Annotated in this window: 49 protein-coding genes (1 of these 49 only partly in view); 35 read left to right on the top strand and 14 right to left on the bottom strand. The window is 66.5% G+C overall.

Annotated elements, in window-relative coordinates; all coding sequences use genetic code 11:
- Both F7O44_RS04845 and F7O44_RS04840 read right to left on the bottom strand, forming a co-directional pair.
- Nucleotides 1-307, bottom strand: the 5' portion of a protein-coding gene (locus F7O44_RS04845) for a toxin-antitoxin system HicB family antitoxin (protein ID WP_162448985.1). Its footprint begins 8 nt before the window's first position; the window shows 307 of its 315 coding nt (coding positions 1-307); the start codon lies at nt 305-307; its stop codon lies beyond the left edge, outside the window.
- A gap of 128 nt (nt 308-435) precedes the next feature.
- Nucleotides 436-888, bottom strand: a complete 453-nt coding sequence (locus F7O44_RS04840; protein WP_162448984.1) for a hypothetical protein — start codon at nt 886-888, stop codon at nt 436-438.
- A gap of 110 nt (nt 889-998) precedes the next feature.
- Here F7O44_RS04840 and F7O44_RS04835 point away from each other — a divergent pair, with 110 nt between their 5' ends.
- The 3 genes from F7O44_RS04835 to nusB are packed head-to-tail and all read left to right on the top strand — an operon-like array spanning nt 999 to nt 3,129.
- Nucleotides 999-2,102, top strand: coding sequence for a M24 family metallopeptidase (locus F7O44_RS04835; protein WP_162448983.1), 1,104 nt, complete (start codon nt 999-1,001; stop codon nt 2,100-2,102).
- Nucleotides 2,103-2,142: 40 nt separating this feature from the next.
- Nucleotides 2,143-2,703: an elongation factor P gene (gene efp / locus F7O44_RS04830; RefSeq protein WP_162448982.1), complete on the top strand. Its 561-nt coding sequence runs from the start codon at nt 2,143-2,145 to the stop codon at nt 2,701-2,703.
- 15 nt (nt 2,704-2,718) lie between these two features.
- Nucleotides 2,719-3,129: a transcription antitermination factor NusB gene (gene nusB, locus F7O44_RS04825; RefSeq protein WP_162448981.1), complete on the top strand. Its 411-nt coding sequence runs from the start codon at nt 2,719-2,721 to the stop codon at nt 3,127-3,129.
- A gap of 38 nt (nt 3,130-3,167) precedes the next feature.
- Here nusB and F7O44_RS04820 read toward each other — a convergent pair whose 3' ends face one another.
- On the bottom strand, nt 3,168-4,205 hold the full coding sequence (locus tag F7O44_RS04820) for a M48 family metallopeptidase (RefSeq protein ID WP_162448980.1): 1,038 nt from the start codon (nt 4,203-4,205) through the stop codon (nt 3,168-3,170).
- 198 nt (nt 4,206-4,403) lie between these two features.
- Here F7O44_RS04820 and F7O44_RS04815 point away from each other — a divergent pair, with 198 nt between their 5' ends.
- From F7O44_RS04815 to F7O44_RS04790, 6 genes are all read left to right on the top strand, one after another.
- Nucleotides 4,404-5,417 (top strand): aldo/keto reductase, encoded by a 1,014-nt coding sequence (locus F7O44_RS04815; RefSeq protein WP_162448979.1) that lies wholly within the window; start codon nt 4,404-4,406, stop codon nt 5,415-5,417.
- A gap of 161 nt (nt 5,418-5,578) precedes the next feature.
- Nucleotides 5,579-6,553, top strand: a complete 975-nt coding sequence (locus tag F7O44_RS04810; protein WP_162448978.1) for an ABC transporter ATP-binding protein — start codon at nt 5,579-5,581, stop codon at nt 6,551-6,553.
- Nucleotides 6,550-7,395: an ABC transporter permease gene (locus F7O44_RS04805; RefSeq protein ID WP_162448977.1), complete on the top strand. Its 846-nt coding sequence runs from the start codon at nt 6,550-6,552 to the stop codon at nt 7,393-7,395. The genes F7O44_RS04810 and F7O44_RS04805 overlap by 4 nt, the downstream gene beginning before the upstream one ends.
- A gap of 26 nt (nt 7,396-7,421) precedes the next feature.
- Nucleotides 7,422-8,708 carry a sensor histidine kinase gene (locus F7O44_RS04800; RefSeq protein ID WP_222851063.1) on the top strand — a complete coding sequence of 429 codons (1,287 nt, stop codon included), beginning with the start codon at nt 7,422-7,424 and terminating at the stop codon, nt 8,706-8,708.
- A gap of 86 nt (nt 8,709-8,794) precedes the next feature.
- On the top strand, nt 8,795-9,388 hold the full coding sequence (locus F7O44_RS04795; protein WP_343073831.1) for a response regulator transcription factor: 594 nt from the start codon (nt 8,795-8,797) through the stop codon (nt 9,386-9,388).
- A 243-nt stretch (nt 9,389-9,631) separates the two neighbouring features.
- The gene (locus F7O44_RS04790) at nt 9,632-10,948 is read left to right on the top strand and encodes a KamA family radical SAM protein (protein WP_162448975.1); all 1,317 of its coding nucleotides are present in this window, start codon (nt 9,632-9,634) and stop codon (nt 10,946-10,948) included.
- 96 nt (nt 10,949-11,044) lie between these two features.
- Here the strand turns inward: F7O44_RS04790 and F7O44_RS04785 are convergent, their stop codons facing one another.
- From F7O44_RS04785 to F7O44_RS04775, 3 genes are all read right to left on the bottom strand, one after another.
- The gene (locus F7O44_RS04785; RefSeq protein WP_162448974.1) at nt 11,045-12,070 is read right to left on the bottom strand and encodes an ABC transporter ATP-binding protein; all 1,026 of its coding nucleotides are present in this window, start codon (nt 12,068-12,070) and stop codon (nt 11,045-11,047) included.
- Nucleotides 12,057-13,094: an oligopeptide/dipeptide ABC transporter ATP-binding protein gene (locus tag F7O44_RS04780; protein WP_174255878.1), complete on the bottom strand. Its 1,038-nt coding sequence runs from the start codon at nt 13,092-13,094 to the stop codon at nt 12,057-12,059. Before F7O44_RS04780 ends, F7O44_RS04785 begins: the two co-directional genes overlap by 14 nt.
- 106 nt (nt 13,095-13,200) lie before the next feature.
- Complete coding sequence (locus F7O44_RS04775; protein ID WP_162448973.1) at nt 13,201-13,731, bottom strand: GbsR/MarR family transcriptional regulator; 531 nt, start codon at nt 13,729-13,731, stop codon at nt 13,201-13,203.
- A 290-nt stretch (nt 13,732-14,021) separates the two neighbouring features.
- Here F7O44_RS04775 and F7O44_RS04770 point away from each other — a divergent pair, with 290 nt between their 5' ends.
- The 19 genes from F7O44_RS04770 (at nt 14,022) to F7O44_RS04680 (ending at nt 36,797) form a co-directional block, all read left to right on the top strand.
- The gene (locus tag F7O44_RS04770; RefSeq protein ID WP_162448972.1) at nt 14,022-15,620 is read left to right on the top strand and encodes a peptide ABC transporter substrate-binding protein; all 1,599 of its coding nucleotides are present in this window, start codon (nt 14,022-14,024) and stop codon (nt 15,618-15,620) included.
- A 91-nt stretch (nt 15,621-15,711) separates the two neighbouring features.
- Nucleotides 15,712-17,073 (top strand): M14 family zinc carboxypeptidase, encoded by a 1,362-nt coding sequence (locus F7O44_RS04765; RefSeq protein WP_162449350.1) that lies wholly within the window; start codon nt 15,712-15,714, stop codon nt 17,071-17,073.
- 10 nt (nt 17,074-17,083) lie between these two features.
- Nucleotides 17,084-18,010, top strand: a complete 927-nt coding sequence (locus tag F7O44_RS04760) for an ABC transporter permease (protein WP_162448971.1) — start codon at nt 17,084-17,086, stop codon at nt 18,008-18,010.
- On the top strand, nt 18,003-18,959 hold the full coding sequence (locus F7O44_RS04755; RefSeq protein ID WP_162448970.1) for an ABC transporter permease: 957 nt from the start codon (nt 18,003-18,005) through the stop codon (nt 18,957-18,959). Before F7O44_RS04760 ends, F7O44_RS04755 begins: the two co-directional genes overlap by 8 nt.
- Before the next feature lie 262 nt (nt 18,960-19,221).
- The gene (pyrR, locus tag F7O44_RS04750; RefSeq protein WP_162448969.1) at nt 19,222-19,812 is read left to right on the top strand and encodes a bifunctional pyr operon transcriptional regulator/uracil phosphoribosyltransferase PyrR; all 591 of its coding nucleotides are present in this window, start codon (nt 19,222-19,224) and stop codon (nt 19,810-19,812) included.
- Nucleotides 19,809-20,765, top strand: coding sequence for an aspartate carbamoyltransferase catalytic subunit (locus tag F7O44_RS04745; protein WP_162448968.1), 957 nt, complete (start codon nt 19,809-19,811; stop codon nt 20,763-20,765). Before pyrR ends, F7O44_RS04745 begins: the two co-directional genes overlap by 4 nt.
- A complete protein-coding gene (locus tag F7O44_RS04740; protein WP_162448967.1) occupies nt 20,762-22,069 on the top strand; it encodes a dihydroorotase in 1,308 nt (435 codons plus the stop codon). The genes F7O44_RS04745 and F7O44_RS04740 overlap by 4 nt, the downstream gene beginning before the upstream one ends.
- Before the next feature lie 25 nt (nt 22,070-22,094).
- Complete coding sequence (locus tag F7O44_RS04735; RefSeq protein WP_162448966.1) at nt 22,095-22,595, top strand: PH-like domain-containing protein; 501 nt, start codon at nt 22,095-22,097, stop codon at nt 22,593-22,595.
- 35 nt (nt 22,596-22,630) lie between these two features.
- A complete protein-coding gene (carA, locus tag F7O44_RS04730) occupies nt 22,631-23,758 on the top strand; it encodes a glutamine-hydrolyzing carbamoyl-phosphate synthase small subunit (protein WP_162448965.1) in 1,128 nt (375 codons plus the stop codon).
- On the top strand, nt 23,758-27,075 hold the full coding sequence (gene carB / locus F7O44_RS04725; RefSeq protein WP_162448964.1) for a carbamoyl-phosphate synthase large subunit: 3,318 nt from the start codon (nt 23,758-23,760) through the stop codon (nt 27,073-27,075). Before carA ends, carB begins: the two co-directional genes overlap by 1 nt.
- Nucleotides 27,076-27,077: 2 nt before the next feature.
- Nucleotides 27,078-28,163, top strand: coding sequence for a quinone-dependent dihydroorotate dehydrogenase (locus F7O44_RS04720; RefSeq protein ID WP_162449349.1), 1,086 nt, complete (start codon nt 27,078-27,080; stop codon nt 28,161-28,163).
- 328 nt (nt 28,164-28,491) lie between these two features.
- Nucleotides 28,492-29,322 (top strand): orotidine-5'-phosphate decarboxylase, encoded by an 831-nt coding sequence (gene pyrF, locus F7O44_RS04715; protein WP_162448963.1) that lies wholly within the window; start codon nt 28,492-28,494, stop codon nt 29,320-29,322.
- A 175-nt stretch (nt 29,323-29,497) separates the two neighbouring features.
- Nucleotides 29,498-29,812 carry an integration host factor, actinobacterial type gene (gene mihF, locus F7O44_RS04710; RefSeq protein WP_162448962.1) on the top strand — a complete coding sequence of 105 codons (315 nt, stop codon included), beginning with the start codon at nt 29,498-29,500 and terminating at the stop codon, nt 29,810-29,812.
- Between the two features lie 213 nt (nt 29,813-30,025).
- A complete protein-coding gene (gmk, locus tag F7O44_RS04705; RefSeq protein WP_343073809.1) occupies nt 30,026-30,589 on the top strand; it encodes a guanylate kinase in 564 nt (187 codons plus the stop codon).
- Between the two features lies 1 nt (nt 30,590).
- A complete protein-coding gene (gene rpoZ, locus F7O44_RS04700) occupies nt 30,591-30,959 on the top strand; it encodes a DNA-directed RNA polymerase subunit omega (protein ID WP_343073808.1) in 369 nt (122 codons plus the stop codon).
- Complete coding sequence (gene coaBC / locus F7O44_RS04695; RefSeq protein ID WP_162448960.1) at nt 30,956-32,224, top strand: bifunctional phosphopantothenoylcysteine decarboxylase/phosphopantothenate--cysteine ligase CoaBC; 1,269 nt, start codon at nt 30,956-30,958, stop codon at nt 32,222-32,224. The genes rpoZ and coaBC overlap by 4 nt, the downstream gene beginning before the upstream one ends.
- Nucleotides 32,225-32,253: 29 nt before the next feature.
- Nucleotides 32,254-33,444, top strand: coding sequence for a methionine adenosyltransferase (gene metK, locus F7O44_RS04690; RefSeq protein WP_162448959.1), 1,191 nt, complete (start codon nt 32,254-32,256; stop codon nt 33,442-33,444).
- Between the two features lie 64 nt (nt 33,445-33,508).
- A complete protein-coding gene (locus F7O44_RS04685) occupies nt 33,509-34,615 on the top strand; it encodes a sulfite oxidase (protein WP_162448958.1) in 1,107 nt (368 codons plus the stop codon).
- Nucleotides 34,616-34,685: 70 nt separating this feature from the next.
- On the top strand, nt 34,686-36,797 hold the full coding sequence (locus tag F7O44_RS04680; RefSeq protein ID WP_162448957.1) for a primosomal protein N' family DNA-binding protein: 2,112 nt from the start codon (nt 34,686-34,688) through the stop codon (nt 36,795-36,797).
- 58 nt (nt 36,798-36,855) lie between these two features.
- On the opposite strand, the gene F7O44_RS04675 is transcribed toward F7O44_RS04680, so the two are convergent.
- Nucleotides 36,856-37,701, bottom strand: a complete 846-nt coding sequence (locus F7O44_RS04675; RefSeq protein ID WP_162448956.1) for a DUF3626 domain-containing protein — start codon at nt 37,699-37,701, stop codon at nt 36,856-36,858.
- Nucleotides 37,702-37,991: 290 nt separating this feature from the next.
- Between F7O44_RS04675 and F7O44_RS04670 the strand changes: the two genes are divergently transcribed.
- Together F7O44_RS04670 and F7O44_RS04665 are read left to right on the top strand one after the other, a co-directional pair.
- Nucleotides 37,992-39,065: a glycosyltransferase family 2 protein gene (locus F7O44_RS04670; RefSeq protein ID WP_162448955.1), complete on the top strand. Its 1,074-nt coding sequence runs from the start codon at nt 37,992-37,994 to the stop codon at nt 39,063-39,065.
- A gap of 24 nt (nt 39,066-39,089) precedes the next feature.
- On the top strand, nt 39,090-39,254 hold the full coding sequence (locus F7O44_RS04665; protein WP_162448954.1) for an LPXTG cell wall anchor domain-containing protein: 165 nt from the start codon (nt 39,090-39,092) through the stop codon (nt 39,252-39,254).
- Between the two features lie 48 nt (nt 39,255-39,302).
- Here F7O44_RS04665 and F7O44_RS04660 read toward each other — a convergent pair whose 3' ends face one another.
- The 3 genes from F7O44_RS04660 to F7O44_RS04650 all read right to left on the bottom strand — a co-directional run bounded on the left by F7O44_RS04660 (nt 39,303) and on the right by F7O44_RS04650 (nt 42,380).
- Nucleotides 39,303-39,953 (bottom strand): response regulator, encoded by a 651-nt coding sequence (locus tag F7O44_RS04660; RefSeq protein ID WP_162448953.1) that lies wholly within the window; start codon nt 39,951-39,953, stop codon nt 39,303-39,305.
- Nucleotides 39,950-41,506, bottom strand: coding sequence for a sensor histidine kinase (locus tag F7O44_RS04655; protein ID WP_246220792.1), 1,557 nt, complete (start codon nt 41,504-41,506; stop codon nt 39,950-39,952). The genes F7O44_RS04660 and F7O44_RS04655 overlap by 4 nt, the downstream gene beginning before the upstream one ends.
- Nucleotides 41,507-41,705: 199 nt before the next feature.
- The gene (locus tag F7O44_RS04650; protein ID WP_162448951.1) at nt 41,706-42,380 is read right to left on the bottom strand and encodes an ATP-binding cassette domain-containing protein; all 675 of its coding nucleotides are present in this window, start codon (nt 42,378-42,380) and stop codon (nt 41,706-41,708) included.
- Between the two features lie 243 nt (nt 42,381-42,623).
- Here F7O44_RS04650 and F7O44_RS04645 point away from each other — a divergent pair, with 243 nt between their 5' ends.
- From F7O44_RS04645 to F7O44_RS04630, 4 genes are all read left to right on the top strand, one after another.
- On the top strand, nt 42,624-44,222 hold the full coding sequence (locus F7O44_RS04645; protein ID WP_162448950.1) for an ABC-F family ATP-binding cassette domain-containing protein: 1,599 nt from the start codon (nt 42,624-42,626) through the stop codon (nt 44,220-44,222).
- A gap of 123 nt (nt 44,223-44,345) precedes the next feature.
- Nucleotides 44,346-44,567 carry a helix-turn-helix domain-containing protein gene (locus F7O44_RS04640; protein ID WP_162448949.1) on the top strand — a complete coding sequence of 74 codons (222 nt, stop codon included), beginning with the start codon at nt 44,346-44,348 and terminating at the stop codon, nt 44,565-44,567.
- 296 nt (nt 44,568-44,863) lie between these two features.
- A complete protein-coding gene (locus tag F7O44_RS04635; RefSeq protein WP_162448948.1) occupies nt 44,864-46,801 on the top strand; it encodes an ABC transporter transmembrane domain-containing protein in 1,938 nt (645 codons plus the stop codon).
- A 32-nt stretch (nt 46,802-46,833) separates the two neighbouring features.
- On the top strand, nt 46,834-47,529 hold the full coding sequence (locus tag F7O44_RS04630) for a hypothetical protein (protein WP_162448947.1): 696 nt from the start codon (nt 46,834-46,836) through the stop codon (nt 47,527-47,529).
- A 179-nt stretch (nt 47,530-47,708) separates the two neighbouring features.
- Here F7O44_RS04630 and F7O44_RS04625 read toward each other — a convergent pair whose 3' ends face one another.
- From F7O44_RS04625 to F7O44_RS04610, 4 genes are all read right to left on the bottom strand, one after another.
- On the bottom strand, nt 47,709-52,850 hold the full coding sequence (locus tag F7O44_RS04625) for a DNA repair ATPase (RefSeq protein WP_162448946.1): 5,142 nt from the start codon (nt 52,848-52,850) through the stop codon (nt 47,709-47,711).
- Nucleotides 52,851-52,857: 7 nt separating this feature from the next.
- Nucleotides 52,858-54,867, bottom strand: coding sequence for a flotillin family protein (locus tag F7O44_RS04620; RefSeq protein ID WP_162448945.1), 2,010 nt, complete (start codon nt 54,865-54,867; stop codon nt 52,858-52,860).
- Nucleotides 54,868-54,910: 43 nt separating this feature from the next.
- Complete coding sequence (locus tag F7O44_RS04615) at nt 54,911-55,543, bottom strand: YqiJ family protein (protein ID WP_162448944.1); 633 nt, start codon at nt 55,541-55,543, stop codon at nt 54,911-54,913.
- A gap of 125 nt (nt 55,544-55,668) precedes the next feature.
- The gene (locus tag F7O44_RS04610; protein WP_162448943.1) at nt 55,669-56,469 is read right to left on the bottom strand and encodes an SURF1 family cytochrome oxidase biogenesis protein; all 801 of its coding nucleotides are present in this window, start codon (nt 56,467-56,469) and stop codon (nt 55,669-55,671) included.
- A gap of 30 nt (nt 56,470-56,499) precedes the next feature.
- On the opposite strand from F7O44_RS04610, the gene moaA reads away from it, so the two are divergent.
- The gene (gene moaA / locus F7O44_RS04605; RefSeq protein WP_162448942.1) at nt 56,500-57,489 is read left to right on the top strand and encodes a GTP 3',8-cyclase MoaA; all 990 of its coding nucleotides are present in this window, start codon (nt 56,500-56,502) and stop codon (nt 57,487-57,489) included.
- Nucleotides 57,490-57,671 lie beyond the last annotated feature (182 nt).

Here is a 57,671-nt window from a genome sequence, read left to right as displayed (position 1 = left end):
TTTCTGGCTGTTCAGTTGCCCATAGTTCGTCCATCACCGGCCCGACGTGTTCGGTTCCCTTGAGTGCCGCCTCGAACCGTTCCCGCGGGACCGGGGGAGCGGGTGTTTCGACGAGCACGCCCATCTGCCGGGCCTTCTCGCGGAGGCGATAACGGCGGGTGACGAGGCCGTTTGATGCGTTCAACGGAGGCGCGGCGGCGTCGAGTACCTGGTTGGCCAGAGCGTTGACGGAGACGCCTTCGCGTTTGGCTTTCTCGGTCAGCCGGGCATGGAGGTCGTCGGGGATCCGCACGAGTAACTGACGCATGTGATCAGCGTATAACGGCGGAACCGAAGATGCTAGCGCGGGGGTGATATCAGATCATCTTCTCCGCCACCAGGCGTTAGGTGACGGAGAGCCGATCGTGTTGCGAGACCTGTCGACGCCGCGTGGTTCTAGAGCGCGTTGACGAAGTTGCGCGCCTCGCGCGCGTTCATGCCGGTGCGATCCCGCAGCAACTGGATCGCCGCCGTGCGTTTGTGTGGGTCTTGAGCGACCAGCGCATGCAGTCTGGTCAGGAGATCGTCGTCGATGACGGCGCTGGGCCCGGCCTCGGTGGCTGGCGTCTCGGGGTCGGGGAACACCCGGCCGACCATGAGCGCCTGAACCACGAGTGTGGCCTCATGGGCCGAGATCTTGGCCTGCTTGCGTACGTGCTTGATGGCTTCCTCGGTGTGGCCTTGGTGGGCCAGAGTGCGTGCCTCGTCTTGAAGTCTCGTAGCGAGCTCGAACTGAGGCGCGTTGATGATCTCGGCCGGCTCGCTTTTGCGATCGGCGCTGCGCCGGATGATAAATAGGCTCGCCGCGATGGCTAGCACGAGCACGATGATCAGGCCGGCCTCGATCATGATCAAAATGGTAACCCACGACGGCAGATCTATGAGATGAGAATCTCGTATTGCGGATGAGGAATGAGCCCGCTGACGCTCCCCGGTGGCAGACCTCTTAAAGTCGGTGTATGCCTGAACTTCACGCCGACCGCCGTGCTCGGCTGGTGACCCACCTCGAGGCCCAGGACGTCGACGCCGCATTGATCACACGGCTGGTGAATGTGCGCTATCTGACGGGTTTGAGCAGCAGCAACGCTGCCCTGCTCGTGACGGCCGACGGTGAGGTGACGCTGGCTACCGACGGCAGGTATGCCACCGCGGCGGCTGAGAAGGCGCCGGATGTCGAGCTGGTGGTGATTCGCGGCGTAGCCACTGAACTGGCCAAACGGGCAACAACCGGGGGAGCCGGCAGATTGGCCGTAGAAGCACACGAGATGACGCTCGAGCTCGCCGCTGCCGTCCAGTCCGAGTTGGACGAGGCCGGCGGAGCGGCTGAGCTGAGGCATCTGGGCCGGGTGGTCGAAGACCTGCGGGCCGTCAAGGACGAATCCGAGCTCGAAGCGTTGCGGCGCGCATGCGAGATTTCCAGTGAGGCGCTGGAAGCCCTGTTGAGCGCCGGTGGCCTGCTGGGGCGTACCGAAAAGGAGATCGCCCGCGATCTCGAGTGGCGGATGTACCAGCTGGGTGCCGATGCCGTCGCGTTCGAGACCATCGTGGCTGCTGGCGCCAACAGCGCGGTTCCACATCATCGGCCTACCGACTCAGTCGTCCAGCGTGGAGACTTCGTCAAGATCGACTTCGGCGCGGCCTACCAGGGCTATCACGCCGACTGCACTCGCACGTGTGTTGTCGGAGCGCAGCCCGCTGACTGGCAGCGCGAAATCTACGACATCGTCGCCACGGCGCAACGAGACGGCCGCGAGGCTCTGGTGCCGGGCGCCGAATGCATCGGCGTGGACCAGGCGGCGCGGACGGTCATCGCCGACGCCGGCTACAAGGAACAGTTCGGCCACGGCACCGGGCACGGCGTTGGCCTGGAGGTTCATGAGGCGCCGACACTGGGGTACTCAGCAGTGGGTACACTGGCTGAGCGCATGACGGTGACCGTCGAGCCTGGTGTTTACCTGCCGGGCCGCGGGGGTGTTCGAATCGAGGACACACTTGCGGTCTGGGATGACGGCCCGGAGCTGCTCACACCGTTGACCAAGGAGTTGCTGGTGCTCGACGCCTGATCGAGCCCGGCCCAGACGACGACGAAGAGGCACTACTGACGTGGCGACCACCAACGACCTCAAGAACGGCACGGTTCTGAACCTGGACGGGCAACTCTGGACGGTCCTGGACTTCCAGCATGTCAAGCCCGGCAAGGGCGGCGCGTTCGTGCGCACCAAACTCAAGCATGTGCTGTCCGGCAAGGTAGTGGACAAGACGTTCAACGCCGGAGTCAAGGTCGAGACCGCCAATGTCGACAAGCGGGAGATGACCTACCTGTACCGCGATGCCGACGCGTTCGTGGTGATGGACACCCAGTCCTACGAGCAGATCCACGTCCCGGCCGAGACGGTCGGAGACGCCGAGAACTACCTGCTGGAGAACCAGGACATCACCGTCGGGTTGCACGAAGGCAACCCGCTGTTCGTCGAGCTTCCGCCATCTGTGGTGCTCACCATCGAGTACACCGAGCCCGGTGTCCAGGGCGACCGCTCAACCGGCGGCAACAAGCCGGCGCGCCTCGAGACCGGCCACGAGATCGCGGTCCCGCTGTTCATCACCAACGGCGAGAAGGTCAAAGTGGACACCCGGGACGGCTCGTACCTCGGCCGGGCTTCCTGAAAGCCGTAGCCGACGATGCCCGCCCGCAGCCGCGCCCGTAAGCGGGCCCTGGACATTCTCTTCGAGTCGGAGCAGCAAGGTCTCGCACCCGGCGCCACGCTGTCCCGGTGGGTCTCCGCCGGGGAACCCCCGGTGAACGAGTACACGGTGACCCTCGTCGAGGGCGTCATCGAGTATCGGGATCGCATCGACGAATTGCTGACCGCCTACGCCGAGGGCTGGACGCTCGACCGGATGCCCGCGGTGGATCGCAACGTGCTGCGCATGGGCGCCTACGAGATCCTGTACCGCGACGACGTCCCGGATCCGGTTGCGATCAGCGAAGCGGTCGCGCTGGTGCGTGAACTGTCGACGGACGAATCGCCCGGCTTCGTCAACGGGCTGCTTGCGCGCGTTATCGAGGTCAAGCCGAGCCTCAGCAGCTGAGCCGCCGAGGCTCGTGCCCGGAACGACGCCGAAGCCCCTTACTCCTCGCCGCGATCGCGCTCCTCGCGGTTGCGGTTGAAGATGTTGTCGAAGATCTTGCCGCTGGCGTCCTGAGCGCCGCCTGCGACGTCACGCAGGATCTTCATCAACGGATCAGCCGAGCGTGCCCATGCTTCTTGGTACGACTTCGCGGCGTTTCTCGCCTCCTGGCTGATCGAGGCGTCGGCGTCGTCGCTGCGACGGGCGTAGTCGCCGGCGAGGATACGGCTGTACTCGCCCGAACCGGCCCAGTGGTCGAGCTCGGCGAGCCGGACCACGGCGTGCGGATGGGTACGGCCCATCAGACTGAGCAGTTTCAGCAGGCCGTCGCGGGCGTCCTCAGCGGCGTCGTACTCGCGAGCCTGCTGGTGGAAGGCCTCGATGTCCATTTCGGCCAGCCGCGAGCCGCCGGCCAGCTTCATCAGTGCCCGCTTCGCGGCGTCCGGGTCCTGCAACGTGAGCAGGCCGGCGCGGTCCGCGGACAACTCGGACTTGCGGTGCCACTCTTCGAGAGCCAGCACGATGGCGCGCAGGCCGACGTATCCGAGCGGCAGCCAGGCGACTCGCAGCGCGAGATTGGTCAGAGCCAGCAGAAGCGTGCGATAGACGGCGTGCCCGGAGAGGATATGGCCGACCTCGTGACCCACGACGAAGCGGCGTTCTTCGGCATCGAGGAGATCGAACAGGCCGGTGCTGACCACGATGAACGGCTTGTCCTTGCCGATGGCCATGGCTCTCGGCACCGGGTCGAGAACCACGTAGAGGTCGGGCACGTCGGGCAGATCCAAGATGTGCACGGCGTCGACGACGTCCTGGTGGACGGCGGCGAACTGGGTCTCTCCTACGCGGACGGCGCCGGAGAGGAAGTGCAGGCGCAGCGCACGTTCGCTGAACAGTCCGGCCATCTTGCGCAGCACGGTGTCGAAGCCGCGCAGGGACCGCAGCGCGACGAGCGCTCCGCGATCGGCCGGGTGCTCGTAGGCGCGCGAGCTGATGTCGGGGAAACGGGTGCGAGTGCGGTCGGGCGTCGTAGCCATAACGGCCATCGTATGCTCCGGTGTGCGCGAAGCCACGGTGGGACGGTGAGCTCTTTCCCCGAGCGCGGGGACGAGCGATCGCGCGCGACTCGTGCCGCCCGGAACCCCTCCGATGTGTGATCCTTGACAAGCCGTTGCGGTGCCTGGCGAGACGACCGATGACGGCCGCTGTACTGACCTGAATCACACGGAGGACTGATGCACACCACACTTCCGACCGCATCGCTGGGAAAGAGCGGTATGCACCTCACTCGCGTAGGGTTCGGCGCCTGGGCGATCGGCGGCGGTGGATGGCGCTACGGCTGGGGCGAGCAGGACGACGCTGAATCCGTCGCGGCGATCCGGCACGCGGTCGAACGCGGCGTGAACTGGATCGACACCGCCGCCGTCTACGGTCTGGGCCACTCCGAGAAGGTGGTGGCGAACGCGCTGCGTGGGCTGCCGGAGAAGGATCGCCCGTACGTCTTCACCAAGGCGGGAGTGGTCTGGGACGACGCGGACCATTCGGTCCCGCCGTGGCGAGCGGGAGCCCCGGACAGCATCAAGCGGGAGGTCGAAGACTCCCTGCGCAGGCTCGAAGTCGAGCGGATCGACCTCTACCAGATGCACTGGCCGCCGCAGGACGGCACGCCCCTGGAGGAGTATTGGCAGGTCTTCCTCGATCTCAAGCAGGAGGGCAAGGTCCGGGCTGTGGGGCTGTCCAACCACGACGTTCCCCAGCTCGAGCAGGCTGAGGCGATGGGACACGTCGATTCCCTGCAGCCGCAGTTCAGCGCGATCTATCGCGACGCCGCGGCCAGTGTGCTGCCGTGGTGCGAGGGAAACGGTACCGGAGTGATCGTTTACAGCCCGATGGGATCGGGACTGCTCACGGGGGCGTTCACAGCCGAGCGCGCCGCGCAACTGGAGGCGGGCGACTGGCGCAGCGGGCATCCGGACTTCAGCGGCGACGGGCTCGCGCGCAATCTGGCGCTGGCCGCCGCGCTGCGCGAGATCGCGGAGCGGCGTGAGACCACCGTGGCGGCCGTCGCGGTGGCGTGGACGCTCGCCTTCCCGGGCGTGACGGGCGCGATCGTCGGTGCCCGCCGTCCCACCCAGGTCGACGGCTGGCTGCCAGCCGCGGAACTTGAACTCGGCGAGGACGACATGGCCGACATCGCGAGCGCTATCGAGCGAACCGGTGCCGGCTCCGGGCCGTCGCGGGTGGCATAGCCGCGGTTGCCAGGTGCGGCACATGACATCTGTCATGGTGTGACGCGGAGGAAATCATCGGATCTCGTGCCGGGCCTCACCACCTGCGCGCTTTGCCGGCTGTGATGATTGAGCCGTGAGAACGTTTCGTCATACACGAGGTTCGGCAAGGGGAAAGTCAGATGAGTGAGGCAATCGAGGTCGACCGGCTCAGTCGCCGCTACGCGGGTGGGTTCGAAGCAGTCCGCGAGATCTCGTTCTCGGTCCGCCGAGGTGAGCTGTTCGCCCTGCTCGGCACCAACGGTGCCGGCAAGACGTCCACCATGGAGGTCATCGAGGGGCTGGCCGGCCCGAGCGACGGCCAGGTCCGGGTGCTCGGCCACGACCCATACCGGGAACGCGACGTCGTTCGCCCACGGATGGGCATCATGCTGCAAGAAGGTGGCTTCCCGGGCGACCTGACGGTGCGCGAGACCGCCCGGATGTGGGCGGGAACCCTGACGTCCGCACGCCCGGTCGATGAGGCCCTGACCATGGTTGACCTCGAACGCCGGGCGGACGTCGCGGTCAAGCAGCTCTCCGGCGGCGAACGCCGGCGCTTGGACCTGGCGCTGGCGGTGCTCAGCCGGCCGGACGTGTTGTTCCTCGACGAACCCACCACGGGTCTGGACCCGGAGAGCCGGCACAACACCTGGCAGATGGTCCGCGGGCTGCTGGACTCCGGCACCACCGTGCTGCTGACCACGCACTACCTCGACGAAGCCGAAGAGCTCGCCGACCGGCTGGCGATCATGCATGAGGGCCGGATCGCCCGCACCGGCACGGTGGCCGAGGTGGTGGCCGCCCAGCCGGCGACGATCAGCTTCGACCTGGTCGGCGACCTGCGCCGCGACCAGCTTCCGGAGCTGCCCGGAAGCATGCTCATCGAGAGCGGGGAGCGGATCACGCTGCATACCGATACGTTGCAACTGACGTTGACGAGGCTCTTGTCCTGGGCCGAAGAAGCCGGCGTCGAGCTGTCCGGGTTGTCGGCCCGGCCGGCGTCGCTCGAGCAGGTCTTCATGACCATCGCCGGAGCATCCGGTGCCGGAGCGTCCGTTGGAAGTGGCGTCGGCGTCTTGCAGGAAGCATCTACACGAACGGGAGCAGGGGTATGACCGTGCACACGGAGAACTCGCGCCGGGTCCAGCCGCGGTCCGGGGCAGCGGGGCGTCTGGTGGCTTCGGGCCGCCGGATCTGGTCGCTCGCACGCGCCGAGGTGAGGCTCTTGTTGCGCAACCGGACCGCGATGTTCGTCGGCGCCGGGCTGCCGATAGCCACCGTGGCGCTGCTCTACCTCACGGGCACTCATGAGGAGACCACGCTCGACACCTCGGTGGTCACGGTCGTGTCACTGATCGGCGTAGCGTTGCTCTACGTCATCTACTACAACCTCGTCAGCACATATGTGGCACGACGCGAGGACCTGGTGCTGAAGCGGCTGCGCACCGGCGAGTTGTCCGATGCGGAGATCCTCGGCGGTGTCGCCGTGCCGGCAGTTCTGCTCGCCGTGTTACAGGTGCTCCTGGTGGGCACCGGGGCGGCGCTCCTCCTGGGGCTGGCGGCACCGGTGAACATGCTGCTCGTGGTCGCCGCAGTCCTCGGTGGAGCAGCGGTGTTCGTGCTGCTGGCCGCCGCGTCGTCGGCGATGACCCGCAACGTCGAGATGGCGCAGATGAGCACATTGCCCGTCTTCATCGTCTGCATCATCTTCTCCGGGCTGTTCATTCCGCTCAGCGTCATGCCCGATCAGCTCGCGACAGCAGCGCAGTTCCTGCCGCTAACGCCGGTGGTCGAGCTGAGCAATCTCGGTCTGGCCGGCACCACCGGCGAAGACGCCGCCGTCGGATTCACCGAGACCTTCAGCGCTGCCGCATCACCGGCAGTGATCCTGGCCGCGTGGATCGTCATCGGTGTCGAACTGACCCGGCGGACGTTCCGCTGGGAGCCGCGGCGCTGACCGGCATGGCCGATAGGCTGGAGAACATGTCCGCCTGGGCTGCACAGCTGCGCCGTCGCAGCGCTGCCGACCGGTTCGACCTGTACACCCGTGTCTCCCTGTATGTGCTCTCGGCCGGCGAGGTGGTGGTGGCGGTCGCCATCGCCACCGGCCCGCCGCGAATCGAACCGGTGTGGGGCGCCACCTTCATCGCGCTGGCCGTGTTGCATGCGGCCAGCGGGGTGGCTCTCCTGCATCGCGGCATCAACTGGTTCCTCGGCCATGGGTCCTGGCCCCGCCAGGTCATGGTGCTGCACATCGTGCTGGGCGGCTGTGGCGTCCTCTCGGCTCTGCTGGCGTTTCCGCACGTAGACGGCGGTGACCCGGAGGGATACGGATCCGCCGCGTTCGGTGTGCTGATGTTCATCATCTATGTCATCGTCGCGCTGACCCCGAGGTTGACGATGCTTCGGCTGGCATCGACGGCAGTGTCGTCCGCCGTGCTGGCGGGGCTGGCGATGCTGGCATTCGGCTGGTCGTTCCGCCCGGCGATGGCCGGTGCCGTGAGTTGCCTGATCGGGATGGTCGCCGGAGGCAGCACGTATCGGATCTCGGTCTGGATGCTGGGTGCGGTCTGGGAGACCGAGCGTTCCCGTGAGACCGAATCGAGGCTCGCGGTCGCGGAGGAGCGCCTGCGCATCGCCCGAGACCTGCATGACGTTCTGGGCCGGAACCTGTCCGTGATCGCCTTGAAGTCCGAACTCGCCGCTCAATTGTCGCGCCGGGGCCGCGACGAGGCACCGGCTGAGATGATGGAGGTACACGAGATCGCCCACGATTCGCTGCGGGAGGTACGCGAGGTGGTCCGCGGTTACCGGCACGCTGATCTCGCGGCGGAACTGGCCGGGGCCCGGTCGGTGCTCCGCTCGGCCGGGGTGGACAGCAGGATCATCGGCGACGGCACGCAGCTCCCGTGGCAAGCGCAGGACGCCCTGGCGTGGGTGGTGCGGGAAGGCACCACCAACGTCCTGCGGCACAGCGACGCCACGGAGTGCGTGATCACGGTGGAGAAGGCGCCGTCGGGGACCACAGAGGTTCAGTGGGCCAGCGTGACGATGGAGAACAATCGGGCCCGCGAGGAGCAGCCGGCCGAGCGCGGCGGGAACGGTCTGGCGGGGCTCGGCGAGCGGCTGGAGGGTCTGGGAGGAACGTTGCGCGCGGAATCGCTGCAGGGTGGACGGTTCCGGCTGACAGCCATTGTTCCGGTCCGGCCCGCGCCGGACGACGAGCGCACACCGCGTGCCGAGTCCCCAACCCTGAAGGAGACACCATGACCGCGGACGCGGCATCGGACGACTCGGCATCGGACGCCGGCCCCCAAGACCCGGGAGACGCGCCGGATCGCGGCAAGATCCGGATCATGCTGGCCGACGACGAGAACCTGGTCCGCAGCGCCATGCGTGCTCTGCTGGCGCTCGAGGACGACATCGACGTCGTTGCCGAGGCCGCTTCCGGTGCCGAAGCCGTGGCCATGGCCCGGACACACCGTCCGGATGTCGCGGTGCTCGACCTGCAAATGCCCGACATGGACGGCATATCGGTGGCCGAGACCATCCACGTCGACCTCGATTCGTGCCGGACGATGATCGTGACCAGCCATGGCCGGCCGGGATATCTGAAACGGGCGTTGTCGGCCGGCGTGCGGGGCTTTCTGCCCAAGACAGTGTCCGGCAGTGCGCTCGCGGACGTGGTGCGGACGTTGCACGCGGGCGGGCGCTATGTCGACCCCGAGCTGGCGGCGGAGGCTATCGGAGCGGGGGAGAGCCCGCTCACCGCCCGTGAGGCCGACGTCCTGGAGCTGGCCGCCGACGGCGCGCCGGTCGAGGAGATCGCCGAACGGGCCGCGCTGACGCCTGGCACGGTCCGCAACTACCTCTCTGCTGCCACCGCCAAGCTCGGTGCGGCCAACCGGCATGAGGCCGTTCACGTGGCCCGTCGCCACGGGTGGATCTGAGCCTGGCAGAGCCAGGCTCAGACAGCTGAGGTTTACCATGGTGACACGACCTTTCGCAGGCGGGTCGGCGCGTCTGTGGATCTCCTGAGCAGCCCGAGCGCACGGCACTGGAGGTGCCCGTGATGCCCGGATCGGGCAGGGTCTTGCGGACACCGGCAGCGGGCAGCGTATGGTCGAGATCTTGCGATACCCCTGCCAACGTCGCCAGTGGGTGATGCCCGTCCGACGCCCGAGAGGATGCGAATGACTCTGACGTATGACGCCACCGTGTCACCGTCTGCCGGACGCCGGTTCCGCGCCTACACCACGCGGCACCTGGATGAACTGACGGCGCGTGCTGGACTGAGCGAGGCGGAACGTCTGGAGGTGCGAGCGGTGGCCACTGTGCTGCCGTTCCGGGTGAACGACTACGTGATCGATGAGCTGATCGATTGGTCAGCGGCGCCCGACGACCCCCTGTACCGCCTGGTATTTCCCCAGGCGGACATGTTGCCGGCCGCCGACGTTCGCAGGATGGCGGATCTGCTGCGTTCGGAGGCGCCGAAACCCGAGCTCACCGCCGCGGCGAACGAGGTGCGCGCCAAGTTGAACCCGCACCCGGCCGGCCAGATGGTGCTGAACATTCCGAAGACCGGTGAGGAGCCGTTCAACGGCGTTCAGCACAAGTACGACGAGACCGTGCTGTTCTTCCCGAAACAGGGCCAGACCTGTCACGCGTACTGCACGTACTGCTTTCGATGGGCGCAGTTCGTCGGTGAACCCGACCTGAAGATGGCCAGCGACAACATCGATCGTTTGGTGGCGTATCTGGGCAAGCACCCGGAAGTGACCAGTGTGCTGATCACCGGTGGCGACCCGATGATCATGGGCGAAGGCGTCCTGAACCGGTACATCGAGCCGCTTCTGGAGATCGACCAGCTGGAATCGATCCGGATTGGCACCAAGGCGCTGGCGTACTGGCCGCAGCGCTGGGTCACCGACCCGGACGCCGACGACACCCTGCGCCTGTTCGAGCGGGTGGTGGCCGCGGGCAAGAACCTCGCGTTCATGGCGCACTTCTCGCATCCGCGCGAGATGCTTCCGGAGCTTGCTCAGGAGGCGGTGCGGCGGATCCGGAACACCGGTGCAGTGATCCGCACTCAGGCTCCGCTCATCCGTTCCATCAACGACGACGCCGACACCTGGGCGACGATGTGGCGGATGCAGGTCCGGCAGGGCATGGTGCCGTACTACATGTTCGTCGAGCGCGACACCGGGCCGCAGGACTATTTCGCGGTGCCGCTGGCACGGGCTTACGAGACCTATCGGGACGCCTATCAGCAGGTGTCAGGCCTGGCGAGGACGGTTCGCGGCCCGTCGATGTCGGCCACGCCGGGCAAGGTGTGCATCGACGGTGTCACGGAGATCGCCGGTGAGAAGGTGTTCGTGCTGCACATGATCCAGGCCCGCGACGCCTCGCTCGTGGGTACGCCGTTCTTCGCCGCGTACGACGAGAATGCCGCCTGGCTGAGTGACCTCAAACCGGCGCTGGGCGCCACCAAGTTCCCCTTCGAGGCCTGACGGACTCGTATGGGCCGACTTCGATACCGCCAGATGGGTTAACGCGCGTAGGAGCGCCGACATCGCCATCTGGCGGTATTGAAGTGCCGCGGATCGTCAGTCTGGTGTGTGGTGGACCACGACGTCTTCGCGGACCTCGGCGTGGTGACAGGCGACCGGATGGGCGGTGCCAGGGCGCACCCTCAGGGGTGGTTCCTCGTCGGCGCACGTCTGGGTCGCCTTCCAGCAGCGGGTGCGGAACCGGCAACCGCTGGGGGGATCCGCCGGGCTGGGCGGGTCGCCGGCGAGGATGATCTCCTGGCGTTGCCCCCGGACCGACGGGTCCGGGACGGGCGCGGCTGACAGCAGTGCCTGAGTGTATGGGTGCGCGGGCTGTTCGTAGATTTCCTCGTCGGTGCCTATCTCAGCGAACTTACCGAGGTACATGACCGCCACCCGATCCGAGATGTGCCGGACGACGGACAGGTCGTGAGCGATGAAGATGTAGGAGAGCCCGAACTCGTTCTGCAGGCCGGCCAGCAGGTTCATCACTTGTGCCTGCACTGACACGTCGAGCGCGGACACCGGCTCGTCGCAGATGATGATGTCCGGGCGGAGCGCGAGTCCGCGGGCGATGCCGATGCGCTGGCGCTGGCCGCCGGAGAACTGGTGTGGATAACGGTTGATGTGCTCCGGGTTGAGACCGACCACATCGAGGAGTTCCTGTACCCGGCGCCGGCGGCCCTTCTTGGGTTCCACCTCAGGGTGGATGTCGAACGGTTCGCCGATGATGTCGCCGACGGTCATGCGCGGGTCGAGCGATGTATAGGGGTCCTGGAAGACGATCTGGATGTTGCGGCGCATGGTCCGTAGTGCCTTGCCGCCGAGATCGTAGATGTTCTGCCCGTTGAGCCGGGCCTCGCCTCGGGTGGGTTCCTCGAGCCGCATCAACAACTTCGCCAGCGTCGATTTGCCACAACCGGACTCACCGACGACGCCGAGGGTCTCGCCCTGGCGAAGATCGAAACTGACGCCGTCTACGGCGCGGATCGCTGCCGTGCGCCGGTTGAACAGCCCGCCCTTGCTGAATGGGTAGTACTTCGCCAGGTCGCGGACCTCCAGGATGGTGTCACCGGGCGCCATCGACGACCTCCGAGGCGAAATGACAGGCACTCGACCGTCCGGGGCGGACCTCGGTCAGAGCCGGCCGGGTGCGGTGGCACAGTTCTTCGGCGGACGAGCACCGAGGATGGAACGCGCAGCCGGGCGGGATGTTCATCAGGTTCGGCGGGAGCCCGCGGATGGCAGCGAGTTCGCGCCCCTTGAGATCGACCCGTGGAATAGACGCGAGAAGTCCTCTCGTGTACGGGTGAGCGGGGGCCTGGTAGATCTGATCGACGGATGCGTGTTCAACGATCCGCCCGGTGTACATCACGGCGATCCGGTCCGCGACGTCGGCGACGACGCCGAGATCATGAGTGATCAGGATCAAGCCCATGCCGCTGTCCTGCTGGAGCTCCCGCAGCAGCTTCATGATCTGTGCCTGCACCGTGACGTCGAGCGCCGTGGTCGGCTCGTCGGCGATCAGGACGGCGGGGTCCAGGGCGATCGCGGTGGCGATCATGATCCGTTGTCTCATGCCGCCGGAGAACTGATGCGGGTAGTCACGTGCGCGGCTGCTGGCGGCTGGGATGTGCACCCGGTCCATGAGCTCGATCGCGCGTTTGCGGGCGTCCGAGCGGGACGTTCCCTGGTGGATGCGGAACATCTCCGCGATCTGCCACCCGACCGGGAAAACCGGGTTGAGTGCGGAGAGAGCATCCTGGAAGATCATGGCGATCTCTCGTCCGCGGATCGACTGGCGCTTGTTTTCGGGCAGGGCGAAGATGTCCTGCCCGCGGAACCGGACCCTTCCGCCGGTGATGTGCCCGGGCGGAGTGTCGACGATCCCCATGATCGCCTGCGCGGTCACGCTCTTGCCGGAGCCGGATTCGCCGAGTACGGCGAGAGTCTCACCAGCCTCGACGGTGTACGAGACGCCGTTCACCGCCTGGGCCACGCCATCGCGGGTCCGGAATTCGACGTGGAGGTCTTCGACCTCGAGCAGAGGACTTTCCGCTCGGCCGGGTGGTTCGGACACCCGGGACACATCGATGGTCGTTGCCACGTGTCGTTATCCTTCCTCGTGATCCAACTGCGCGGGGGCCGTTGCGGCCATTCGGCGGGGGAGTCGTCGCCGGCGTCGTGCCGGTATACGGGCAGGACCGAAATGCTCAGCCGCCAGCTGCCTGCCCGGTATCGCGCCGGCGCTTGTATTCCTCCCACGCGTCGCGCATCTGCTGGTGGAAGTCGTAGAGCCAGTGGTGGTAGTCGCGCATGTTCTCCAGCCGTTTGCGGGCTTGCTCGTCGTCCGGTCCCAGCTCGGTGAGGATCTTCTCGACGGTCTCGGCGCGGCGGGTGAGGTAGCGGTGCTCGGTGGCGAGGAAGTTGCCCCAGACGTCCTCCTCTGCCCGGAAATAGTGGCTGCGGTCACCGGGCACAGTCACTTGCCGGATGAAGCCGGGCTCGGCGAGCGCGCGGGTGGCAGCCGAGATCGAGCCGGCGCTGGCGCGCAGGGCGGTGATGAGTTCCGCCGACGAAACATACGGCTCTGTGCTGAGCATTAGGTAACTGAGGACCCGTGCCTGCATCCGGGTCCATCCGCTGCGGGGGAACATCAGGGCGAGTTCTTCGGCGTATTCGGCTCGCCGGTCGTCGTCGAGGTTGCGTGGGGTGCCGGCAGTGACGTCGTCGGACTGCGCCATCGGATTCCTTTCGCTGTTACTCAGTGCCTGCTCCTCGTTCTCGGCTGGGTTGGTGGTTCGGGAGGCATGCCGTGGAGCTCTGTGGAGCAGGTACTGGAACATCGTCCGGTATGTGGGCGGTGAAGGCCAAGCAACCTAGGTAACAAGTAGGTTTCATTTAAAATTGAAACTTCCGAGAATTACGTTACTACAGTAAGTTCGTGCCTCGTCAGCTTCCGCGCCGTCTCCGTGGTCTCATGCACAACGATGGTGCTGAACCAGGTGATACCAGTCGCGAATAAGGAGACTTCATGAGCTCGTGGCGAGGTCTGCCCGCCCTGATCGTCGCAGCCGTGCTGGTGTTGAGCGCCTGCGGTTCCGATGACGACAATCCCGGCCCGGCTGCGTCCGGCGGCGGGAGCTTCTCCGTCGGCGTCGACGAGCCCGACCACCTCACGCCCAACCGGATGACCGGGGCCTTCAACGAGGTCAGCGCCCTGTTCGCGCCGCTGGTGAAGTTCGGCGACAGCAGCGAGGTGACGCTGCTGCAGGCCGAGTCGATCGAGAGCGACGACAACGTTCACTGGCGCATCACCATCAGGGACGGCTGGACCTGGCACAACGGCGAGCCCGTCACCGCGCAGAACTACGCCGACGCGTGGAACGCCACCGCCTACGCTCCCAATGGCTGGGCCAATAACGGCCAGTTCTCCAACGTCGTCGGATACGACGAGCTCAACCCGGAGAATGGCGATCCTGAGGCTGAGACGTTGTCCGGGGTGAACGTCGTCGACGAAACCACGCTCGAGGTGACCCTCAAGAGCGCCGACAGCCAGTTCCCGTTCAAACTCAAGCTGCCGGGCTTCTACGCCCTGCCTGAGGTCGCCTTCGAGGACTTGGATGCCTACGACGAGGCGCCAGTGGGCAACGGGCCGTTCCAGATGGACGGCGCCTGGGAACACGACGTCGAGATCAGAATGACCCGGTTCGAGGACTACCAGGGGCCGCAGCCCAACGCCGACGAGCTGGTCTTCCGGATCTACAGCGACCTCAACACCGCGTACACGGATGCCGTGGGCGGTGTGGTCGACATCGTCTCGGTGCCTCAGGAGAAGCTGCGTCAGGTGGAGCAGGACTTCGGTGACCGGTTCATCCCCTTCCAGGCGGTCCGCCTCGACTGGCTCGGTTTCCCGCTATGGGACGAGCGATTCGAGGACATCCGGATCCGGCAGGCGATCTCGATGGCCATCGACCGTGAAGAGGTCAACGAAGCGATCTTCGCCGGGGTCTATCACCCGGCTTCGTCGTTCCACGGCGCCAACGTCATCGGCGGCGGCACCGAGGGCCTGTGCGGGGAGTACTGCGAGTTCAACCCCGAACGCGCGAATGAGCTGATGGATGAGGCAGGCGGCTGGGACGGCAGCCTCGAACTCTGGTATCCGGGCGGTGTCGGCTACGACCAGACCTTCGAGGCGCTGGCCAACCAGATCCGGCAGAACCTGGACGCGATCGACGACGTCGAGCTCAAGACCCAGCCGGGCTTCGCGGCGTTCATCGAAGACCTCAGTGAGCAGACCGTCACCGGTATGTTCCGCGGCGGCTGGGGATCGCTGTATCCGAGCATGCAGAACCAGCTGACGGAGGTCTGGAGCTCCATGGGCGTCGGCCGGGCCGGAGCCGGCAGTTACGCCGAGGACGATGTCGATCAGCTCATCCTCGAAGCCGACGCCGCACCGACGTCGGAAGAAGCGGCAGAGCTGTACCAGCAGGCTGAGGCCCGGATCTTCGAGGACTTCCCGGCCGTGCCGCTGTTCTATGCGACATACAACTTCGCGCACAGCGAGAACGTGTCCAACGTGACGATCGGCTTCGACGAGATCGAGCTCACCGACGTCGTCGTGAACGACTGACAGGTCGGCGCGGAACCGCTGTCGAGCAGGCGGCGGCTCCGCGTGACCAGGGCATCTAGAACTGTCTGAAGGAGAAGCCAGCATCGTGTCCATGACCCCGGCCCGGGCCGGCCAGGAAGCGCTCCGGCGTATCCCTGAGTTCGCCACTATCCCCTCGGTTGACGAACTCAACCGCGAGTTCTCCGAGATCGCCGACCGCGCGGGCCGCCCGCTGCGGCGCATCGGAACATCGCGGCTGGGGGAGCCACTACAGGCGCTGACCGTCGGTACCGGGCCGGCCCAGGCGGTGATCTTCGGCGGCGTCCACCCGAACGAGCCAATCGGTGCGCTCACCGCGCTGCACCTGGCCCGCACGTTGGTGGACGAGCCGGAGCTGGCCGTGCAGCTGGGCTACACCTGGCACATCGTGCCATGCATCGATCCCGACGGCGCGCGGCTCAACGAAGGCTGGTTCTCGGGCCCGTTCACCCGGGGGCACTACGCGCGGCACTTCTACCGCCCGGCGGCAGACGAACAGGTGGAGTGGACGTTCCCGTTTTCCTACAAGAGAGCCTATTTCGACCGGATGATGCCGGAGACCGTCGCGCTCATGCGGCTCATCGACGATGTCCGGCCGGCTTTCATGTGCTCACTCCACAACGGCGAACACGGCGGCGTCTACTACTACTTGTCCCGTCCGGCACCGCAACTCTACGAGCCGCTGCACGCGATCGCGGCGGCAGTGGAGCTGCCGCTCGACACCGGCGAGCCGGAGATGCCGTACACGCCCCGCTACGCCGACGCGATCTTCGGCATGGGCCGCAGCGAGGACGCCTACGATTTCGCCGAGTCCGCGGGTCTCGACCCGACGCGATGGGACGCCGGGGCATCGAGTGCGGCCTATGCGGAGAAGTACGGCACGCTCACGCTCGTGACCGAGGTGCCTTACTGGCTGCATCCTGATGCCAACGACGTCAGCGAGAGCGACGAGATCTACGCCGACGTCCTCAAGCGGCGTGCCGAAGGCATGGACGAGCTCGGCCGGATCCTGGGGGAGACGTTGCGTGCGATCGAGCCGGATGTGTCGGTCCGGTCGCCGTTCGTCCGCGCCTCGCGAGCGTTCGTCCCTATGTTCGAGCAGCTGGGCCGCCAGGAGGCCCACCGGGCCGCCCAACCCGGCGCCGCGCGTCCGGCGACGCGCGCCGAACGATTCGGCTGTCTCGACCAGGTGCACTGCTTCCGCTTGCGATACGGCGGGATGCTGCGCAGAGCCCTCGAGGCGGAGCTGGCAGCGGGGAACGGTACCCCCGTCATCCGGCAACGGCACGCCGAACTGTCGGACATCTACGATGGCTGGGTGGCCGAGGCAGAGGCAGTGACGTCGTCCGAGCCGATCGCGCTGGGGAAACTCGCCGCCGTGCAGTACGCGGCCATCCTCGCGACCAGCGTGCACGCGGCCGGCACAACGGACTGACGACCCAGGAATGGGCCGGTACATCGCCTCGCGGCTGATTCAGCTGGTGGTTGTCTTCTTCGGTGTGACGCTACTGATCTATGTCGCCGTGTGGGCTTTGCCCGGTGACCCGATCCGCGCCATGGCCGGAGACCGGCCGCTGTCCGAGAGCGTGATCAACGCCATGCGCGAGCAGCACAACCTGAACGACCCGATGCTGATCCAGTACGCCAAGTACATGGCCGGTCTGCTAACGGGGGACTTCGGCACCGACTTCAACGGGCGCTCGGTGGCCGACCAGATGGCTCAGCGCTGGCCGGTGACCATCCGGCTGGCGCTGACCGCCTGGCTGATCGAGATCGTTGCCGGCATCGGGCTGGGTCTGGTGGCGGCCTTGCGGCGCGGCCGGTGGCCGGACTACACGATCTTGTTCTTCACGATCGCGGTGATCTCCGTCCCGATTTTCGTGCTGGGATACACCGCCCAGCTGCTGCTCGGTGTCCACGGCGGGGTTTTCCCTGTCTCCGGAGTCTCGGACGGCTGGCCGGTCAGCTACATTCTCCCGGCGGCCATCATGGCCGCCCTCGGTATGGCTGCCGTCGCGCGGCTCGTGCGGGTCAGTGTCCTGGAGAACCTGCGCGCCGACTATGTCCGGGCCGCTTTCGCGAAGGGTATGAGCCGGCGCCGGGTGGTCTCGGTTCATGTGCTGCGCAACTCGCTGATCGCCGCGGTGACATTCCTCGGTGTGGAATTGGGCTTCCTGCTCGGCGGCGCGGTCGTCGTCGAAGGTATTTTCAACCTCCCCGGCGTCGGCCAGTTGCTCTTCCGGTCGATCCAGGTGCAAGAGGGTGCCGTGGTGGTCGGTGTCGCCACCGCGCTGGTGTTGATCTTCCTGGTCGCCAACTTCGTCGTCGACCTCCTCTACGGCGTACTCGATCCAAGGATCCGGCATGACTGATCACCTTCTCGGGCGAGACGAGAACGTTCGCGTGGACGGGGGCGGCGCAGGCACCGGCCCGGAGCAGCCGCCTACCGAGGAGGCCGGTGTCGGACGTACGACGTTGCGCGGCGACGCCTGGCGTGACCTGCGACGCAACCCGCTCTTCCTGATCAGCGGCATCGTGGTGCTGATCATGATCGTGATGGCGATCTTCCCCAATCTGTTCGCCGGCTGGTTCGGGAACCCGAACCCGCGGGTGTGTGATCTGAGCCGCAGCGGTGAAGGGCCCGCGAGCGGGCACCCGTTCGGGTTCGACAAGCAAGGCTGTGACGTCTACGCGAATGTCATCCACGGTGCGCGAGCCTCGATCAGTGTCGGCGTGCTGGTGACCCTGCTCTCGCTGGTCATCGCGGTTTTGCTGGGCAGCATCGCCGGGTACAAGGGCAAGTGGCTCGACGCGCTGATCTCACGGATGTCCGATGTGTTCTTCGGTTTCCCGTTCATCCTGGGCGCGCTCGTGGTGCTCAGCAGTATCGGAACGCGCAACATCTGGTCGGTGTCGCTGGTCCTGGCCCTGTTCGGGTGGCCGACCATGACGCGGCTGATGCGCTCGTCGGTGATGTCGGTGAAGCAGATGGACTACGTCCACGCGGCGCGCGGCCTGGGGGCCAGCAGCTGGTTCCTGGTGCGACGGCACATTCTGCCGAACGCGATCGCGCCGGTGGTCGTGATGGCGAGCATTCTGATCGGCACGTTCATCGTCACCGAGGCAGTGCTGACGTTCCTGGGCGTCGGGCTTCAGGCGCCGGCGATCTCGTGGGGATTGCAGCTGTCGAACGCGCAGACCGACTTCCAGATATCGCCGCATCTGCTGATCTATCCGTCGATATTCCTCAGCGTCACGGTGCTGAGCTTCATCGTCCTGGGCGACGTGATCCGCGACGCCTTCGATCCCCGCTTGCGCTGAACACAACACACCCCTGTGATCGTGAGCGGATTCTTGCTGCACCGCTACAGCAGCGGAAATGTGCTCACGATCACGGGGGAGGTGGTGGCGGCGCCATCTCCGGTTGCCCCGCCAACCCGCCCGGGTGCACGCCGCCGACACAACTGGCGAAACGCCTGGCGGCGCCCCGAAGCAGTTCGAAGCGGTGCCTGGTGGTACTCTCAACGAGACCGGCGTCCTTTAAATCCCGTCCAGTGAGGCGGGGAAGGGGGTCCATATCCGTATGTCTAGAGACTTGTCCGAATTTCGGACCGTCCTCAGTGAGGACGAAATCGCGCGGGCTCTGTCCCGCATGGCCCACGAGGTCGTGGAGCGCAACAAGGGCGCGACCGATCTGGTGGTGCTGGGTATTCCTTCTCGTGGCGTCCCACTCGGTCGCAGGCTGGCGGCGCGCATCTCCGACGTCGACAACATCGACGTACCGGTCGGCGCGCTCGATGTCACCATGTACCGGGACGACCTCCGGTTGCGTCCCGCCCGCGCCTTGGAACCCACTGATATCCCACCCGGTGGTGTGGATGGCAAGGTCGTGGTGCTCGTCGACGACGTCCTGTACTCCGGGCGCACCATCCGGGCCGCATTGACCGCGCTGGACGACATCGGCAGGCCGCACGCGGTCCGGCTGGCGGTCCTCGTCGATCGCGGGCACCGGCAGTTGCCCATCAGAGCCGACCACGTCGGCAAGAACCTCCCGACGTCCACTCGCGAGAGCGTGAAGGTCCTCCTCGACGAGGTCGACGGCCGCGACGCCGTCCTGCTGGGAGAGACGCCAGGGGCCACTGACCATCCCGTCACGGTCGAGGGGGCACGATGATCCGCCACTTGCTGTCCACCGCGGACCTCTCCCGCACTGATGCCAACCTCATCCTCGACACCGCGGAGGAAATGGCTCGGCTCACATCCGGCCGGTCGGTGAAAAAGTTGCCGGCGCTGCGCGGGCGCACAGTCGTCAACCTCTTCTTCGAAGATTCCACCCGCACCAGAACGTCCTTCGAGCTGGCCGCCAAACGGCTGTCTGCCGACGTCGTCAACTTCTCCGCCAAGGGCTCCAGCGTCTCCAAGGGCGAAAGCCTCAAGGACACGGCTCTGACACTCGCCGCGATGGGGGCCGACGGCGTCGTCGTGCGGCATTCGTCAAGCGGGGCACCGTACCGGCTGGCCACGTCCGGCTGGATCGACGCGCATGTGCTCAACGCCGGCGACGGTACTCACGAACATCCCACTCAGGCGCTGCTCGATGCCTTCACCATGCGCCGTCACATCGGCGACCTCGAGGGGCGCCGGATCGTCATCGTCGGTGACGTGCTGCACAGCCGGGTGGCACGCAGCAACGTGTCGCTGCTGGCGACCCTCGGAGCCGAGGTGATTCTGGTCGCTCCGCCCACCCTGCTTCCGGTCGGGGTTGAGCAGTGGCCGGGCGAGATGTCGTACGACCTCGACTCGGTGCTACCGGACGCCGACGCCGTGATGATGTTGCGCGTGCAGAGGGAACGGATGAACGCCGCCTTCTTCCCTTCCGCCCGTGAGTACAGCCGGCGCTACGGGCTCGACGCCCGGCGCTTCGGCCTGATGCCGGATTCGGCCATCGTGATGCACCCCGGGCCGATGAACCGCGGCATGGAGATCACCGCCGATGTCGCGGACGACGCGCGATCGGTGATCGTCGAGCAAGTATCCAACGGCGTGCACGTCCGGATGGCCGTGCTCTACCTGATGCTCGCCGGAGCGGACGAGAACAGCGCGGACGCGCAGGAGGCTGTCGCATGAGCAAGAACCCGACCGTCCTGATCAAGGGTGCGCGGATCCTGGGTGGCGACACCACGGACCTGCTGCTGCGTGACGGGATCATCGCCGAGATGGGGCCCGGCGTCCAGAGCCCGGGGGCGCGCAACATCGATGCCGACGGGCTCGTCGCGCTGCCCGGGCTGGTAGACCTGCATACCCATCTGCGCGAGCCCGGACGTGAAGACGCCGAAACCGTGAGCTCAGGAACCCGCGCGGCGGCGTTGGGCGGCTTCACCGCCGTGCACGCGATGGCCAACACCGACCCCGTGGCGGACACCGCCGGTGTGGTGGAGCAGGTGTGGCGTCTCGGGCGCGAGGCCGGACATGCCGACGTGCGTCCGGTCGGCGCGGTCACGGTCGGCCTGGCGGGGGAGCGGATGGCCGAGATCGGCGCCATGGCCGACTCCGCCGCCGGGGTCCGGGTCTTCTCCGACGACGGTCATTGTGTGTCCGACGCGGTCCTGATGCGGCGGGCACTGGAGTACGTCAAGGCGTTCGACGGAGTCGTGGCCCAGCATGCCCAGGAGCCACGGCTCACCGAGGGCGCCCAGATGAACGAGAGCCGGCTCTCCGGCCAGCTCGGTCTCCGGGGCTGGCCATGTGTGGCCGAAGAATCGATCATCGCCCGGGACGTGCTGCTGGCGGCTCACGTCGGCTCGCGCCTGCACATCTGCCACCTGTCCACGAAAGGTTCGGTCGAGATCGTCCGGCTGGCCAAGGCTCGTGGGCTGCCGGTCACCGCCGAGGTCACGCCGCACCACCTGTTGCTCACCGAGGAACTGGTCGCCACTTACGACGCCCGGTACAAAGTGAATCCGCCGCTGCGTTCGGCCGACGACGTCGCCGCCGTGCGCGAAGGGCTGGCCGACGGCACGATCGACATCGTGGCCACCGACCACGCGCCGCATCCGGTGGAAGACAAAGAATGTGAGTGGGACGCCGCGGCGTTCGGCATGCTCGGCCTCGAAACAGCTCTGTCGGTGGTCCAGCACACCATGGTCGACACCGGACTGCTGGACTGGGCCGGCGTGGCCGACCGGATGTCGCTCGCGCCGGCGCGTATTGGTCGCTGCGACACGGGTCCGTCCGCTCAAGGCCGCCCCTTGGCCGTCGGCGAGCCCGCGAACGTCGTGCTCATCGACCCGGCTGCCACCCGCACCATCGATTCGGCTGCGTCCGCGTCGCTGTCGCGCAACAATCCATTCGAGGGCATGAAGCTTCCAGGGGGCGTCGTGGCGACGTTCTTGCGCGGCCGCCCAACGGTCGAGAACGGGGCGCTGGCATGACCGGCAAGACAGACGAGAGGTGGCTGTGAGAACCGTACTGGCCGTGCTGATTCTTGCCCTGGTGCTGGTCGGTTCGTACCTGTTGATGTGGCGCGGGTGGCGGCGGCGTGCCTCCCGGCATCGGGATCTGCCCGAGCCGCCCCGCGAGCTGCCGCCGGCCGAGTCGGTCTTCGGCCCGGTCGCCGGTACGTACCTCGGCACCACGACGTCCGGAGACTGGCTCGACCGCGTCGTGGCCCACGGACTCGGCCGACGAGGCGCCGCCTCCATCACGGTGACCGAGGCTGGGGCGACCATCGAGCGCTCCTCCGAGCCGGCTCTGTCGATTCCGGCGGCGGCGTTGCGTGCCGTGCGGATCGACCGGGCGGCCGCGGGTAAAGCGGTCCGCCGGCCGGAGTACCTGATCATCACCTGGGTTCACGGCGGATATGAGCTCGACACCGCTCTGCGTCCGCATCAGCAGAGTGACCTCACCCGGCTGCAACCCGCCGTGGCGTCCCTGGGCGCGCATCGAGCTGCGGAATGAGCTGTACCGCAGCAGGACGAAGAGAGAAGGATTTGATGATGACTCGCGCCTCCGCGCTGCTCGTGCTCGAAGACGGCCGGGCGTTTCGTGGCGAATCGTACGGTGCGCCTGGTGAGACGTTCGGCGAGGCGGTCTTCTCAACCGGCATGACCGGTTACCAGGAGACGCTGACCGATCCGTCCTACTACCAGCAAGTGGTTGTCCAAACCGCGCCGCATATCGGCAACACCGGCGTCAATGACGACGATCCTGAATCCACGCGGATCTGGGTGGCCGGTTACGTGGTCCGGGATCCTGCCCGCCGGGCGTCGTCCTGGCGTGCGCAGCGCAGCCTCGAGGACGAACTGTCGGCCCAGGGCGTGGTCGGGATCAGCGGGATCGATACTCGTGCGCTCACGCGCCACCTGCGTGAACGCGGAGCCATGCGAGTCGGGATCTCCACCACCGAGACCGACGTCGCGGCGCTTCGTGAACGGGTGCTGGCCAGCCCGCCCATGTCCGGGGCCGATCTTGCCGCGGCGGTGTCCACCGATGAGCCTTACGTGGTGCCGGCCGACGGTGAGCGCCGGTTCACCGTCGCCGCATTGGATCTGGGCATCAAAACCATGACGCCGCGCCGGATGGCCGAGCGCGGTATCGAGGTCCACGTGCTGCCGGCGACGGCCTCGCTGGACGACGTGCTGGCGGTGCGCCCCGACGGATTGTTTCTCTCCAATGGCCCCGGCGACCCCGCGACGGCCGACGGACCGCGCGATGTGCTGCGCGGCGCGCTGGAACGCGAGCTGCCGTTCTTCGGCATCTGCTTCGGTAACCAGGTGTTCGGGCGGGCGCTGGGCTTCGGCACGTACAAACTCGGGTACGGGCACCGGGGCATCAACCAGCCGGTCCAGGATCGGGGCACCGGCAAGGTCGAAGTCACCGCGCACAACCACGGATTCGCCGTCGACGCGCCGCTCGAGCGGGCCACGGACACACCGTTCGGCCGGGCCGCGGTCAGCCACGTGTGCCTGAACGACAACGTCGTCGAAGGACTCGAACTCCGGGATAGCGCAGGTGCCCTCAAAGCGTTCTCGGTTCAATACCACCCGGAGGCGGCTGCGGGACCGCATGATGCGGCCTACCTGTTCGACCGTTTCGTCGATTTGATGCAAGGGGATGCCTGATGCCGCGCAGAGACGATATTTCGAGTGTGTTGGTGATTGGTTCTGGGCCGATTGTGATCGGGCAGGCGTGTGAGTTCGATTATTCGGGGACGCAGGCGTGCCGGGTGCTGAAGGCTGAGGGCCTGCGGGTGATCCTGGTGAACAGCAACCCGGCGACGATTATGACGGATCCGGATATCGCGGATGCGACGTATGTGGAGCCGATCACGCCAGAGTTCGTGGAGCGGGTGATCGAGGTTGAGCGCCCGGACGCGTTGTTGGCGACGTTGGGTGGGCAGACGGCGTTGAATGCGGCGATGGCGTTGCATGAGGCGGGGGTTCTGGAGCGTCATGGTGTGGAGTTGATCGGGGCGTCGATCGATGCGATTCAGCGGGGGGAGAACCGTGAGTCGTTCAAGCGCATCGTTGCTGATATTGGGGGTGAGACGGCTCGCTCGGCGATCTGTCACTCGATGGATGAGTGCCTGAAGGCGGTTGAGGAGCTGGGTTACCCGGTGGTGGTGCGTCCGTCGTTCACGATGGGTGGCGCCGGGTCGGGGATGGCTTTCGACGAGGATGATCTGCAGCGCATCGCCGGTTCCGGTTTGTCGTTGTCTCCGACCACCGAGGTGCTCCTGGAGGAGTCGATCCTCGGGTGGAAGGAGTATGAGCTGGAGGTCATGCGTGACCGGGCGGACAACGTGGTGATCGTCTGCTCGATCGAGAACGTCGATCCGATGGGTGTGCACACCGGCGATTCGGTGACGGTGGCGCCGGCGATGACGCTGACCGATCGTGAGTATCAGGTGATGCGTGATCAGGCGATCGAGGTGATCCGTGCGGTGGGGGTCGACACGGGTGGATGCAATATCCAGTTCGCGGTCGACCCGGCTAGTGGGCGGATCATCATCATCGAGATGAATCCCCGGGTGTCGCGTTCTAGTGCGTTGGCCAGTAAGGCGACGGGGTTCCCGATCGCGAAGATCGCCGCGAAGGTCGCGTTGGGTTACACGTTGGATGAGATTCCGAACGACATTACTGGGGAGACGCCGGCGTCGTTCGAGCCCACGCTGGATTACGTGGTGGTGAAGGTGCCCCGGTTCGCGTTCGAGAAGTTTCCCGCGGCTGACACCACGCTGACGACCCATATGAAGAGTGTGGGTGAGGCGATGGCGATCGGCCGGAACTTCACCGAGGCGTTGCAGAAGGCGATGCGTTCGATCGACAAGGCGGGCTCGGAGTTCGATTTCGCCTCCGAGCCCGGTGATCGTGGTGAGTTGCTGCGTCAGGTGGCGCGGCCGTATGACGGCCGGCTGCGCGACGTGGTCTTGGCGTTGCGGGCCGGCGCGTCGGTGGATCAGCTGTTCGAGGCCACGAGGATCGATCCGTGGTTCCTGGATCAGTTGCAGTTGTTGTGTGAGGTCGCTGACGAGGTCGCCCGGGTGGAGCACATCACCCCGGAGCTGCTCAGGTTGGCCAAGCGCCACGGTTTCTCCGATCCGCAGATCGCGCGGTTGCGGGCGTCAACGGCTGATGTGATCCGGGGCGTGCGTGAGACGCTCGGGATCCGGCCGGTGTTCAAGACGGTGGACACCTGCGCGGCCGAGTTCGCCGCGACGACGCCGTACCACTACTCGTCGTACGACGAAGAAACCGAAGTAATGCCACGGGAGAAGCCCGCGGTGATCATCCTCGGGTCCGGGCCGAACCGGATCGGGCAGGGCATCGAGTTCGACTACTCGTGTGTTCATGCGGCGATGGCGTTGCACGATGCCGGCTACGAAACCGTGATGGTGAACTGCAACCCGGAGACGGTGTCGACCGATTACGACACCTCGGACCGGCTCTACTTCGAACCGCTCACCCTCGAGGACGTGCTGGAGGTTGTGCACGCCGAGTCCCAGGCCGGGCCGGTGGCCGGCGTCATCGTGCAGCTGGGCGGGCAGACCCCCCTCGGGCTCGCCAAGGCGTTGGAGCAGGCTGGGGTGCCCATTGTGGGCACCTCGCCCGCGGCGATCGATCTGGCCGAGGAACGCGGCGCGTTCGGCCGGGTGCTGCACGCGGCCGGGCTTCCTGCCCCGAAGCATGGCATGGCCTCGTCCTACGACGAAGCCAAGCAGGTCGCCGCCGACGTCGGCTACCCGGTACTCGTGCGGCCCTCCTACGTGCTCGGCGGGCGCGGGATGGAGATCGTGTACGACGAAGCGTCGCTGTCGGACTACATCTCCCGCGCCACCGAAGCCTCGCCGGAGCACCCCGTCCTGGTCGACCGGTTCCTCGACGACGCCGTCGAGATCGACGTGGACGCTCTCTTCGACGGCGAAGAGCTCTACCTGGGCGGGGTGATGGAACACATCGAGGAGGCCGGGATCCACTCCGGTGACTCCGCGTGCGCGCTGCCGCCCACCACCCTCGGGCGTGACGAGCTGCTGCGCATCCGCGCCTCCACCGAAGCCATCGCGAAAGGCGTCGGGGTCAAAGGGCTGTTGAACGTGCAGTATGCCCTCGCAGGCGACGTGCTGTACGTGCTGGAGGCCAACCCGCGGGCCTCGCGGACGGTGCCGTTCGTGTCGAAGGCGACCGCGGTGCCCCTGGCGAAGGCGGCCGCCCGGATCATGCTCGGTGCCAGCGTGGCGCAGCTGCGGGCCGAGGGCATCCTCCCCGCCGCTGGTGACGGCGTCGACTGGCCGGTCGATGCCCCCGTCGCGGTCAAAGAGGCCGTGATGCCGTTCAACCGGTTCCGCACCCCGGACGGGCGCACCGTCGACACCCTGCTCGGACCGGAGATGCGTTCCACCGGCGAGGTCATGGGCATCGACCACCTCTTCGGCGCCGCATTCGCCAAATCCCAGGTCGCGGCGTTCGGTCCACTACCCACCTCGGGGACCGTGTTCGTCTCACTGGCCAACCGCGACAAACGACACATGATCTTCCCCGTCAAACGCCTCGCCGACCTCGGATTCACCATCATCGCCACCGCCGGCACCGCCGACGTGCTCCGCCGCAACGGCGTCAACGCCGAAATCGTCCGCAAACGCTGGACCGGCCACGAACCCGACGGCACCCCCACCATCATCGGCCGAATCCTCAACGGCGACGTCAACCTCATCATCAACACCCCCACAGGAGCCACCACCGCCGGCAACCCACGCGCCGACGGCTACGAAATCCGCACCGCCGCCATCCAAGCCAACATCCCCTGCATCACCACCGTCCAAGGCCTCGCCGCCGCCGTCCAAGGCATCGAAGGATCGCTGGCCGGCCGGATCGAGGTCCGTTCCCTGCAATCGTGGGCCACGACGCTCACCGCCGGCGCGGCGACGGGGGCCGAGACGTGACGTTGTACCAGCGCCTGTTCGAATCGGTGCTGTCCAGGACAGACGCCGAAACCGTCCATCACTGGGCGATGACCGGCATGCGTACGGCGGCGGGTGTGCCTGGTGCTCGGGCCGCCGTGCGCCGGATGGTGTTCAGGCAGCTCGCCACGAGTCAGCGGGAACAGGCCGTCGAAGTCTTCGGACTGCACTTTCCCGGCCGCCTCGGGCTCGCCGCCGGGTTCGACAAGAACGCCGTGGGCATCGACGCGCTCGGGGCGATGGGTTTCGCTTTCGTCGAAGTCGGCACTGTCACGGGGCAAGCCCAACCGGGCAACCCCCGCCCGCGGCTGTTCCGCCTGGTGCGCGACCGCGCGATCATCAACCGGATGGGCTTCAACAACGACGGCGCCGCCGCCGTGGCAGCCCGCCTGGCCAGGCGGCGTCGCCGGCGTCGTTCGCTGCCGGTGATCGTCGGGGTCAACATCGGCAAGACCAAGGTGGTGCCGGAAGGCGAGGCGATCGCCGACTACGAGGCCAGCACCCGGCTGCTCGCCCCCTACGCCGATTACCTGGTGGTCAACGTCAGCTCGCCGAACACCCCGGGTTTGCGGGACATGCAGGCAGTCGAGCGGCTACGACCGCTGTTGCGGGCCGTACGGAGCCAAGCCGACGCCGTGACCACCCGCCGGGTGCCGCTGCTCGTGAAGATCGCCCCCGATCTCAGCGACGACGACGTCGTGGCCGTGGCCGATCTTGCTCTGGAACTCGGTCTGGACGGCGTGGTCGCCGCGAACACGACCGTGTCACGCGACGGCCTCTCGTCGTCGGCCGAGGAGATCGACGCCGCCGGCGCAGGCGGGTTGTCCGGCCCTGTGCTGAGCAAACGGGCACTCGAAGTCTTGCTCCTGCTGACCACCCGGTTCGACGAGGAGCCAGACAAGCCGCGGCCGGTACTGATCTCGGTCGGAGGCATCGAGACGGCCCGAGACGTCTATGAGCGGCTCCAGGCCGGCGCGACACTCGTCCAGGCCTACACCGGCTTCATCTACGGTGGACCGCTATGGCCGGTGAGGGTTCAGCGTGAACTCGCCGGGCTTATGGCGGTGTGATGTCTCACTGTGGTCGGGTTGGTTTCCGGCGGTGGGAGGGAGACGCCGTTCCCGCCCGCGGACTCGCTCGTTCCTCGCTCGCCGATGCCCGACCGAACCTTGAACGGCGTCTCCCTCCCACCGCCTTTGGGTGCCGGTTGGTCTGGGGAGACTTCGCGTCATTAGTGCCCATGGATGGGCGGCGTGCTGGCTGGACGGGGTGGTTCGAGCATGGTGGTGATGCCGATGCCCGACCGAACCTTGAACGGCGTCTCTTTCCCTCCGCCTTTACGTGCCGGTTGGTCTGGGGAGACTTCACAACAGAGCAGGTTGGAGAGGTGGTTCGAGCATGGTGAGCACGTTTGGGGAGCGGTTGCACGGCGCGATGCGGGAGCGTGGGGCTCTGTGCGTCGGCATCGACCCACACGCGAGTCTGCTCCAGCAGTGGGGCCTGCCCGACGACGCCTCCGGGGTGGAGCGATTCAGCCGGACCGTCGTGGAGGCGCTGGCCGGCGAAGTCGCGGTGCTGAAGCCACAGTCGGCGTTCTTCGAGCGGCACGGATCCCGGGGAATCGCGGTGTTGGAGCGGGTCATCGCCGAGGCCCGTTCCGCCGGAGCGCTGGTGCTCATGGATGCGAAGCGGGGCGATATCGGCTCTACCGTGCAGGCCTATGCCGACGCGTACCTGAATCCGTCGTCTCCACTGTGTTCGGACGCTGTCACGGCGTCGCCCTACCTAGGATTCGAGTCGTTGCGGCCGCTGATCGACACTGCCCTGGCACATGGAAACGGGGTATTTGTCCTCGCCCGGACGTCGAACCCGGAAGGCAGCGAGGTGCAGAACGCTCACGGGCCGGATGGGCGGAGTGTCGCCGACACTGTTCTCGATCATGTGCGGGCGGCGAACGCCGGGGCGGCGCCGATGGGCAGCATCGGATGTGTATTCGGTGCGACACTCGACGCCGAAGGCGTGGATCTGCGGATCAACGGGCCGCTGCTGGCGCCCGGTGTGGGCGCTCAGGGGGCCTCAGTGGGCGATCTGGCCGAGGTGTTCGGACCGGCGATACCGCTGGTTCTGCCGTCCGTGTCGCGTTCAATCCTAGGAGCCGGACCGGATCCGGCTGACCTGCAAAAGGCTGCGAGGTCAATAAATGACGAGGTCAGCAAGTTATCGATCTAGTTTTTCAGATCGCGGCGCAGGCCTTGACGCGACACGTGAGGCGAAACGGGGTGTCGGTGCGTGCAGAATTTTTGCAGGCGGGTACGGTGGATCACGTTGCTGACCTGGTGGTTCAGCCGCTAGGTTCCAGTTGTTCGTCCGTTATCCGATCCGACACAACAGAGGTGACCCGCTCGTGGCGCTCCCAAACTTGACTCCTGAACAGCGCGCGGCCGCTCTTGAGAAGGCCGCTGAGGCCCGCCGGGAGAGGGCCGAAGTCAAGAACCGGCTCAAGAACGCTGGCGCCAAGCTCAGCGACATTCTGAAAGAAGGCGAGTCCAACGAGGTCATCGGCAAGATGAAGGTCTCGGCCTTGCTCGAGTCGCTGCCCGGCGTCGGCAAGGTCCGCGCTCGTCAGATCATGGAAGAGATCGGCATCGCTGAGACACGTCGCGTCCGTGGCCTCGGTGCCAACCAGATCGCCGCACTCAACGAGCGCTTCAGCGGTTGAGCCTGGGCTTGCCGCAACCGCCTAAGAGTTCGTGCCTATACCCGAGCTGGGTCAGCGTGCGGGGCATCCGCATCCGGAATGGCCAGACGGAGACAGGAATCGCACGGGAGATGTGTGGTGACTGAAAACGACGTTGTCCGTCGGGATGCGGAGTCCCGCGACCCAAGCGGAGGTTCAGGCGCGAGTGACGAGGCCCCGGGGAGTTCCCGAAGAGTGTTGGTGCTGTCGGGGCCGACGGCGGTGGGCAAGACCACGGTCATGCGTCGGCTGCGTGCCGAGCATCCCGAACTGGCCATAGCTCCGAGTGTCACAACCCGGTCCATCCGGGCAGGTGAGGTCGACGGTTCGCCGTACTTCTTCGTCGACGACTCCACGTTCGACGAGAAGATCCGGCGAGGTGAGTTTCTCGAATGGGCAGTGGTCCACCAGAAGGCGAAGTACGGCACGCCTCGGGCGGCGGTAGAAGAAGCACTCGACGCCGGGAAACCCGTGTTGATCGAGGTTGACCTGCAGGGCGCCCGCCAGGTTCGAGAAAGTATGCCGGAAGCGTTCTTCGTCTTCCTGGCCCCGCCGAGCTGGGACGAGTTAGTCCGTCGCTTGGTGGGCCGGGGAACCGAAACCGAAGAAGAGCGTGAGCGCCGGTTGGCTACCGCCCGGGAAGAGCTCGCGGCCGAATCCGAGTTCGACACCACCCTCGTCAACACCGATATCGGCACAGTCTGCCAAGACTTGGTAGCATTAATGGGTTCATCCCCTAGTCCTGCCCGGAGGCATTAGCGTGTCTGGAACCAAAGGCGTCTCGGAGGGCATCACCAACCCGCCCATCGACGACCTCCTGTCCAAGACCGATTCGAAGTACGGCCTGGTCATCTACGCTGCCAAGCGGGCTCGCCAGATCAACGCCTACTACTCGCAGCTCGGCGAAGGCCTGCTTGAGTACGTCGGCCCGCTCGTCGAGACCCGTGTACAGGAGAAGCCACTGTCGATCGCGCTGCGCGAGATCGACGCCGGCCTGCTGACCGCCGAAGAAGTCGACCCGGCCGAGTTGGTATCCGAGACGCCGGCATCCGCTGGCGCGACGGACCTCCCCGCGTCGGGCGTGACGGCGGCCGACTTCGCCGCCACCGCTGAGCCTGAGCAGGAATGAAGCCTGCGGCCGGAGATCGGCCGGATCCCCGGACCGAATCAGGCCGCACCCGTTACCGGGTGCTCCTAGGCGTCAGCGGCGGTATCGCGGCGTACAAGGCATGTGACGTGCTGCGCCGGCTGACTGAGAATGGCCATGACGTCCGCGTCATTCCCACCGAGTCCGCGCTCAAATTCGTCGGCGCGGCGACGTGGGCCGCGCTATCCGGTCAGCCGGCGACGGCGGACGTCTTCGACGACGTCCACGAGGTGCCACATGTTGCCCTGGGTCAAACCGCTGACCTGGTGCTCGTCGTGCCGGCCACAGCTGATCTCATGGCTCGTGCAGCCACCGGCCGAGCCGACGATTTGCTGACATCTACGTTGCTGACCGCACGTTGCCCGGTGATGTACGCGCCGGCCATGCACACCGAGATGTGGGAGAACCCGGCCACGACGGCCAACGTCGCGACCTTGCGCTCGCGTGGCGCCGTCGTGCTCGAACCGGCTGCCGGGCGTCTGACCGGTGCTGATTCCGGCAAGGGCCGTCTCCCAGAGCCCGGTGCTATCGCCGCGGCAGCACTTGACGTCCTGCAGCGCGGCACCGGCCAACCTGACCTTTCCGGACGGCACGTCGTGGTGTCGGCTGGCGGCACGCGTGAACCCATCGACCCGGTGCGTTTCATCGGCAACCGTTCCTCCGGACGCCAGGGGTACGCCCTGGCACAAGCCGCGGTCACCCGTGGCGCCCGGGTGACCTTGCTGTCTGCCAACGTCGTTCTCGACGACGTCGCCGGTGCCGAGATCGTGAGGGTCGGTACGGCGGCTGAACTTCGTGAGGCCACCCTCAAGATGTCCGCGGACGCCGACGCCGTCGTGGCGGCAGCGGCCGTCGCGGATTTCCGGCCGCGGGCCGTCAGCGACGCCAAGATCAAGAAGACCGCGGGAACCGATGACGCCCCGGTCATCGAACTCGAGCGAACCGATGACATCCTCGCCGAACTGACCCGCCGGCGCTCACGGCCCGAGCAGATCATCGTGGGATTCGCCGCCGAGACCGGAGATGCCGGCGGTGCGGTCCTCGACTACGGCCGGGCGAAACTGGAGTCCAAAGGCTGCGACCTACTCGTGGTCAACGAGGTCGGCCTCGACCGCGGCTTCGAGTCCGATCAGAACCAAGCGTTCATCCTTGGCCGGGACGGCACGTCGACCGAGGTCCCGTTCGGGCCGAAATCGGCCCTTGCCCACGTCGTCCTCGACCACATCGCGGCCCGTCTCAAGCCGTAGTATCGGCGTGACGACACGGGAGGGTGCACATGACCGCGAGACTGTTCACATCGGAGTCCGTGACGGAAGGGCATCCGGACAAGATCTGTGATCAGATCAGCGATGCCGTGCTCGATGCCATGCTCATGCATGATCGCGCCAGCCGGGTCGCGGTGGAGACCATGGTGACCACTGGCCAGGTCCACGTCGCGGGTGAGGTCACTACGGCAACGTATGTGGATATCCCGGACATCGTGCGTCAGACCGTGCTGGGTATCGGTTACGACTCGTCGGCGAAGGGTTTCGACGGCGCATCATGCGGCGTCAACGTCGCTCTGGGATCTCAGTCACCCGATATCGCGCAGGGCGTGGACGTCGCCTACGAAAGCCGGGTCGAGGGCGACGAGGACCCCCTGGACCGGCAGGGCGCGGGCGACCAAGGGCTGATGTTCGGCTACGCCAGCGACGAAACTCCCGAGCTGATGCCGTTGCCCATCAGCATGGCTCATCGCCTGGCCAACCGTCTGGCCTCGGTCCGCAAGAGCGGTGCGCTGCCGTATCTGCGCCCGGATGGGAAAACACAAGTCACCATCGAGTACGAAGGTGACCGGCCGCTGCGCGTCGAGACCATTGTCTTGTCCACGCAGCACGCTCCCCATGTCGACCTTGACACACTCCTGACACCGGACCTGCTGGAGCATGTCGTCAAACCGGTGCTCGAACAGTTCTCCGTGCCGTCGGATGGTCATCGGCTGCTGGTCAACCCCACCGGCCGGTTCGAGATCGGAGGCCCGATGGGCGACGCCGGGCTCACCGGACGGAAGATCATCATCGACACCTACGGCGGCATGGCCCGGCATGGCGGTGGCGCCTTCAGCGGCAAGGATCCCTCGAAGGTCGACCGCTCTGCCGCATATGCCATGCGCTGGGTGGCGAAGAACGTGGTGGCGGCCGGTCTGGCCAGGCGCTGCGAGATTCAGGTCGCGTACGCGATCGGCAAGGCGGAGCCCGTGGGCTTGTTCGTCGAGTGCTTCGGCACCGCTGTGGTACCGGAGTCACGGATCGAGCAGGCGGTCCGCGACGTCTTCGACTTGCGTCCCGCCGCGATCATCCGCGACCTGGACCTGCTGCGGCCCATCTACCAGCAGACCGCGGCGTACGGGCATTTCGGCCGTGAACTGCCAGAGTTCACCTGGGAACGCACCGACCGGGTGGACGCACTCAAGGCGGCCGTCAGCTGAGCCAGCGGCGCCCCGGATGCGGGCGCCGATTGGCTGTCGCTGATCCTGGACCGGAGGTGAGGTCATGACGGAAGATATCGATCTGCCGGTGAGCTCGGCGGCGCGGGTGGCCGATCCGGACGAGGACATCACCCTGGACGAACTCCGGCTGGCGGCCCGCAACCACGGCATGCCGCTCGAGGCTCTGGATTACGACGTCACACCGGTGGGCCTGCACTATCTGCTGACGCACTACGACATCCCGATCCTGGATCATCCGTCATGGCGGCTGAACATCGCCGGACACGTGCAACACCCGCTGGAGCTGGATCTGGCCGCCCTGCAGGCACTTCCGCAGGTGACTCAGCGGGTGACACTCGAGTGTGCGGGCAACGGCCGTGCCAAGCTGCTACCGCGACCGGTGAGCCAGCCTTGGCTGGACGAGGCCGTGGGCACCGCTGACTGGACCGGTACGCCACTTGCGCCGCTGCTACGTCGAGCGGGGGTGGCCAGCAGTGCTGTCGACGTCGTGTTCACCGGTGCCGACCACGGCATCGAGCGCGGGATCGAGCAGGACTACCAGCGTGCACTTCCGCTGGAGGAGGTGTTGCGTGACGACGTCCTGCTGGCTTACGCCGTCAACGGCCAGCCACTGCCGCCGCAGCACGGAGCACCGGTTCGGCTCATTGTGCCGGGCTGGTACGGAATGACGCAGGTGAAGTGGCTCGTCCGGATCGACGTCATCGACACGGCCTTCACCGGCTTCCAGAATGCCCATGCCTACCGGCTCAAACAGGCCGCGGACGATGAGGGAGTCCCCGTCACCCGGATCGAGCCGCGTGCGCTGGTGCGCCCGCCCGGTTTCCCGGACTTCCAGACCCGGGTCCGCATCGTCGATCGAGGCGTGCACGAGCTGACCGGGCGGGCGTGGTCCGGCCATGCGCCGGTGACGCGGGTGGAGGTGAGTGCCGACGCCGGTCAGACGTGGGCCGACGCGGTGCTGGGCCCGGACCCGGAGCCGTATGCGTGGCGCGCCTGGCGTTGGACGTGGGAAGCCGGCGAGCCGGGACGGCACACCTTGTGTGCTAGAGCCACCGACGCCGCCGGTAACGTTCAACCGGTCGAGGAGCCGTGGAACGTCCAGGGGATGGCCAACAACGTCATCCACCGCGTCCCGGTGCTCGTTCGCTGATCGGTGCCTGCGTGAGATCTGTGACGTGGCCGCCCGACGTTCGCCGGCTACCGTGCGGTAGAAACGTCAGGTGAGCGACCACGGGCAGAACGGGCAGCTGGCCCTGGCTGGTGCGCCCGCGCCCAAGCAGGCCAAGGCGCGGCCGCACCCGCCCGCCGCCGAGCACAACCCGGTCGCCAGGGTGATCGTCGACATCGGCCTGCCGCATCTCGACCGGCCCTTCGACTATGTGGTTCCTGCCACGATGGCCGACAAGGCGGTGCCGGGCGCCCGGGTGCGGATCAGATTCGCCGGCGCCGACCATGACGGTTTCATCCTCGAGCGGGCGGAATCCAGCGAGCACGCCGGCAAGCTGGCCCCGCTGCGCCGAGTGGTCTCTGCTGAGCCGGTGCTGACCGCGGACATCGCGCGGCTTGCCAGGGCCGTCGCCGACCGTTATGCGGGCACCATGCCCGACGTCCTCCGCCTGGCCATCCCGCCGCGCCACGCCGCCACTGAGAAGAAGGCCAGCCCGCCGGCGGTGGCCCGCCCGGATCGCCCGGACCCAGGCGGGTGGCAGGCACACGTGCACGGTGCCGCACTGCTGGACGCTCTGGCAGGCATCACGGCGCCGGAAACACCACCACGGGTGGTGTGGAATCCAGGCCCGGCGGCCGACTGGGCCGACCTGCTGGCTCGGGCGGTGGGCGCCACCTTGTCAGCCGGGCGCGGCGCCGTCGTCGTCCTTCCGGACGCACGAGACGTGAACCGCCTGGACGCTGCGATCGGGAAGCTGATGGGGGAGGGGCACCACGTCGTGCTCGGCGCGGACTCCGGGCCGGCCGAACGCTACCGGCGTTGGTTGCGGGTGCTGCGCGGTTCGGTGTCCGCGGTCATCGGGACCCGGTCGGCGGCGTTCGCACCAGTCGCTGACCTCGGTTTGGTTGCCGTCTGGGACGACGGCGACGATCTGCATGCCGAACCGCGTTCGCCGTACCCACACGTGCGCGAGGTGCTGTTGCTCCGCGCCCACCTCGGTGCGGCGGCGGCACTGGTGGGCGGGTATTCCCGTAGCGCCGAAGCACAGCTGCTGTTGGATACCGGCTGGGCACGTGCCGTAGAGCTGGATCGCGCGGCCACTCGGCAGCGTGCTCCGAAAGTGCACACCGTCGGCGACTATTACGAGCAGCGGCGCGACGAGGCGGCACGTTCGGCCCGGCTGCCGTCGCTGGCCTGGCGGACGGCGCGCGCCGGACTGGAGCGGGGCCCGGTCCTGGTGCAGGTGGCCCGGGCGGGTTATGTGCCCGCCGTGGCGTGCGCACGATGCCGGGCTCCGGGGTTCTGTGGAGAGTGTGGCGGAGGGCTGCGTCTGAGAGGTGCCGGCAGCATGCCGGCATGTGAGCGGTGTGGACGGGAGAATCCGGCCTGGCGGTGCCCCCAGTGCGGGCACGAGCGGCTCCGCGCCGCTGTGGTTGGTGTGCGGCGAACGGCGGAGGAGTTAGGGCGGGCGTTCCCCGGGGTTCCGGTGGTGCTGTCCCGGGGTGAGGCCCGGCAAACGAAAGCACGCGAGGTCGCAGAGGCTGACCCTGCAGCCGAACCCAGCGGGGTGCGTGACGAGGTAGGCGACCAGCCGGCACTAGTGGTCGCCACCCACGGAGCCGAGCCGGTGGCCGACGGAGGGTACGCGGCCGCACTGCTGCTCGACGGCACCTCGTTGCTGAACCGGCCAGGGCTCCGGGCTTCGGAGGAGGCATTGCGGCGCTGGTTGCGGGCCGCGGCACTGGTGCGCCCGGAGTCTGGCGGTGGTGAGATCGTGGTGGTGGCTGATCCGTCGGCGCCGGCCGTGCAGGCGCTGGTGCGGTGGGACCCGGCCGGGTTCGCGGTTCGTGAGCTCGCCGAGCGCGGTGAGCTGCACTTCCCGCCGGCGGCCCGGGTGGCCGAGCTTCGTGGGGCGGCGACCGACGTGTCGGAGCTGATGTCCCTGACCGAGCTACCCGCGCTTGCCGAGGTACTCGGGCCGGCGCCAGCGGCGGCCAGCGCAGATACAGCAGACGACCCCGAGCTGGTCCAGGCGATCGTGAGGGTACCCCGCGGGGCCGGGCTCGGGCTGGCGACGGCGCTGCGCGCCGCCGCAGGGGTGCGGTCGGCACGTCGCGCTGGCGGGCCGGTACGTATCCGCGTAGACCCGATCGACCTGGGCTGAGCCAGGTCGCGCGCCGCGACGGGCAAGCGAGCGGGGGTCCTAGTTCCCACGCAGGGCACTAGATCTTGAACTCATGGGTGCCGAACCGGGCCACATAGTGCCAGACGCGCTTGAGCGCCTGCTGATCGTAGCTGCCGGTGCGTGCCGCCGCTCCGATCATGCCGGCTGTGAGCAGGCCGTCTTCGGCCAAAGACAGGCCGAGCTTGACGAACTCGGGGCCCCGGTACGACGGATTGCGGCGCAGTTCGCTCACCGGGAGCGTGAACCCGTCGTGCCACTCGATGGGGCAGCCGAGACGCCGAGCAGCGGCCTCGGTGGCGGTCTTCCGATAACACGGGTCCAGGACCAGCGCCTCCACATCTCGCGCGAGATGCACCTCGCCATGCACGTGGGCTTCGACGTAGTCGTCGAGTGGATCGCGATCGCCGGCCTCGGCCATCTCGATCAGGGGCGACAAACGGTCGGCCACGCCGAAGTGCTGAGGGGCGAATACGCTGTCCGGGTAGCAGAAGCTCGTGCGCGCCAGCACGTGCGGGGCGAGGCGCAGGTACGCCGACCCGAATCGGGGTGAGCCCCCGATGCGCCGCCCCCGGAAATTCAGCGACCCGTACTTCGGGCGCTCGGCTCCCGGCCGATCGTCGTATGCCCCGCCGAAGATGCTGCTCTCCCACCTCCAGCGATCGCCCCCCGGGTACGCGGTCAGGCCACCATTGCTGATGCCGGTTTCGAACTGCGACCGATACACGCCGTCGTCAGCGATCACGTCCAGGAGCAGCCGTTGTCCTACTAGCCGGTCCGGGTGGAAGTGCAGCGTGACCCGAACGGACGGCCCGGCCGGTCCACCGCTGGCTTGCGAGGCGATATGAGCGAGAGCGCGGGCTGCGGACGACTCCATGAGGATCATTATTCCAATCGCGGCAGACAGGCAGTCGTCCCCTCCGCTATTCACGTGGAACCACAGCCGGACATGAAGGCGGTGTTCGCTGTGGGTAATAGGCCAAAAGCCCTATGCCTGCCGGTACCCACCCGGCCTATGGATTGGTAGGCCGGTTTCCCGATACGACAATAGGCAAACTCACCCAGATAAGTAGAGCCTTACGTAACTGTTCCGGAGCTCGAAATCGGCTGATGATTGCAGTTATGAGAAACGACTCGAGAATACCCTCGACCGGTTCTCTCATAGTCATCGAGTAGATGAATTCGACGGAGCTGAAGATGGTCGCACAAGGCAGCGTGGTTCTTATTCCCGCGCACAATGAAGAAAGCCAGATCGGTGCGGCGTTGGATGCGTTGGCCAACCAGACGGCTCCGCCGGATTACATTGTCGTCATCTGTGATAATTGCACGGACAACACTGCGGACGTGGCCCGTGCCCACGGGGCAGATGTGTTTATCACTCAGGGCAACACGAACAAGAAGGCTGGTGCCCTGAACCAGGTGCTCAGGCTCTTGCTGCCCCGGCTCGAAGCTGACGACACGGTGCTCGTCCAGGACGCCGACAGTATCCTCGACGCACAGTTCCACGAGCAGGCCGCCAAACACCTCGAGAAGGGGTACGGCGGTGTGGGCGGCGTCTTCCGCGGCGGCACCGGGGGTGGGTTCGTCGGCCACCTGCAGCGTAACGAGTATGCGCGCTACGCCCGTGACCTCGCGAGGTTAAAGGGGCGTTGCCTGGTGATCACCGGGACGGCCGCGATGTTCCGGGTCTCGACGTTGCGGGAGGTGGCGGCTGCGAGGCTCGACGGACGGCTGCCCAAGGGCGACGGCAACGGCGGGGTCTACGACATCAGCGTACTGACCGAGGACAACGAGCTCACCTTCGCACTCAAGCACCTCGGCTTCACCGTGATCGCCCCAGCGGTGTGCACATTGGAGACCGAGGTGATGCAGAGCTGGCGGGAGCTGTGGCGGCAACGGCTGCGCTGGAAAAGGGGTGCGGTAGAGAACTGCTTTCAGTACGGATTCACGAAAGTAACACGAACATATTGGGCCCGCCAGCTGTTGACGTTCTTCGGTCTCGTGGTCACCGCTGCCTATCTCACGACGCTGACCATCGCGTTCTCGACAGGCAACGTGAACATCAAGCTGTTCTGGATGCTGCTGACGCTGCTTTTCGTAGTGGAAAGGGTTGTCACTGTGCGGTATCGAGGCTGGAAGCGTATGGCGCTGGCGGCCACCATGTACGAGCTCTTGTTCGACTTCTTTCTGCAAGCTTGCCATGCGAAAGCGTACTTCGGCGCCTTCTTTCGCACGGCAAAGAGTTGGTAAACCAAAGGGTTGGGAGGCAAAACCATGTATCAGCAAGCAGGTACGGCTGCCGCAGCAGGCACCACCGGAACACTGGCCGCTACCGGAATGAGCGTCATCTGGATCGTCATCGCCGGCTTCGCACTTATCGCGGGCGCAGCGGCTCTCATGCGGATCGTGCCACGATTCACGAGGCCCGATACGCCCTGAAGTCCGGTCTTCGGGCCTTGGCAAAGGGGGGCAGGGCCCGAAGACCGTTCAATGTGCGTCCGGAGGCCGCCGTCTAGTTGCGTAGACGGCGGCCTCCGTGCGTCGCTCGAACCCGAGTTTGTGAAGGATCGAGGAGACGTGGTTCTTCGCCGTCTTCTCCGCCAGGCTGAGTCGCTCGGCGATCTGCCGGTTGGTGAGCCCCTCGGCCACGAGGTCGAGGACTCGGCGCTCCTGCGGCGTGAGCAGTGCGTAGCCAGGATCCGGTCGTCCGTTGTCGCCCCGGATCCGGCTCATGACAGTGCTGGTCAGCCCGGAGTCCAGCAAGGAACCGCCGGCAGCCACGGTCCGGACCGCATCGACGACCGCAGAACCCGCTACGCGCTTCATCAGATAGCCCGACGCTCCTGCCATGATCGCGCCGAACAGGGCGTCGTCGTCGGAATAGCTCGTCAGCATCAGGCATGCCGGTGGCGGATCCAGCAACGTGCGGATCTCGCGGCAGAGCGTGACACCGTCGCCATCAGGCAGGCGAACGTCGAGAATGGCGACGTTGGCAGGCGTGTCACGGATGGCGGAAAGCCCCTGGGATCTGGAGCCGGCTTCGCCGACCACGACGATATCGGGTTGGGCGTCCAGCACGGTCCGCAACCCAGTACGCACGAGTTCATGGTCGTCGACGAGGAATACCGAGATGGTCATGACGTGGCTCCCTGCAATTCGCCGGCGGTCGCCATGGCGAGCGGTATTCGCCACGTCAGGCTTGTGCCATGGCCAGCTTCGGAGTTCGTGGTGAACTCGCCTCCCCAGCGTGCGGCTCGCGCCTCGAGGTTCGGCAGCCCGCGGCCTCCCAGCCGGCGGGACTGGACACCCACTCCGTTGTCGACGACCGTGAGAGTCAGCTCACGTCCGTAGCCGTCGACGGTCAATCCGACGTAGACCGAGCTGGCTGACGCATGCCTGGCGACGTTGGACAACGCCTCGCGGACTACGCCGTGCAGTTCTGGTCGCACCTGGTCTGGGACGGCCGCGTCCAGAGGCCCTTCGAAGTTCACCCACGGCTCGAAACCGAGAACATCGGTGAAACCGCTGGCCAGATGCCGGATCTGAGACCTCAGGCTGGTCGATTCGGAGCCGTCGTCTTCCAAGGCGAAAATGCTGGCGCGGATGCTGTCGATCGTGAGGTCGATCTCGTCGACCAGCTGGTTGGCTCGGTCCGCGACCGCGGTGTCGGTGATGTCGGCGCTCAGCGCGTACAGCCGTAGTCCCGATGCGTAGAGGCGCTGGATGACGACGTCGTGCAGGTCGCGAGCGATGCGGTGGCGGTCTTCGAGCACCGCCAGCCGGTAGCTTTCCTCGGTGATCCGGCCGAACTCCATGACCAGGGCAGCGTGGTGTGCGAAGCTCTCCACCAGCTGGACGTCTTCGTCGGTGAAGGGCGGGGCGCCGTCGAACCTCGCGACCGTCAACGCACCGAGGCAGACATGGCCGACTATGAGCGGGGCGGCGATAGCTGAGTCGAGGTCCTTCAGGACAGCCGGAACCACCGTTTGACGATCAGCATTCTGGGTCATGATGTGTGATCCGTAGCCACGTACCGCTACCGGCGCCTTCGTCAGAAAGGCTTCGCCGGTGGCCGTGCCGCTCGCGGGGATGGCCAGCCCGTTGAGCGCGCGCATGTCTTCCTCGGCGTCGACGACCTGGAACCTGATGATGCCGATATCGGACGGGTCGGGGCGGGCGATGGCGGCTGCCGCGGCATCGGCGGCGCGCCGGGCATGCTGGGCGATGTGGCGTAGCGTGAGCGACTGGTCTTCCCCGGCCAGCAGTGCCGTGGTCACGGCGTTGGAGGCGGCAAGCCACTGCTGGCGTTGCTTGGTTTGCTCAAGACGGTGGAGATGCTCGATGACCGCCTGCGCCAGGTGTGCCAGGCCGGCGAGGACGTGCTCGTCCTGCTCGGTGAACTCGCCGCGATGATTGTCCAGCAGACAGATGGCGCCCAGCGGTTCGCCGTCGGCGCTGATCGGTATGCCGAGAACACCGGGGTGCTGGCGGCGAATGATGCGGCCGGTGTTGATGACTTCCTCGAGGAGCTCGGTTGCTGCCGGCTCGCCGCCTGGGCCGGGCTCAGGCTCGTGCCCAACGGTCACGAAGGTGGTCGGCCGCCGGTGTGGGCCTACGATGCCGGCCACACCGAACGTGGCATTGGTGGCCCGCACAGCCGATTCGAGCGAGCGCCGCAGCGCCTCGAGCATCTCCACGCTTCGTCACCCACCCGGATAGATCACCTGAATCAACGGCGGCAGCCGGACATAAGATGGCAATTGTAGTTGACCAACGGAAACGTCGCCGGTTGTGAAGCACGCTTCTACGGGTGCAAGTCTGTGTTGCAGGCCCCGACGAGCTGCGGCGAAACCCGTCCTCGCTCTCCACCGGGGTCCCGCGACAGGCTTCTCAAGCGACCTGAGCCCGGTAGTGGGCAACGGCAGCAGCGGCGGGGCCGTCGAAGACGATGCGGCCGTCGTCGAACACGAGGACACGATCGTAGTTGAGGACGGCGTCGAGATCGTGCGTCACGAGGACGACCTGCTGGGGGAGCGTGTCCAGGAGATCGGCCACCCGCCGGCTGTTGCGGAGGTCGAGCAGCGTCGTGGGTTCGTCGCACACGAGAACCGCTGGCTCGGTGACCAGAATCGAGCACAAGGCCAGCAACTGTTTCTGCCCGCCCGACAGCAGATGCGCAGGGTGGTCGGCATGCCCGGCCAACCCGAACTCGGCCAGTTGCTCGTCGACGACGCGCGCGGCCACCGACTTTCCCAGCTTCAGCCGGCGCAGACTGAAGGCGACGTCCTCGGCAACTGTCGGCATGACGATTTGCGCGTCAGGATCGGTGAACACGAATCCAACCCGGCGCCGGACGCCCGCGCCGTCGGTGCGGGTGTCGAGACCGTCGACACGGACCCTGCCGTGGTCGGGAAGGACCAGTCCGTTCAGCAGCCGGGCGAAGGTGGACTTGCCGGAGCCGTTCGCACCGATGACCGCGACCCGCCGCTCGGTCAGCACGGCGTTCACGCCCCGCAATACTTGACGTTCACCATAGGCATGGCTGACGGCTTCGACCTCGATCACGTCTCAACTGTAAACTTGCAGGGCTTTGCTGTCTGTGGCGGCTGATGCCAACGGAGAGCACCCGAAATATTCGGTGTCGGTCGTGTGCCTGTGTCTGGTGTCATGTATATGGCCCGGGACGCTCCAGCGACCGGCGCCGAGGCCCGCACCAGGTAGGGGCCGGCTTCGTGGGATACCGCCAATGGCGACGGCTTCCTTGAGCTTGCCCTGCCATGCCTACGCGACCGGAGTTACGTTCTTACGATGATCACTGCCCACGAGGTCGAAGTACGAGCGGGGCCGCAGATTCTCATCGCGGGCGCCAGCTTCCGGATAGCTCCAGGTGACAAAGTCGGGCTGGTCGGGCGCAACGGCGCCGGGAAAACAACGCTGACCCGCATCCTCGCCGGCGAGGGACAGCAGTTCGCCGGCACGGTGAACCGCTCCGGAACCGTCGGCTACCTTCCGCAGGATCCGCGCACCGGAGACCCCGACGTGCTTGCCCGGGACCGTATTCTCGGTGCGCGCGGGTTAGACGTCATCGTCCAGCAGCTGCGCAAGGCCGAGGAACAGATCGCCTCGGACGATCCAGCGAGCCACGAGCGCGGGATGCGCCGTTACTCGCGCCTGGAATCGGAGTTTCTGGCTCTCGGCGGATACGCCAGCGAGAGCGAGGCAGCTACCATCGCGGCCAGCCTGGGACTGGAGGATCGTGTCCTGAGCCAGCCGTTGCGTACCCTTTCAGGCGGTCAGCGCCGCCGGATCGAGCTTGCCAGGATCCTCTTCTCCGACGCCGGCACGATGCTGCTCGACGAGCCCACCAACCACCTCGACGCCGACTCCGTCATGTGGCTGCGCGACTTCCTTCGCGCGTACAAGGGCGGACTGGTGGTGATCAGCCATGACGTCGCGCTGCTGGACAAGACTGTCAATCGGGTCTTTCATCTTGATGCCACGAGGGCTGTCATCGACGTGTACAACGTCGGGTGGACCACGTACCTGGAGCAACGCGAGACCGACGAACGTCGCCGTCGACGCGAGCGAGCCAATGCCGAGAAGAAGGCCTCGGTGCTGAAAGCTCAGGCCGACCGGATGCGTTACAAGGCTACTAAGGCCGTGGCGGCGCAGAACATGGAGCGGCGGGCTGAACGGCTGTTGTCGGGACTGGAATCCGAGCGGCGTACGGAGAAAGTGGCCAAACTCCGTTTCCCGGAGCCGGCGCCTTGCGGTAAGACTCCGTTGACGGCCAGCCGGTTGTCGAAGTCGTACGGATCGCTGGAAGTGTTTACCGATGTCGATCTTGCCATCGATCGCGGGAGCAGGGTCGTCATTCTCGGGCTCAATGGCGCCGGCAAAACCACGCTGCTCCGACTACTGGGCGGTATCGAAAAACCCGATACCGGCGCGGTTGAGCCGGGACATGGTCTCAGACTTGGCTACTATGCGCAGGAACATGAGACTTTGGACACATCACGCACGGTGCTCGAGAACATGCGCACCGCAGCGCCGGACCTGCCAGACGTCGAAGCGCGGCGGGTGCTTGGCTCTTTCCTCTTCTCCGGTGACTCCGTGGAGAAACCGGCTTCGGTTCTGTCCGGTGGCGAAAAGACGCGGCTGGCATTAGCCACACTGGTCGTGTCCAGTGCCAATGTCCTTTTGCTTGATGAACCGACCAACAACCTCGATCCGGCATCCCGAGAAGAAGTCCTGGGTGCTCTGCGCTCATTCACCGGTGCAATTGTGCTGGTCACACACGATGAAGGCGCGGTCGAGGCGTTGGATCCCGAACGCGTGCTCCTGCTGCCGGATGGCGCTGAAGACCTCTGGAACTCCGACTATTCGGACCTCGTTGCTTTGGCGTGAGACGTTCTCTGACCAGGCTTTTGCGTCACGATGTGGGATTGATCTTGCGTTCGGGTGGCGAAAAACTGTAATGGGACGGATCATGGTCCTCTGTCAGAAGAACAACGAAAACGGGGAGGACGCGTGGCCGACAAGTTGGTGAAAGGCGCGCGGATCAGCGGAGGGCAGCGTGACAAGCTCGCCACTGACCTGAAGAAGCAGTACGAAGGCGGTAGGAGCATCCGCGAACTCGCATCGGAGACCGGACGCTCTTATGGCTTCGTCCACCGGCTACTATCCGAGTCGGGAGTAGCACTTCGTGGACGTGGTGGAGCTACACGCGGCAAGGCTCGAAAGAAGTCTTGACGGCTCGCGTCTAATCGATCCGCGCTGAAAGTGGCTTTGGGCTTTCCGGGGACGGGCCCGGATGGCCGGGGTATTCCTGACCCGGAAAGCCCAAAGCGCAAATTGGTAGGCCGCCACGTCTAAGAGATGGCGGCCTGCGTGCGCGACCTATGAGTCACAATTCCATGCCGTGGAAGAATCCTGCTCGTCAGCACGTTGTCCTAGCGGGCGTATTGAGCTTGCTCCTGCCGAGGCACTCAGAGCTTCGAGGTGGCGGCTGACGCCGGAGCGTCGGCAGACGAGGAGGTCGGGTATGGATGGCTATGGGTGGTAGTCCGATGGGCGGGGCCTGGATGGCGTCGCGTTCGTTCTCACGGGACCGCAGCGTCGTCGAACGGCGTCTGGCTCGGGGGACAACCAAACGGATCATGAGCTACGCGCGGCCGTACCGTCGCCAGATCGCGATCTTCCTGACCACCACTGTCGCCTCGGCGGCGAGCGCGGCCGCGGTACCCCTGCTGCTCAAGGTGCTGATCGACTCTGGCGTGGTTCCCGGCGAGCGCAGCGTCGTCGTGTGGGCCGCGCTGGCGGTAGCCGGCTTGGCACTCTTCGACGCGATCATGAACCTCATCGGGCGGTGGATGTCGGCCCGGGTGGGGGAAGGGCTCATCTTCGACCTCCGGCGACAGGTCTTCGATCACGTCCAGCGGCAGCCCATCGCCTTCTTCACGCGTACCCAGACGGGGTCCTTGGTGTCCAGGCTGAACTCTGACGTCGTCGGCGCTCAGCAAGCCTTCACCGGGACGTTGTCGCAGGTGGTCAGTAACTTCGTCACCCTGGTTCTGGCGCTCGGGGCCATGCTGGTGCTGTCCTGGCAGATCACGATCGTCGTCCTGGTCCTGGTCCCGCTGTTTCTGCTTCCGGCCCGCTACATCGGCCGCAAACTGGCGGATATCTCGCGCGAGTCGATGCAGCTCAACGCCAACATGAGCCAGACCATGACGGAGCGTTTCAACGTCTCCGGCGCGCTGCTGGTGAAGATCTTCGGCCGCTACCACCGAGAGAACGAAACCTTCGGACAGGCCGCGGCGCGAGTCCGTGACATCGGCGTGATCCAAGCGCTGTACGCGAGGTACTTCTTCATCGGACTGACCTTCCTGGCGTCGTTCGCCACGGCCATCGTGTACGGTATCGGCGGCTGGCTGACCATCGACGGCGCCTTGGAAGTGGGCACGCTTGTCGCACTGGCCGCCTTGCTCACCCGCCTCTACGGCCCTTTGACGGCGTTGTCCAATGTTCAGGTCGACATCATGACCGCACTGGTCAGTTTCGAGCGCGTCTTCGAGGTCCTCGACCTCAAACCGATGGTGCAGGACAAGCCCAGCGCTCAACCGCTGGAGGTGCGGTCCGCCGCCGATCAGGAGCCCCGAATCTCGGTCGAGTTCGACGACGTCCGGTTCCGCTACCCAGCCGGAGACGACGTCTCGTTGGCCTCCCTCGAGTCCTTGGCGCGTCCGGCCGGAAACGGCGCCGACGAGGAAGTGCTGCGGGGTGTCTCGTTCCGGATCGAGCCGGGCCAGATGGTCGCGCTCGTGGGTCCGTCGGGAGCGGGGAAAACGACCATCACCCATCTTGTCTCGCGGCTGTACGACCCGACCGGGGGCGTGGTCCGGGTCGGCGGGCGCGATGTGCGCGATATCACCCTCGAGTCGCTGCACGACGTCGTCGGGGTGGTCACCCAAGACGCCCACATGTTCCACGACACGATCCGGGCCAACCTCGCCTACGCACGGCCCGAGGCGGGGGACGAGCAGTTGCACGCCGCCCTGCGCTCCGCTCAGATCCACGACCTGGTGAACTCACTGCCGGACGGGCTGGACACCGTCGTCGGCGATCGCGGATACCGGCTGTCGGGCGGTGAGAAACAGCGGCTGGCTATCGCGAGGCTGCTACTGAAGTCGCCCCACGTGGTGGTCCTGGACGAAGCGACGGCGCACCTCGACTCCGAGTCTGAGCTCGCGGTGCAGCGTGCCCTGAAGACCGCGCTGACGGGCAGAACGTCACTGGTTATCGCGCATCGACTGTCCACGATCCGGGATGCCGACCTGATTCTGGTCGTCGACGACGGCCGCGTCGTGGAGCGGGGCACCCATGAACAGCTGCTGAGGGCGGGTGGCCTGTATTCCGAGCTGCACCGGACGCAGTTCGCATCGCAGCGAACCGATGGCGTGGACGTGCCGTCGAGCGCCCGATGAGGTCTGAGGGCTGGTTCCGTATGGTGGGGAGTATGCGACGATTTCGCCGCCTCGTACTGCCAGCCGGAATGGTGCTGACGCTTGCCGTGGCCTCCTGTGGTTCGGATGACGATGCGGCTGACGCGCCGTCGCCCACCGCCGAGAACACCGATGTCGCACCTGAGAACGATGTGCCGGGTGACGACGAGAACGCCGGCGCCGAGGACGACGACGCTGCGGACGGCGACGGCGACGGCGACGCTGATGGTGTGGACGAGGGCGGCGAGGCCGAACCCGAGAACGGAACCGCGGACGACGATCCCGCCGAGGACGATCTCGACGAAGCCCCGCGTGGGGGAGGCGCTGTACCCGGGTCGTGCCCTGAGGAGGTCCTGGAGGCCGGCGCGGACATCGCGACCCAATACGATCATGTCGAGGTCGGCCCGGTGGACGGGCTCGACGTGCTCACCTGCGAGTGGCGGGCAGCGGGTAACGGCATCGCGAGCGTTGAGGTGAGCTTCTCCAGCGAGCTGATCGGGATGGATCTGGCGGACGTCGAACACGCCGAGGAGGTGCGTGTCGGCGGCGTGGAAGGGCATGTCATGCACTCCGAGGAGGGCCAGGTGAACATGTTCCAGTTCCACACCGAGGGCCTGTTCATCACCGGTGGTTCGATCGATCTTGAAGACATCGAACCGGACGACGTCCTGGTGCTCGCCGAGGCCGCCATCGAAGCACTGGCCTCATAAGCCCAAAACCCTCCCCATCCCGCCCCGGTACGCCCAACACCCACCCGCCCCCGTTGATCATGGGCAGATGGCACCTATTCGAGCTCGAACAGGTGCCATCTGCCCATGATCAACAGAGATGCCGGGGGACGTTCCCCGAGCGGGTCGCGCCCGCCCGTAGATGATCGCTAGGGGATGGGTCAGTCGGCGTGGTGGCCCTTCGGGCGCTTGGCGCGGGCGCCCCGCGTCGACGGTTCGAAGGCCCGCTCGGTGACCTGCGCGATCGCATTCTCGATGCCGCCTACGCGATCGGCCAGCAGACCGATAGCGCCGACCGCCCGGCTCATCGGATCCTCCTCGCTTCCACCCAGCGCCTGCGCCCGGAGGAAACCGGCCTTCACCTCTTCCCACCGATCGGCCTGCTCCGGCGTCAACCGCCCGCGAAGCTCGGCCATCTTGAGCAGGTTGGCCTCCGCGCCCGAGGTGAGCGTCTGTGCCTCACCCACGTAATGGTCGTCGACCATCGCCTCGAGCTCGTCTTCGTTCATGACGGCGACTACCCGGGCGGCCATGGAGTTCATGTTCCGGTACGAGCCCTGAAGCTGGAACGGAGGCTCGGTGCGCCCCGCGTCCGACTGCGCGGCCGAGGCGATGTACGCCTGGTTGTTCATCAGGACGATCTCCTGCACACGCAGCATCTTGCGCAACACGGAGAGAATCTGCTCGAGCTCAACCGACGAGTACGGATGCGACAATTGGTCCGCCTGTGCTGACTCGTCACCCCGGGCCAGCCGGACGAGCAGGTCGATGTCGTCGCGGTCACGGCTCGCCACCGGCGCCAGCACCGGGTTCGCTGTGAGCGAGTTCTCGATGTAGCTCAGCGCGAACAGATCGTCGCGGCCGGAGAGCACATCACCCAGGTTCCACACATCGGCCCGGTTGGCCAGCATGTCCGGCACCCGGAACCGCTTGCCCTCCTCGGTGTACGGGTTACCCGCCATGCAGACCGCGAATCGTTTGCCCCGGAGATCGTACGTGCGGGTGCGCCCGTTCCACACACCTTCCATGCGGCGCTGGGCGTCACACATCGAGATGAACTTCTGCAGCAGCTCCGGATTGGTGTGCTGGATGTCGTCGAGATACAGCAACACGTTGTTGCCCATCTCGAGCGCCAGGTTGATCTTCTCGACCTCCTGCCGCGCGGTGGCGTTGGGCGCCTCCGCCGGGTCGACGGATGTGACGCCGTGCCCGAGCGCCGGACCGTTCACCTTGACGAACACCAATCCGAGGCGGCTGGCGACGTACTCCATCAACGTCGTCTTGCCGTACCCGGGCGGCGAGATCAGCATCAGCAGGCCGCTCTGGTCGGTGCGCCGGGAGTCGCCGGTGGTGCCCATCTGCTTGGCGAGGTTGTCGCCGATCAGTGGCAGATACACCTCGTCGAGGAGACGGTTGCGCACGAAGCCGCTCATGACCTGCGGTTTGTACTCATCGAGGCGCAGGACGTGCCGCTGCCGTTCGATGAGCGCCGCGCGTTGGCGCTGGAAGGCGCGATACGCCGGAATCCGCTCGGTGCGGAAACGCCGGGTGCGGGCGAGCAACTCATCGAGGCGGATATGCAGTGTGCGTTCGGTGATGCGGGGGTGGGTCCCGAGCAGGCCGGTCACGCTGGCGGACAGTGACGCCGCGGAGTCGTGGCGAGTGAGAGCAGCGCCGCAGAGCTCCAGCGCAATCGCCTCGGGAAGGTCCGTCGTCGGTGAATGCCCGCCGGGGACGTCGTTGGTCCCGGCCCCATCTTTGCTGCCAGTCTTTCCGGAGGCGGCGAGGAACGAGCTCAGCCAGGCGTGCACCAGCTGGTGACGGGCGGCCAAGTCCGATTCCAGTGCCCGGAGGTCGTCCTCGAAGGCCTGGCGGGACCCGCTGCCGGAACGCCGGCTCAGCGCGCGCCGGAACCCATCCAGCAGCTTCTTGGCGCCTGCGCTGGTGACGAATCCAGCGCCCGGGTCGGCCAGCTCTTCGAACAGGTACTCGCCGGCGAGGGCGATCTCACCGTCGTCGGATGCCAGGCCGACGGGACCGACGAAGGCATCGACGGCCTCCTGCAGCTCGGCGCACAGTGCGTCGATCGTGTCCGAGCGGTGGAACCGGAATGCGGCTCTGGCCTTGTGCAGGGACACCGCGCGCGTGGTCCAGCTCGATCTCGCGTCATCTCCCGCGCCGAACGCCCAGAAGAGCTGAGCCGCCGCGCGGGCTGCCGGCGGGTAACGCAGCAATCCGGCAGCGGCATGCAGCCGCAGCAGAGTCTCGAGGATCGCCGCGGCGTCGTGGTCGTGGACGCCGCGCTCGTAGCCCTCGTCGTAGCGGTTCTCCGCTTCCCGGCGCACCAGGCCCAGCAGGCCGTCGTCGGTCACAGCGGCTTCATGCAGCTGTTCGAGCGTCAGTCCGGACTCGTCGGCCCGGTCTTCGGCGGTAGCCAGGATAGATGCGGCGAGGTGCTCGGCGCGGTAGACCTCCGGCGACTCGGACACCAGCAGCTGATCCCAGAACGGCTTCGTCTTCTGGAACTCAGGATCCTCGACCGGGGTGTGGAAGTCGGTGCCGGTGACGGCGAAGACCATCTGACCGTCTTGGGGGACCAGCGTGAGGTCGGTCGGCTGGGTGTTGACCGCGAAGCGGTGCGGCCCGAACCGGATCGTCTCGCCGCCGTCGTCGTAGAGGTCCAGGCGGTCCCGGAGGGCCCGGCCGGCCTCCTGCTGTGCGGCCTTGATCCGGCCGTCGAGCTCCTCGGCCCGGACCTGGTCACCCAGCTCGCGGAGTTCACCAGCGACACTGCGCAGCCTGGACACCATGGCGTCGGAGGCGAAGTACGTGTTGACCTCTTCGACCGATCCCATGGAGGCGACCCGCCGCCGCACATTGGTGAGGATGCGTTCGGCGGAGTCGGCGAGCCGATCGGCGCGCCGGGTACGTTCGTCGACCAGGGCCTGCTTGCGCGACGAGAACGCCTCGTAGACGTCGTCGCGTTTCGTCTCCAGCTCGGCGAGGAAGTCGTCGAACTCGGAGAAGCGTGCCTCGAGGTTTTCGACCTGGAGCAGCAGCCTGCCGAGCTGGTCGTCGCATGCGTCCGGCGTGTTGGCCACCGCCAACGCGCCGGTGATGGCCTGTCCAAGCAGAGCGAACTCGGCAGCGAACTCGGCGCGTCCTTCGGTGGCGAGCAGGTCGCGCCGCCTGCCTTCGAGCGTGGCCCGGGCCCGGTTGAGCGCACCGAGCACCTCGCCGATCCGCTCCAGGATGGCGGTACGCATGGTCGCGTCGGCGATGTCCAGCGAGCCGATGACCTCGGTGACAGTCTCCAGCGCCTGCGACTGCTCGGCCAGTTTCTCGGCCACGCCGGTCGCGTCGGCCACGGACGGAATCGACTCGGCCTGTGCGACCAGCTGCTCGACTTCGTCGTGGTACCCGCTGAAGGCATCGTCGCGCTGCAGGAACTCGACCGCACGCTCGGCGGCGACTCCGAGCTCGTCGTCGAGGTTCGAGTCGAGCTCGTCGATGCGCTGCGGATCGATGTAGCGCATATCGCGCAACGTGACCAGGTGGCCCTTGGCTTGGCGCAGTTCGGCCAGCTGGGTGACCCAGGCCTGGGCGGACCGCGGAGCCTCTCCGCGCACCCGGCGAACCAGCGACGCGATATCCGCCGCTGCCTTCTCCAGGGCGGCGGTGGCTTGCCCAGTGAGCGCCTGGACGTTCTCGAACTCGTCGAGCACCTGCTCGGCGGTGGCGCGGATCTCCACAACGGGCTTGCGCAGATCGGAGAGGTCTTGCTCGCCGAGCCAGTGGTAGCTGTCGAAGGCCCGTGCACAAGCGGCGATGATCGCCTCGAACACCGCCGCCGACGGCGCCATCTCGCCGATCATCCGGGTGATCGATAGGCAGTCGGAGATACCCCGGACGAGCTCGGCGTTGCCCACCCGCTCCAGTGGCCCGGTGCCGACCGGCTGGGAGGCCGCATAGGTGTCGGACTGGAAGGGTGTCTGCCAGACCTGCAGTGGGTGTACGCGGGTCGGCTCCTCGGACGTGGCGCGCAGAATGACGAGCGTGCCGTCGTCGAACAGGGAGTATCCGTGGCAGGGGATCGGGTTGGCGACCTCTTTGCGGATCACGTTGTAGGGCAGCAGCAGGGTGCGGCCCTCGTCCCTGGCATGGAAGACGTACAGCACGTCTTCGCCGTTGGGGGAGCGGATGGTGCGTTTGAACTCGAGATCGGTGACGTCGGTCTCGAAAGTCCGGCTCTCACCGGTGCTGAGGTAGTAGCCACCGGGGAAGATGATGCCGTGGTCCTCGGGCAGCTCCAGACACGCCTGGCCGATGCCGTCGAGGCGCACCACACTCTTGGTCTGGATGTTGAAGACCAGGTGGCGCCAGGTGGTCTCGTTGTAAGGCCGGATCCGCAGCAGGATCAGAGCGCCGACCCGGGCATAGAACACATCCGCGTCGGCCAGACTCTGCAGCGGGTCCTCGACCGGCTCGCTGTAGACGCCTTCACCGCTCTCGGTGTTGTTCTCCACCTTGATGGTGAGCTGGCCGCCAGTGGTTTCCACGAACACGGCCCCGTCGATGGAGATGTGCGGGTACCGGCCGGTGACGTGGTCCTCGCGGGTGGTCTCGACCCACTCGAAGTCGTGTGAGCGCGGGAACGTGTTGTCGCGATCGCCACGGTTGTCCTGATACTCGATCGGACCCCCGGTACCCATCCGCCAGCGCAGTACCCGGGTGTCGTCGATGCTCGGTCCGGTCTGGAAGACGGCGAGCAGCTTGTCCTCGGTACGCCGAAGCTGTAGCAGCCGGGTCTCCCGGAAGTACCGGTACATGTCGGCGAAATCGCGCTGGAAGCGCTCAGCGTCGAACAGCCCTGGCAGCTCGCTCGGGTCGGCGTCGTCGAACCGGAACGCCGCGTTCCCGTCGTCGCCCGGCGCCCGGGAGAACTGGTGCACGGAGAAGACGTCGCCGACGCCGGTCTCAGGCTTCATCCCGATGAAGACGTTGTAGCCGAAGAGCATCAGCCCGCCGGCACCGTCAGCGCCGGGCAGTCCTAGCGACACGATGTCGCGGGGTACGCAGTTGTGCTCCGTGCGGATCCGTTCGGTGCCGATCAACTCCAGCTGGGTGCCGCCGAAGACCTCCAGGCGCTGCGCGTTGAGCGCTTCGGCGCGCCTGGAGAGTTCGGCGGCATGATCCCGGAGCCGGGTCCGGAGGACCTCGTACGTGCCGGCTTCCAGGCCGGCGTTCGGGTCCTCCGCGGTCTCGGCCGGTTCCGCGGGAGTTTCAGTCGCGGTCTCGGACACGTCGGCGTTACTGCTTCGAGCCGGTCAGGGCCGCGACAGGCTGATCGGCGAAGCCGAGGGTGCGGGCGGTGTCGAGCAGCTGCTCGAGCTTCGCCCGGTTCGGTCCGCCCTTGTTGATCAGCTGCATCAACAGCGCCGACACCGTGAGGTTCTTGAGATCCTCGGTGCCGACGGAGCCGACCAAGCCCATGATGTCCTCGATGACATTGGACGAGCCGTTCAACCAGGGCTCGGCGACGGTGCTCGCGACGTTGGAATGGTTGACGAAACCGTCAACGCCCTTGCCGAGCGAGATCGAGTTCATCAGCCGGTCGAAGAACACGCTCTCGCCGCCGACGATGCTGATGTCAGCCTGCTCCAGTCCGGTCGCCAGCACGCTGGCCTGCGCCTCGGCGACGTCGCGCTGGACGTTGAGCCCGGCCATCCGGACGTCCTTCTCCATTTCGAGGCGCAGCCGGAATTCTTCGTGCTCGCGGCTGGCTTCGTCGAGAGCGGCCATGGCGGCCGCCTTCTTGGTCAGACCCTCGGACTCGCCGGTGAGCTTCTCGCGGATCGCCTCGGCTTCGACGAGTGCCTTCTCGCGAGCCGCGGCCGCCTCGGCCCGGCCGACCTTCTCGATGACTTCGGCGTCGCGGTCGCGCACCTGAACGTCGGCCAGCCCGGCGGCGGCCGCTTCTGCCTGGGTTCCTTCAGCCAACCGGATCTTGGCCTGGGCATCGAGCTCGGCGGCCTGCTGGCGAGCCTCGGCGAGCGTGAGCTCTTCCTGTGCCCGGTGCTTCGCGGCCTGCTCGGCGGCTTCGGCAGCCTTGATGTCCTTGACCAGGTTCTCCTGGGCTTGAGCCTCGGCGGCAATCACCTTGGCCTGGCGCTCGCGCTCGGCCTCTTCGACCGTGCGGACCCGCTTGATGTTCTCTTCCTGCTCGGCAACGGTCTTGTCGACCGCCACCCGCTCGCGGACCACCTCGGCCACCGCGCGCTTCTCGGTCTCGACCTCTTTGGTCTTGGCGATCGTGGCGAGCTCGGTCTCGCGGTCGCGGGCGACGACCTCGAGCATCCGGTCCTTTTCGATCTTCTCGGTCTCGACGGCGACGACGCGCTGCCGGTTCAACTCGGCGACGGCGATCTCGCGGGCCTTGTTCTCGGTCTGGACGCCGACCTGCTCGTCGGTGCGGATGTTCGCGCTTTCGGCCTTGAGCCGCTCTTCGGCCTGGACCCGCGCGGTCTCGGCCTCTTCGCGAGCCCGCAGGGTGTCGACTTCGCGCTGCTGAGTGGCCTCGGCGTCGGCCTGGCGCCGCTCGAGTTCGAGGATGGTCTCGCGCGCCTCGACGTTCTGCCGGGTGATCTCCTTCTCGCGGCCACGCTCGAAGTCGTTGGTGCGGACGTGCTCCTGAGCGGTGAGCTCGGTGATCTTGCGAATACCCTGCGCGTCGAGGATGTTCTGGGTGTCGAGCTGCGACATGGGGGTCTGCTCGAGGAAGTCGATCGCCGCGTCCTCGAGGCTGTAGCCGTTGAGGTCGGTGCCGATGACCCGGATGATCTGGTCACGGAACTCATCGCGCTGGGTGTAGAGGTCGACGAAGTCCATGTGCTTGCCGACGGTCTTCAGCGCCTCGGAGAACTTCGCGTTGAAGAGCTCTTGCAGCGTGGTCTGGTCGCTGGCCCGCTCGGTGCCGATCGCCTGCGCGACTCGGATGACGTCCTCGACGGTCTTGTTCACCCGGACGAAGAAGGTGATCTTGATGTCGGCCCGGATGTTGTCCTGACAGATCAGGCCTTCATGGCCGGTGCGCTCGATGTCAATGGTCTTGACCGAGATATCCATGAACTCGGCCTTGTGGATGATCGGCAGCACGACCGCACCGGTGAAGGTGACGTCGACCCGCTTGACCTTGGAGATGATGAGTGCGCGGCCCTGTTCTACCTTGCGGAACAGCCGGGTGACCACGAAGATCACGCCGATGACCACGATCAGGATGACGGCCAGCAGCACGCCTAACCCGGTGGTAATGGTGTCCATCTATGCGTCCTTTGAGTGAATATCGGGAATGTCGAGGGTGCGGTCAATCGGTGAGTCGTCCGCCGGGATCGAGTTCGGCGGCGAACGGCGAGACCCAGAAGACCTCACCGTCGTAGTCGAATATCAGCGCGGTGCTGCCGTTGGTGAATTCATCCTGGCCGGTCTGCCGGACCTGGATGATGGCTGTGGAGCCGTCGTCGGCGGTGACTTCTGCTTGCCCGGTGCCGTCGTTGAGTGGGGCCGTCCGGATCACGCACAGGCGTCCGACGAAGTCGCTGTGCGACGACTCTCGGACCTGAGGGAGGGTGCGACGGACGAACATGACGACGAACGAGGTGATGATCCACGCGATTAGCACGGCCAGTGCGACGGCCACGATGCCGAGAGCTATCGCGGCCGGCGTAGGTACGTCGAGCTCGCCGATGACGACGGTCCCGACGAGCCCGGTGAACCACGCGAATGCGATGAGGAGGGAAAGGGCGACGGTGACGGGAACGCCATCGAGTTTGGCTGTGGCCAGCAAGTCGGTTCCGGTGCCCTCAGCCGCGTCGGCGTCGAACAAGTCGACGCCGAGACCACCCAGCAGGACGAGAACCCAGTAACCGATGACCACGACCAGCATGAAGCTGAACAAGACCGCAGGAAAGGTCAGAGCCGTGTCGATGAACTCGGACATCGGCAGGTCCCCCTCTCCCTCGGCCGGCCAGGCCACGGGGTCAGGAGTATATCCACACCCGGATGAGACGCGACCCGCGCACCCATGGCCGGGACCTATTGAACACATCACTCGCTATACGCGCGCTACAAGGCCGGTGTCCGTCCGGCTGTCTGCTGCTGCGACGGGTCAGCGCCGGGATCGGCCGGAGCCTCTGGCGCTGCGCCGGCGGCGTCGGGTTCGCGCCGGGCTCTTGCCTCTGTCCGGATCAGCAGGACGAAGCCCGTAATTCCGATGACGGCGAAGATGAACCATTGGATCGCGTAGGACAGGTGCGGCCCTGCGTCGGCGGTCGGCCCGGGAATGGCGATGAGATCGTCCTCCACCGGCTCGATTGCCTCGGCCCAGGCTTGATGCACGGGGTAGGGCAGGACCTCGGCGATCTCGGCGACGTTCACCGCCCGGAGCAGGCCACCGGCCGGATCGCCGGCCTCGCGGGAGTCTTCGGTGGAGCGCAGCCGAGCCAGGAGCTCGACGTCGCCCTCCTGTGGCGGCGGGACCTCGGGAATGTTCTCGTTGGACGTGAAGAACCCCCGGTCGACGAGGATGGCCTCGCCAGAGGACAGTACCAGCGGGGTGATCACATGGACCCCGCGCTGCCCGTCGAGGGGACGTAGCCTTAGCAGGAACTCATGGTTGGCGTCGTAGGTGCCGCGGACCTCGACGTGCCGCCACTCGTGGTCGGCATCGAATTCGGCGCCGGGGCTGGACAGCGTCTCGACCGGCACCGGTTCGGCGTCGGCGCTGGAGTGGATGACCTCGTTGCGCTCCGACCGATGTTCATTGCGGTCCAGCTGCCACAATCCGAGCCGTACGCACACCGCGACGAGCAGTAATCCGGCCAAGATCCGGATCAGCCACCGTCGTGTCACCATGAACCTGTACACAAATCGACCGTAGACCATAGCCTGGGGAACATGCTTGCTGACCGGTATGGGCGTATCGCGACGGATCTGCGCGTCTCGTTGACTGACCGCTGTAATTTGCGGTGCACCTACTGCATGCCGGAAGAAGGCCTGGCCTGGTTACCGAAGCCTGAGGTCCTCACCGACGAGGAAGTGGTTCGCCTGGTGGGCGTCGCGGTCGAGCGGTTGGGGGTGCGGGAAGTCCGGTTCACCGGCGGCGAGCCGTTGCTCCGGCGCGGACTGGTGGACATCGTCGCGGCCTGCGCCGGCTTGAAACCACGCCCGGAGTTGTCTGTCACCACGAACGCGGTCGGATTGACCCGCGTAGCCCAAGCCCTGGCCGACGCCGGCCTGGACCGGGTCAACGGCTCGCTCGACACGTTGAGTGCCGACCGATTCGAAAAGCTCACCCATCGGCGGCGCCTCGACGACGTGCTGGCCGGGCTGGCCGCGGCTGACGCCGCCGGGCTGGTGCCGGTCAAAGTGAACGCCGTGCTGATGCGCGACGTGAACGACGACGAAGCTCCTGACCTACTCACCTGGGCCCTCGACCACGGTTACGAGTTGCGGTTCATCGAACAGATGCCGCTGGACGCGCAGCATGCCTGGCGACGCGACGAGATGATCACCGCTGGCGACATCCTGGCCGCGCTTCAGCGCCATTTCGACTTGACGCCGGACAGCCCCGAAGAGCGAGGCAGCGCGCCGGCCGAGAAGTGGCTGGTGAACGGGGGGCCAGCGCGGGTAGGGATCATCGCCTCAGTCACGCGGCCGTTCTGCGGCACCTGCGACCGCACCAGGCTCACCGCCGACGGACAGGTCAGGACCTGCTTGTTCGCGCGTGACGAGTCCGATCTGCGTGGCGCCATGCGCGGCGGCGCAAGCGACGAGGAGCTGGCGGAGCGCTGGAAGGTCGCTATGTACGGCAAGGCCGCCGGCCACGGGATCGACGATCCCAGCTTCTTGCAGCCGTCCCGCCCGATGTCCTCGATCGGCGGCTAGCCCGCCCTCGCCCTCCCGGGCTCACCCGCTCTCGCCCTCCCGGGCTCACCCGCTCCTTGCCCACCCTCACTCTGCGTCTTGCCGCCCCCACCTTTCTCGGTGATCGTCAGTGGGTTGTGGTCGCGCAGAGGTGATCGTCAGGGGGGTGGGGGGGGGGGGTGGCGGCCCCCACCCACCGGAGA

The organism is Phytoactinopolyspora mesophila (assembly GCF_010122465.1).
Lineage (GTDB): Bacteria > Actinomycetota > Actinomycetes > Jiangellales > Jiangellaceae > Phytoactinopolyspora > Phytoactinopolyspora mesophila.
The sequence above is the reverse complement of the archived record's forward strand: the minus strand, read 5'-3'. Positions and strand labels throughout refer to the sequence as shown.

What these genes read in the sequence shown, in the direction of transcription:
- F7O44_RS04840 (WP_162448984.1), bottom strand. Translation starts at nt 888, where the DNA reads ATGATCGAGGCCGGCCTGATCATCGTGCTCGTGCTAGCCATCGCGGCG.
- F7O44_RS04835 (WP_162448983.1), top strand. Translation starts at nt 999, where the DNA reads ATGCCTGAACTTCACGCCGACCGCCGTGCTCGGCTGGTGACCCACCTC.
- nusB (WP_162448981.1), top strand. Translation starts at nt 2,719, where the DNA reads ATGCCCGCCCGCAGCCGCGCCCGTAAGCGGGCCCTGGACATTCTCTTC.
- F7O44_RS04820 (WP_162448980.1), bottom strand. Translation starts at nt 4,205, where the DNA reads ATGGCTACGACGCCCGACCGCACTCGCACCCGTTTCCCCGACATCAGC.
- F7O44_RS04815 (WP_162448979.1), top strand. Translation starts at nt 4,404, where the DNA reads ATGCACACCACACTTCCGACCGCATCGCTGGGAAAGAGCGGTATGCAC.
- F7O44_RS04810 (WP_162448978.1), top strand. Translation starts at nt 5,579, where the DNA reads ATGAGTGAGGCAATCGAGGTCGACCGGCTCAGTCGCCGCTACGCGGGT.
- F7O44_RS04805 (WP_162448977.1), top strand. Translation starts at nt 6,550, where the DNA reads ATGACCGTGCACACGGAGAACTCGCGCCGGGTCCAGCCGCGGTCCGGG.
- F7O44_RS04800 (WP_222851063.1), top strand. Translation starts at nt 7,422, where the DNA reads ATGTCCGCCTGGGCTGCACAGCTGCGCCGTCGCAGCGCTGCCGACCGG.
- F7O44_RS04795 (WP_343073831.1), top strand. Translation starts at nt 8,795, where the DNA reads ATGCTGGCCGACGACGAGAACCTGGTCCGCAGCGCCATGCGTGCTCTG.
- F7O44_RS04790 (WP_162448975.1), top strand. Translation starts at nt 9,632, where the DNA reads ATGACTCTGACGTATGACGCCACCGTGTCACCGTCTGCCGGACGCCGG.
- F7O44_RS04785 (WP_162448974.1), bottom strand. Translation starts at nt 12,070, where the DNA reads ATGGCGCCCGGTGACACCATCCTGGAGGTCCGCGACCTGGCGAAGTAC.
- F7O44_RS04775 (WP_162448973.1), bottom strand. Translation starts at nt 13,731, where the DNA reads ATGGCGCAGTCCGACGACGTCACTGCCGGCACCCCACGCAACCTCGAC.
- F7O44_RS04770 (WP_162448972.1), top strand. Translation starts at nt 14,022, where the DNA reads ATGAGCTCGTGGCGAGGTCTGCCCGCCCTGATCGTCGCAGCCGTGCTG.
- F7O44_RS04765 (WP_162449350.1), top strand. Translation starts at nt 15,712, where the DNA reads ATGACCCCGGCCCGGGCCGGCCAGGAAGCGCTCCGGCGTATCCCTGAG.
- F7O44_RS04760 (WP_162448971.1), top strand. Translation starts at nt 17,084, where the DNA reads ATGGGCCGGTACATCGCCTCGCGGCTGATTCAGCTGGTGGTTGTCTTC.
- F7O44_RS04755 (WP_162448970.1), top strand. Translation starts at nt 18,003, where the DNA reads ATGACTGATCACCTTCTCGGGCGAGACGAGAACGTTCGCGTGGACGGG.
- pyrR (WP_162448969.1), top strand. Translation starts at nt 19,222, where the DNA reads ATGTCTAGAGACTTGTCCGAATTTCGGACCGTCCTCAGTGAGGACGAA.
- F7O44_RS04745 (WP_162448968.1), top strand. Translation starts at nt 19,809, where the DNA reads ATGATCCGCCACTTGCTGTCCACCGCGGACCTCTCCCGCACTGATGCC.
- F7O44_RS04740 (WP_162448967.1), top strand. Translation starts at nt 20,762, where the DNA reads ATGAGCAAGAACCCGACCGTCCTGATCAAGGGTGCGCGGATCCTGGGT.
- carA (WP_162448965.1), top strand. Translation starts at nt 22,631, where the DNA reads ATGATGACTCGCGCCTCCGCGCTGCTCGTGCTCGAAGACGGCCGGGCG.
- carB (WP_162448964.1), top strand. Translation starts at nt 23,758, where the DNA reads ATGCCGCGCAGAGACGATATTTCGAGTGTGTTGGTGATTGGTTCTGGG.
- pyrF (WP_162448963.1), top strand. Translation starts at nt 28,492, where the DNA reads ATGGTGAGCACGTTTGGGGAGCGGTTGCACGGCGCGATGCGGGAGCGT.
- coaBC (WP_162448960.1), top strand. Translation starts at nt 30,956, where the DNA reads ATGAAGCCTGCGGCCGGAGATCGGCCGGATCCCCGGACCGAATCAGGC.
- metK (WP_162448959.1), top strand. Translation starts at nt 32,254, where the DNA reads ATGACCGCGAGACTGTTCACATCGGAGTCCGTGACGGAAGGGCATCCG.
- F7O44_RS04685 (WP_162448958.1), top strand. Translation starts at nt 33,509, where the DNA reads ATGACGGAAGATATCGATCTGCCGGTGAGCTCGGCGGCGCGGGTGGCC.
- F7O44_RS04675 (WP_162448956.1), bottom strand. Translation starts at nt 37,701, where the DNA reads ATGATCCTCATGGAGTCGTCCGCAGCCCGCGCTCTCGCTCATATCGCC.
- F7O44_RS04670 (WP_162448955.1), top strand. Translation starts at nt 37,992, where the DNA reads ATGAATTCGACGGAGCTGAAGATGGTCGCACAAGGCAGCGTGGTTCTT.
- F7O44_RS04665 (WP_162448954.1), top strand. Translation starts at nt 39,090, where the DNA reads ATGTATCAGCAAGCAGGTACGGCTGCCGCAGCAGGCACCACCGGAACA.
- F7O44_RS04660 (WP_162448953.1), bottom strand. Translation starts at nt 39,953, where the DNA reads ATGACCATCTCGGTATTCCTCGTCGACGACCATGAACTCGTGCGTACT.
- F7O44_RS04655 (WP_246220792.1), bottom strand. Translation starts at nt 41,506, where the DNA reads ATGCTCGAGGCGCTGCGGCGCTCGCTCGAATCGGCTGTGCGGGCCACC.
- F7O44_RS04645 (WP_162448950.1), top strand. Translation starts at nt 42,624, where the DNA reads ATGATCACTGCCCACGAGGTCGAAGTACGAGCGGGGCCGCAGATTCTC.
- F7O44_RS04635 (WP_162448948.1), top strand. Translation starts at nt 44,864, where the DNA reads ATGGCTATGGGTGGTAGTCCGATGGGCGGGGCCTGGATGGCGTCGCGT.
- F7O44_RS04630 (WP_162448947.1), top strand. Translation starts at nt 46,834, where the DNA reads ATGCGACGATTTCGCCGCCTCGTACTGCCAGCCGGAATGGTGCTGACG.
- F7O44_RS04620 (WP_162448945.1), bottom strand. Translation starts at nt 54,867, where the DNA reads ATGGACACCATTACCACCGGGTTAGGCGTGCTGCTGGCCGTCATCCTG.
- F7O44_RS04615 (WP_162448944.1), bottom strand. Translation starts at nt 55,543, where the DNA reads ATGTCCGAGTTCATCGACACGGCTCTGACCTTTCCTGCGGTCTTGTTC.
- moaA (WP_162448942.1), top strand. Translation starts at nt 56,500, where the DNA reads ATGCTTGCTGACCGGTATGGGCGTATCGCGACGGATCTGCGCGTCTCG.